The organism is Streptococcus mitis (genome assembly GCF_000722695.1).
In the GTDB taxonomy this organism is placed as follows: domain Bacteria; phylum Bacillota; class Bacilli; order Lactobacillales; family Streptococcaceae; genus Streptococcus; species Streptococcus mitis_O.
On the sequence record NZ_JPFU01000014.1, the window covers coordinates 1 to 55,292 of the forward strand.

Below are 55,292 nucleotides of genomic sequence, written 5' to 3' on the forward strand. Positions count from 1 at the left end.
CGACAGTAGTCGTAAAAACAAAGATATAAAGTGTGCTTCTCAGATGCGGCTTATGCCTGCCGTTTGTTTTTTAACGGTTCCCTTTCTTCCCTCCAGTTGAAAAACTACCTCAAGAAACACTTATCTATTATTCGACCGAATCGAAAATATCCAAGAAAGATAAAGGCCCAATCGGTAGTTGATTTCATCTATAGAGTAACATAAATCTCAAAAAATAGGGTGAAAAAACCTTTATTTGTCATGCAAAAAAATAGAAGATAGGATAGAGAATCACTTTGATAACCTCAATCACGCCTCCTATTCAAGTAGTTAGATCACTAACTTAATGACATTGCCCGAAAGGTGCTCTCTGTAAGTATCGTAATTCTTTTGAATTAACGTTTACTAAATTGTGATGCTTTACGAGCTTTCTTAAGACCTGGTTTGGAAAGTATGGGTTTCAGCCGGACTAAAAACAGCTTAATATCAAGGCTTTTCAGAACGATATCTACTGATTAATTTCATAAAATATGAATCAATATATTCTAAATAGGGGAACAGCTTAGTTCAGTGAAAGTTAAATAATACATTTATAAACCTTATTCTATCAGCTTTCTTTACTATTTTAGAAATATAAGTAGAGAAAAAGGAAGAGCATAAAACAATAGCTAGATTTCAAAAAAATCTTAATCAAATACCCATTACAATGATATTGATGAATTAAATCAATATACTTTATAAATCTTGTACAGAAAAGTGTTGCCTTTTTAAATCATCACTACAATAGTTATGATCTAAGTTGTAATCATGTTTATTAAATATCTTCCCATTTCTGTTTTATAGTTTAGTCGGAATAATTGTAAGGTCACTATGATTATTTACAAAACTATATATTGGTACTCCAAAACTCTCTTCATACATATTCTCACATAGAGTTTTTACAAGAAATTCTCCCCATTCACTAGATGGTTCCACAGCATTATCAGTCTGAGGAGTAAACCACATTTGAGGAATAAGTTCCATTGTATCTAAATCGAATGCAAGCCCAACCATCATATCATAGAAATCAAAGGAATCACAAAAAGCACTCATACTACCACTATTTTTATCAATTCCTAATTCAGGTGGTATTTCTGTCGTCGCAATCATCATATGACCAGTGATTTTTCCATTTTCCTACTCAAACTGTTCATGTACCCCTTTCTCCCGGAGGATATCTTCCACTTTAAAAAACATTTTTTGATATTGAAAAATAATCGTTGGTGATCATAATTCATACAAATATGGAAAAATCAAGTATTTCTTAACCTCAAATATTCATCATTCGCTTTATTAAGATTACTAAAAAATTTGTCGATCATTTTATCATCGGCATTCAATTGTCTATCCATAAAGTACAAATCAATAGATTCAAATGCTTTGCTTGACAAAGACATTAAGAAGTTCTTATTTGCAATTTGCTCTAGTCTACTTTTGACTAAATCAATTTGACTAGCTATCAATGGTTGAATTAACATAATTCTGTTCTTTTTTACTAACAAGAAATTCATATCATTATTCTTTACAATGTTATAATACCCATCTCTATATTCATCATTTATATATTTTAAGTTTTCACTAATTGGACGAGTCATGAAAACAAACACATCATACTCTATTTGATTCAAAATTTCAAAGGGTAATTTAGAACTAGTCGTTACGGTTAAATCAAATTGTTTTATCAATTGATTAAGCAGAAGCATAGCTGATAACATCCTATTTACATCTTGGATAATTACCATTTTCGTTTCATTAATTAGGTGAATGGCCCAAGATGTAAAATAATTTTGAGTAATGATCTGAGCATATTTATAATTTCCCTTTTGACCTAGGACTTTATTTGCATCTAAAAATTTAATTGGGTTCAAAAATAAATTTTCTGTGGGTCTAAATATAGGTAAACTCGGGTAAGCCATCAAAACTTCATCCTTAAATATACTTTCATCTGTCTCAACTCCCGACTTGCTTATGAGAATCAACATCTGTAATGAATATTTTTTACCAAATAATCTCTCAAAAATTTGATGATAAGCATCCAATGTATTATAGTCAGAAGGATCAGCAATTCTTAAAGTTTCATTTAGTGATTCTATATCAAGTGTAATGCAATTTCTTTGTGAATCATAGATTAGATTATTTAGAATTATTTGAAATCTCTTGTTAGGATTTAGCTGTTCATTTGTTGTCATATCTGAATCGATATCAGTAATTTTTTGCCATTTTTCGAAATTAAATTGTTTAATATCAATTGAAAAACTTAAAAAAAGAATCGTATCTATTAATTCATGAAGTTTATCCGTATTTTTGGCAGCATTAATTTTTTTTATATGAAGAGTTCCAAGAACACCGTTTGAATTTTTCCTCATTGCATTAAAGTATTTGTAATATTTTTTATTGCTATCTCTGAAATTTGTTAGATAGTCATCATACTCACTTTCATCCAGTTTAGAAAGTTCATCAACTATTTCATTATAAGTTGCAGCTTGTTCTTGCATTTTGTCAAAATATTTCTGTAAATGATCGAATAATGGCTTACTTCTCCTTAATTCTGGATGATCTAAAAGCTTACTCCACATTCGATAAAAAGTCCCAAAAATGCTAAAGACAAAACTTTTATAATGAGTAAATTCATGTTTAATTATTGAAGTAGGTAACAAATTTTTAAAATTACCTTCTTCAATTTTAAAACCCTCTCTAAAGTTATAACTACCGTACTCTTTACTACTCATGGCTATTTCTCCAAATATTCTATCAATTTAATGAATCATCTGCTTAAGTTATCAACACATATACAGCAATCTAATTTATATCTAAAAATTAGCACTATTGATTCAACCTCTTTAAACCACGGATAAGAATCATTTGATTAATGTTTTTTTAGGTGTGTCACATCAATTTCAGTCTTTTTTCAGTTATAGTATATAATAGAAAAAAACGAATGTCAAATATGCAGAAAGATACTATTTTGCTTTAAAAAGAATATAGTGTCCATTTGCAGTGAATATACTATAAACTTTTCAAAAATCGTTATTTTCCCGAAAGTTTATTTTTCTATTATAATAGACATCTTCATGTTTTTCCATTAGAATAGACACTACTTTGGTAAAATAAAAGTATCAAAAATAAAAAGGAGGCAAAGACTAAGAGAAGATTAATAGATATCCTACTACTTTCATTATTATCTTTTATGTACTGATATAATATTTGTTTTGTAGTAGTACTTACTCTAGTATAAAATTCATTCAAAGAATAATACCTCCTTTAGTACGAAATAAGATACTAAACTAATTTGGTTAATTTTATTGTACAAAAAAAGTGGATATATTTGTCCACTTAAGAAGAATAGCTTAGGTTTTCCATTGCTTTATTCAGAATATTTATCTGTTTCATTAATTTTTTTGTTTTAAACTTTTGATATTTTACTTGAGATTCTTTATCTAATATTTTATATAAACTAGTCGAAACATAGTAATCAAAAATACTATCATTATCAAAACAAACATAAATATATTTTTCATGAGTAAGTTCAATATATCTAAATAATCTCGATAAATAGTATTTTTTATATTTGATTTTTCCTGAAGAATAGTTTCCCAAAACTTTGCTATATTCTACTATAAATAACTCATCATATTTATTAAAAATTCTAGTATTTATTGGAAGGGTATAAAAACTACCTTTTTGGAACATTTGATTTACAGCATACTTCGTGGCAATGTATATTAAAAATATTAGAATAAATTTAACAAGAATATAAATCACTCTATCTTGAGTTTCTACATCATTAACTGCAAGTATATAAGTCTGCCTACAAAAATCTCTTAGTGCTTCTAAAATTTTATTTATTCTAAGAAGCTCTCTAGTCAATATAGAACTTAAATTAAAAGAGATTAAAAGAAAAATCATTTGTGATTTGACTTTAGAAAAAAATTTCTTTGTTTGATTGTCAGTTGCAATATCTTTATTTGCTAATATAGCAAACTCGATTTGAAAATAAGCTATCGACTCACTACTAATCAACCAACTAATTAATCCAACATACAATGTTGATACTAAAAACGTACCAAAATCATCATAACTTAGTAAAGTGAAAATTAACCCCCACAGAAGTACATACCTGTATCTAAGAAAGACTTCAACTGCTAAAATTACACCAGCTAAAATTACTTCTATATATAAGATTAATTCAAAAATCACCAAAACATACTTATTTAGAATAGCTAGAATAGCTATATTAGAAAAAAGAATAGAAATACATATGTTTAATCCTACATATACAAGAAATAATAATAACAATCTTTTTAAATACCAAGAAAAAATAGTATTCCGACATTCTTCCTTTATCTTTCCTTTTTCACCAATCACATTTTTTCGACGAAAATACTTTAAAAACACCGTGATACATAATATTTCATCAAAAATTATCAATATTGAGAAAGCAACCTGAAGGGAAACATTGTTTTGCACATAAAATCGTAATCCAATACTTATTAACAATAAAATTAATTGACTCAAACAAAAAATTATAAATCCATTATTTTTAAAATAAGATTTATGTAATTTTTTCATATTTTCTTCCTTATCCTTTAACAATTTAAACACTCCACTTTCTCTTCGTATCAAAGAAAAATGATTTAATCATCTTCTGAAGTCTTTCATTCAATTTGTTTGATTCCTTTATTTAATTATTACTATCATAATTTAATTTCAAATCATCTGACTTATTATAGTCATTTAGTTTTAAAAAAGCGCTCCAAACATTCAAAAATATTTGGGACTTCCCTTAATAAATCCGTCACTTTCTTTTTCAATATAGCCCAAGCTTGCTCAATAGGATTCAAATCTGGTGAATAAGGTGATAGAGGTAAGAAAAAGTGTTTATCTTGAATGCAAAGTTCATCCAAAATGTTCTTGGGATGAAAACTAGCATTGTCCATGACAATGACATGAGGTGTCTTCAAAGCAGGCAGGAGTTGCGTTTTGAACCACTCCACAAAGAAGTCACTCGTCATGTTTTCCTTGTAAATCATGGGAACTATAAACTCTCCGTCTACTTGTCCTGCAATAATTGAAGTCCGCTCAAAACGCCGTCCGCTAATCTTTTCATAGACTTTCTCCCCTCTAGGAGCCCGTGCATAAGGACGATAGAGGTAGCGGTCGAATCCTGTTTCATCAATATATACGACTGGTAAATCTTTTAGGCTATTCAAAATATCAAGAAACTCAGCAACTTTCTCTGGATTTTGTTCCTTAAAGCTAGTCGTCTTTTTTAAGTGACCTTAATCTGCTTTAAAGCTGCCCATACTGAAGGGACAGCACAATCAAAATGTGCCGCAATTTCCCGTAAAAAAGCGTCTGGATGAGCCTCTACAAAGGCTTTCAATTCCTCTAAAGGGATTTTCCGCTTTTTGACGACTCGCTTTTTCCGCTCTAAGTGTCCTTGTTCACGTCTTTCTTTTCCCAAGTGAAGAGAGTTCTGACGCCAACATCAAAAACTTTGGCTGCCTCGACATGGCTGTGTCCCTCTTTGATGTAATCTAATGCTCCTTGTTTAAAATCTGTACTATATGCCATAGCTTTATTATAACATGCTCGTTTAAAACTAAGCAACTATAAAATAATGCTTTCTCTCCTCCATAAATTCAATCAACTCTTTTTTGAAGATTTCTTTTTCTTCTTCGCTCAGTCCTTTTGACTTCATACGGAAAAGCAATTCAATATTATCTAGTTTATCTGATTTTCCTTCTAAGTTTCCAACTAGATAATCCACGGACGCATTTAAAACTTGTGCAATCTTAACAAGATTTTCTTGTGTTGGTTTTGTGACGCTACGCTCCCATGAAGCGTAAGCAGGTTGAGAAATTCCTAATTTTTCAGCAACTTCAACTTGAGTAAAGTTTGCTTGTTTTCTTAGATTTTTTAAACGTTCCGAAAAATCCATCATGTTCCTCTTAAAAATTTTTAAAGAATTTTTTCAAAAACCTCTTGACAAATATAGCTATTGGTTATACTGTTGTTAAAAATAATAATGCCTAATATTCAGCATCACGATTTTTGAAAATTAAATAAAAAGTGCGTCTGACAACCAGAGGACTGATCGTCAGAACAACACATAAACTTCCTACCCTTATTGTAAATGTTTTGGAAAGAAAAATCAAATCTGTTTGATGGTTTAGGTGAAGATTTAAAACATTTTTTGTGGACTTCCACGCATTTCGGACTTTCGCACTTTTCCGAATAGTAAAGTGAACTGGCTTCGCCAAAGGGCGTAAGAGAACCCAATGGGTATGATAATGACTACCTATTGAGATTGGCTGGGAAAGCTATGGTAATTGATGCAAAGCACCTTGCTAAACGTTGCCACCGTGAAGGAGAGTGCCTTCAACCAAATAACTTTTCTTTACTGCTGTCTATCTACCTCGATAGACTCACTCTAAAGCTACTATGTATTCTTTTTCTTAGTAGCTTTTTTACTTTTACAATAAAGGAGGAAACTATGATAAACTTTTTTCGCACTACATGTCAAAGACTTTACGATAATTACACATTTACTTATAGAATCTTCAGTTCATCTGATAAACTAATCGCACAACTATACACTCAAGCTTTGAATAACTTAGAGTCTTTAGCAAAGAAATCACTTGTTACAGGATTTTCTCATGCTGAAGTAGAATTTGTTTAAATGTAAACTCTCTACTCACTACTACTCAAGAGTGAAGCTACCAGCTTAACTCTTTTTATTTTACAATCAGAAAGGAAAAAACTTATGATCCCAGAAACTTTAAAAATGAAACCAGAATTTATCGGTCTAACTTACTACGAAAAATTAGGAAACGCCCCTCGTTATGTCTTTGGTAAAGAAGGAAAGTACCAAAGACATATTCTAAATAGTGAAACTCATGGTGCCTTCCACGTTATCACACCTGCTTCTACCACTGTCTTTCCAGAAGATGCTCTTGTTAAAGCAGTTAATCCTATTTTCTTATCAGATACTTCGCTGAATGGAAATTCTGTCGCACCTGCTCCCAACGTTTTTGCTGAGAAGCTAGTGAGCAAGAAATAACAAAATAATACTAGCCTAAAATCAAAAACCATCTTATAATAGTAGTTATGAAACTTACAAACGAAGAAATACAGAAAATTGAAAAACTCCTGCGAGATTCATTGTACGCCAAATATCATAAACGTCTACAGATTATTTATTTTCGCTCAAAAGGAAAGAGTTATAAGGAAATCATGGATCTGCTAGATTGCAATAAAACAACTGTTTGGAGGAATTTGAAAAAATACAAGGAGTTTGGTTTAGAAGCTCTTCTTCAAGAGACCCGTGGTGGACGTCATCGAGAATATCTGACTTACGAAGAAGAACAAGCATTTCTAAAACGTCATATAGAAGCTGCTCAGGCTGGGGAATTTGTGACTGTCAATCAGTTATTCGAAGCCTATCAAAAAGAGATTGGTCGCACTTCTACACGTGATGGTTTTTATTATCTCTTGAAACGCCATGGTTGGCGAACGGTCACTCCCAGACCTGAACATCCCAAGAAGGCAGACGCTCAGACAATTGAGACGTCTAAAAATAAAATCTACATTCGAGACCTTAAGTAAGCGCTTTAAAGAGAAGGGGACTTATAACAAAGTACGTTTGATGTACCAAGATGAAGCTGGTTTCGGAAGAATTAGTAAGATGAGTTCTTGTTGGGCTCCTCAAGGAATCCGACCTAGCATTCCTAGTCATTATATACGAGAATATCGCTATTGTTATGGGGCAGTAGATGCTCAGACAGGAGATTCCTTTTTCCTCATTGCCGGAGGATGCAATACTGAGTGGACGAATGAATTTCTACGGCAAGTCTCACAAGCTTATCCAGATGACTATATGTTACTTGTAATGGATAATGCTATATGGCATAAATCAAGTACCTTGGAGATTCCAAGTAATATTGACTTGGCTTTTATCCCACCTTATACACCAGAAATGAACCCTATTGAATAAGTCTGGAAAGAAATTCAAAAACGAGGTTTTAAAAATAAGGCTTTCCCAACATTGGAAGCTGTCATTGATAAGCTTCAAGAAGTTATTCAAGGATTGGAAAAAAATGTTTTAAAGTCCACTGTCAGCAGACAATGGACAAGGTTGCTTTTTGAATATAATTGAGTATTAAATAGAAAAAGTGAACAAATGTCTACTAGTAATATCAGAAACATCGTGAGTTTTCATCAAACTAAAAGGACTTAGCCCTGTACCATACAGAACTAAATCCTTTTAATAAATAATTAATCTAACTTTTAGAATCATACAGAAATTCCAGTTTTTCTCTATTTGATACCAGACATTAGTTTTTCAATACGTGGAACGTAGAAGAATAAGATAATACTGAATACAATCGTAATTCCTCCAACAATTCCATAGTAAGCGACTTCCGTTTCGCTTGTATAAAATTTTACAATTTGAGCATTGATAGCTTGGGCAGCAGCATTACTCAAGAACCAGATAGACATCATTTGTGCTTGGAAGGATTTTGGTGCTAGCTTAGTAGTGACTGATAGACCAATAGGCGAAATCAACATTTCCCCCACAATCACAATAGCCCAACTCATAATCAACCAGAAAGGACTGACTTTAACATCTGTCCCAAAGAGCATCCCTGGTAACATCATCCACAAGAAGGATAGACCTGCCGCAAATAAACCGTAAGCAAATTTCTTAGAAGAGGACGGTTGATTTTTACCCATTTTCCCCCACAACCACGCAAAAATCGGCACATAAATCATAATGAAAAGTGGATTGATACTTTGGAAAAAGCTAGATGGGAAATGAATCTGATTTCCAAATACATTAAAGTAAAGTCGAGTTTGATCATCTGCAAATAGAGCAAGAACAACAGAACCCTGCTCCTCAATAGACCAGAAGAGTACTCCAGCGATAAATAGAGGAATGTAGGCAAATACTCGAGATCTCTCAGTGGCAGTTATTTTCTGACTAGATAAAATTTTGAAGAAATAGTAGATTGGAATGATTACCGCAATCACTGTAAAGATATTAACAATCATGTCCACGTTAAATTGGTGAGTAAAGACCAAACCTAGAACCACCAGAATAACCATGACAAGTGCAATCAGCAAGCGTTTAATCAAGGTCTGCTGTTCCTTCTGTGAAAGTGGATCAGTGGGGTAAAGACTTGATTCAGGCAGGTATTTCTTCCCATCCATCACATACTTCACCAGACCAAAGAACATCCCAATGGCAGCTAATGAGAAACCTAGATGGAAATTGACTTCCTGACCTAGATACCCCACTAGATAAGGGGCAACGAAGGCACCTAAGTTAATACCAAAGACAAAGATACTAAAACCTGCATCCCGTCTATCATCCTCTTTCTCATAAATTCCCCCAACCATATCTGAGATATTGGGTTTTAAAAATCCAGTTCCAAAGATAATCAAGGCAATAGAAAGATAGAGAGCCACTTGTCCAAAAGGTGTTGCCAAAGCAATATGCCCTAGCATAATCAGAATACCACCGTAAAAGACGGTCTTACGGCTTCCTAAAATACGGTCACTGACAAAACCACCGACAACAGAGGATAAAAATACCAGCGAGCCATAAATCGCCATAACCGATGCAGCTGTGGTCTTATCCATCCCCAACCCACCATCTTGTACACTATAGTACATATAATAAAGTAGGATAGCTCGCATCCCATAGTAAGAAAAGCGCTCCCACATCTCTGTAAAGAAGAGGGTGGACAAGCCAATAGGTTGTCCAAAAAATGTTTTCTGTTTTTCCATATATATTCTCCTTAAAAAATATAATAACTTATTTTACAGAATTTTCAAACAAATATCAAACAAATTCTGTTTCTTTTAGAAAATTTTTTGGAAAAATCTATTTAGATTAGTTTCCGCTTTATCTTCAATTAAAAAATATCAAATAAAGATCCAATTACCAATTTAGTATGAAAATATAAAAAAGAACACCCCGAAAGGTGCTCTCTGTAAGTATCGTAATTCTTTCAAATTAACGTTTACTAAATTGTGATGCTTTACGAGCTTTCTTAAGACCTGGTTTTTTCTACATCATGATATTTATGGTAAATTATCACTAAAATCAAGTAATTTTAAGAGATAAATCCTCAATCTTTACATATATAACCCTTTTAAAAATCGAGAGGTTATCAAAGGGTTATCACTTTTTTAGTTTTCGGAACTTATGTAATTGAGAAATATGAATTACTGTATCATATAGATGATGTACAGTTTAGCAACAAATGTACAGTTTCTTCGTGCCAGTACAATTTCGTTTTCTATCCTGAAGATATTTAAATAGTTCTAGATATTATTTATAACAAATTGAAAACAATTAAACAAATTAAATATTATTTCTAAATATTTGAAAATAATTACTATTTGTATTATACTATCTTTGAGGTATCTATTATGAACTATATTAAAAGACCACATTATTTAGATTTTTTAAGAAGACATCGTGACCGACAAATCATCAAAGTTGTGAGTGGAGTTAGACGAGCTGGTAAATCTGTTCTCTTTCAACTATATAAAGAAGAGTTACTAGCAACTGGAGTCGACGAAGATCAAATCATATCCATCAATTTTGAAGATCTGAGTTATTATGACCTGCGACATTTTCAAACATTATATGCTTATATAAAAGAGCAGTTAGTTGGAGAGAGAACATACTATATCTTTTTAGATGAAATTCAACATGTTGAAAAATTTGAGCTAGTAGCAGATAGTCTATTCATCTTAGCAAATGTAGACCTCTATTTGACTGGATCAAACGCCTACTTTATGAGTAGCCAATTAGCAACAAACTTGACTGGTCGGTATGTTGAGATAGAAGTTCTTCCATTGTCATTTGAAGAATACCTATCAGGTCAATCTCTCTCAGAAAATCTGAATACAACAGAAATTTTTAACAATTATCTCTTTAGTGCTTTCCCTTACTTATTGCAAACATCATCTTACGCTGAAAAAATTGACTATCTCAGAGGAATATATAACTCAATACTGTTAAATGATATTGTCACTAGATTGGGAAATCCAAATCCTACGATTATTGAACGCATTGTTCGAACCCTTCTCAGTAGTACAGGTAGCTTAATATCAACAAATAAGATTCGCAATACCCTAGTTAGCCAAAATGTTTCAATATCCCACAATACTTTGGAAAATTATTTGACAACTTTGACAGACAGTTTACTTTTTTATTCCGTTCCACGTTTTGATGTAAAAGGTCGAGCATTATTACAACGCTTAGAAAAATATTATCCCGTTGATTTAGGTTTACGACATCTCTTATTACCAGACCACAAAGAAGATATTGGCCATATCTTGGAAAATATTGTCTATTTGGAATTGAGACGTAAATATTCACAAGTATATGTTGGTAATTTAGATAAATATGAGGTTGATTTTGTTGTTGTAACTGATCTTGGTCACTACGCTTATTATCAAGTCAGTGAAACAACACTTGCTCCAGAAACATTAGAAAGAGAACTTAGACCACTAGAAGCCATTAAGGATCAATTCCCCAAATATCTATTAACAATGGATACGATTCAGCCAACAGCCAATTACAATGGTATTGAGAAGAAAAATATCATAGATTGGTTGCTAGAAAAATAGATAAATATAAATCATTCAGCTAACTAGATTTGTAACAGTCTGTTATCAATGATTCTCCCTAAGTCCTAGCAAGATATAAGGAATTGAGAACACTGACACTTGAAGGATAAAATGGAATCTATAACTTCTGAAAACAATATTATTACTCAAGACGATGAACCTCTATAGAATTAATGAAGCTAGGAATTAAACGGAACTATAAAGAAAAAAGACTGAATAATCAGGCTTTAAAATCCTAAACACGCATAATATCAGGTGTTGAAGAAACTTGATATTATGCGTTTTATTATGGAAATATTTCCTTCATTTTCTACTGAAATAGGGTTTGTGCTAGCCTATTTTCTCTATTTCTAATGACTTACTTCAGCTTCTTACCTCTTAGGAAAAACATCAAAAGGCTGAACTATCAAAGTTTGGAATTATCCAATCCGATGAACAATATGTCTTTACTTATATCGATATGAAGGGTAATGTTAATAGCCCTCTACACTCTGACTATCTTAATAATAAAATGAAATCTGTCAAACGTCGTCATCCAGAACTTAAACATGCTACACCTCATAAATTACGACATACAGGAGCGACACTTGCTAAAAAGGCATGAATGAGCTTAGAAGCCATTTCTGAAGCATTAACTCATAGCGATACAATTACAACTAAAACTTATGTTAATGCTTCAAACATAGTTCCATTATCTGCTGGACAAGTTGCCTACCAACATCTTAAAAACAAGTAGGGTAATTTTAGGGCAAATTTTTTTAGAAAGTATAGAAAAAAGCACCCATAAGGTAAACTTTTGAGTGCTTTGAAACGTTGATATAGTCGTATTGATTAACGTTTACTAAATTGTGATGCTTTACGAGCTTTCTTAAGACCTGGTTGGAAAAACTATGATTTGAATAACCTTCAGTATATGCTTAATATCAATGTTTCCCCACGTTTTCAGAAAGAAATATTTCATCTAATTTGAGTAACTTTCAATTGAGTGGTGTGAATTTTACCCTAAAAATACACGAATTGAGCTAGATTTTACCAAAAAGTTCACACCACTATTTAGATGATTTTTTATTTTGCCTGTTTTTACCTATGGTCTTACCCACGATAAAAATTATAGAGCCAAAAAACCCTAGTCACACATTTGAACTAGGTTTTTACGTTGCTTTGATTAACAAGATTACCAAATCTTTCAGAATTACATTTTCTATTTTATAGAAAAATATTAATAATAAATTATGTAAATTCAATCTAATTTCTATAAGTTTGCTCCCATTTTTTCATTTCTTCAACGATACTTCTTAGAGCAATACCTTTTTTTGTCATTTTATATTCAACCTGTGGAGGCGATGTCGGTAAAACTTTTCTTGATAAAATACCTTCTTGCTCGAAATCATGTAACCGTTGAGCTAATATTCTAGGATTAATACCTTCTACACTACGCAAAAGACTACCATAATGTATATTACCATTAATAATTTCAGATAAAATCTCAAGAGTAAATTTACCCTTTAGTAAATTCAAGACCCTTCTTGCTGGACAAATTGATTTTTTCAAAGGTTGCATCTTGCAAGTCTCCATTCATTTCCTCCTTTTTTGATAGTTACTATACTTTTTTTCCCTTCTTGTTTCATAAATAATTACATGATAAATTAATTATATCACTTGAAAGGGGAAATTACTATGGATATTATAACTAAGTTTGACCGTATTGACGATATTCTCGGTTGCGCTGATGGATGATACTTTGATACTGGATATACTCAAGTAAAATATTTTCAGAAAGTTAAATATATTGCTTTTGAAGGAATTGAGTCAGTATTTGAAATCAACTATCCGAAGAGTTGGTCAACTAAGAAAAATATTGAGTCAATAAAACCACATTTTAGCTCTTTAGATTCTATTGTACTTGCTGTGAAACTAGTCAGCGATTTTCTTAGAGAAGAATTAGTCATAGAAGAGGACACAATCAATAATGCTCTAATTTCTAGTTTCTCGGTAAAAGCAGGAAAATCTCTTGTAGAAGATTTGAAAAATGTTACAGCAAAATTGAGCTTATCATCTGATGATAAGCTATCCTTCAAGGGAAGGATAGCTTCGTTTTCGGTTGAATTAGTTTTCGGTTGAATTAGTTGTCGATTTATTTGATGACTCAAAACAACTTAAAATAAATTCTGGAGAAGATTACTATTTTTCAAACTTTAAAACAGTTGATACCAAACTAACTGATATTTCGGTGAAAACAGAATTAAATTCTATTTCAGCTACTACTTCTTTTTCCTATTCAGATAAATTTAGTGGTATTGAATCAGCACATCTCTTGAAAAAGAGATTACCATCTATCTTAGACCATATAATTGTAACAGCTGAACTTACGGAAGTGTTACATTCATATTTGGACAGAACCCCTAGAGAATTTTCGAAAACATTGATAATGCGTAAAATTAAAATCCTACGCAACCTTTCAAACGATTCACAGTTAAGTGAAGGCAACATTAAAGTTCAAGTTCTAAAAACTAAAATAGTACCTTTAAAAGGAAAGAATGTTCGAGTTAGTGATATGATTTCAAAACTTGGAGAGTCAACATTGATATATTCCGTGGCTCAAGAGCTATAAGATAAATAGAAAGAGGACTAATATGAAAATAGCAATTTCAGGAACTTATTCGACAGGAAAAACGACAACAACTTTAGCACTAGCTTTTTATACTGGTTTACCACGTACACACGCAAAAACTATGAGAGAGATTCTTCCCATAGCTTTACCCGGAAAAAGATTAGAAGACGCCACTGGTCCTGAGCTGGTTCAATTAGGAATTCGTCGTCTAATGGAGCGAGCAGTTAGGGAGTCTCATCTTGACTCTTTTGTTTCTGATGGCTCCTCTTTACATGAATGGGTATACGGTATGGTGAGAACCGAATTAGGAATGAATCCCAACCAAGAGACAGATAAAGGAAATATTATTTTAACTGATGACCTCAAATATCTTAGAGAAGTTATGAAAAATTTTGGGTCTGTTGCAAAAGACTATGCTAAAGAAACTTATGAATCATTTGTACATTTGCCTATTGAATTTCCTTTAGCTCCAGATGGCCATCGTCCTGTGTCAGAATTATTTAGAAAACGCTCAAACGATTTGCTATTAATAACACTGGATGAATTAAAAATTCCTTACCATATCGTGGGCGGTACTATCGAGGAAAGACTCCAGAAGATTTCAGAAATTTATCAACTAAAACCTGTAATAAGTATTGAACAAGCAGTTTCTTTAGCAAAAAAGGAAGCGCAAAACTATAATATCGTTCAGGAGGGTAAATAATATGGATAAAGATTTGAGAAATATCCTCTTTTCCAAGTTTGAGACATCCCAACTATCTTTAAGAAATCGGATTGTAATGAATCCAGTTCCAACAGGATTTGTAGAAAGTGGTGTTCCCAAACCAGAAATTGCCGAGTTCTATAAGCGAAGAGCAAAAAATGTAGGGCTATTTATTATAGGCGCTATAAATATTGAGCATGAAACTGCTACTAACAATGAAAATATACCAAATATTTCAACCAGTCGTGATATTGAGGTATGGAAACAAGTAACCAAGGCAATTCACCAAGAAAAAAGTAAGGCTATTGCTGAGCTTTGGCATAGTGGGAGTTCAAGAGCATTTTCAAAAACTGATTTATCTCTTAAGGTCTCTACTCCATCTGGATACATTGGAAAAAAGAAAGTGGGGTCACCTTTATCAGTTGAAGAAATTAACCTTATTGTCCAAAAATTTGCTGAAGCCGCCAGAAAAGCTCAAATATCTGGTTTTGATGGAGTTGATATTCATGCTGCACACGGTAGTTTAATTCATGATTTTTTAACAGCAGAGACCAACCAGAGAACTGATGAGTTTGGTTTTAAAAATAGAACTTACTTTGCAGAAAGAGTTATTAAGGAATGTAGAAAAGTTGTTGGGGACAATTTTCCGATTTTCATTCGCCTATCAAATTTTAAAAGTTATGATCCTACTGCAAAATTAGCAAAAACTTTAGAGGAATTAAAACAAATCATAATACCAATTTCAAATGCAGGTGTTGATATCTTTGACTGCTCTGAAATAAACTATACAGATTCTGCTGTCACTGGAAAATCAGGCAATTTATCATACTGGGTGAAAAAAATTGCAAATAAGCCTACAATAACAACTGGAGGCATAGGTTCACCTGAAATTCTATACAAAGATATTCCAACACTTATTACAGAAATAACATCACAACCTAAAATGTCATATCTTCATTTACAAAGGAAAAAGGCACAAATTTTTTACTCGAATAATTTAGTTTCTGATTTTAAAGAAGGAGGGTTTGATTTACTTGCTTTTGGTCGTCCTCTATTGATAAATGAAAATTGGTTTGATGAAATAACGGAGGAAGATTGATGAAAAAAACAAATACAAAAGCGCCAGCTTATCTACTTTTTATTCTTTCACTAGGATACATTATGGCGGTCCTAGATACAACCGGAGTGGTTCTTGCTGTTCCCCATATTGAAACAGCTATGAGCGTCTCATTAGAGCAATCCATTTGGATTATTAACGCCTATACACTAGCTTTAGGGTCTTTACTCCTACTTTCAGGAAATCTAACAACAAAATATGGTGCTAAACGAATTTTATTAATTGGAATGACAATTTTTACACTATCCTCGTTTGGGTGCTCTTTTTCACCAAATATTGAAACATTAATTATACTTAGATTCATTCAAGGTTTCGGTGCTTCTTTGTTTATGCCAAGTTCATTAGCACTTTTATTCATTTCATACCCCGATTCTACTAAAAGAGCACGTATGTTAGGAATCTGGACAGCAATTATTTCTGTTGCAACCGGTACTGGTTCTTTTATTGGTGGACTAATAATTAACTACTTCGGATGGAGGGGTATTTTCTTGGTCAATATTCCATTTGGAATTTTGACAGTAATTTCAATATTACTTCTCGTGAAAAATAATATTGCCAATCTAAAGACCAGAATTGACATCTTTAGTAATATATTTCTGGTTACAACTATCGGAAGTCTAGTTATTTACCTTGTTGAAGGGAATCAATATGGTTATAGTAACTCAAATCTTTTATTGTTTCTTCTCCTATTTATATTATTTGCTATTGGTTTAGTAGTCCACGATAAAAAAAGTAAAGCACCTATTGTTCCCCACCAACTATTAAAAAATGCTAAGTTTATTGTCTCTAATCTATTAGGTTTAGTAGTTAACATTTCACTATATGGCATTGTTTTGGTGCTAGGACTCTATTTTCAAACTTATTTAAACCTTTCCTCAATGGTTTCTGGACTCCTCATTCTACCAGGAATGATTGTCTTAATTATTGGTAATTTATTTTACGCACATGCTGTAAAACGATTTTCCGTGGGAAGCCTCGCTACTGTCTCAATTATTTTTGCCATTGTAGGAGCAGCAGGAATTTTTGGAATTGGAGTTCTTTTTCATGAAATTCAACTATACATCCTAATTCCTTTATTTTCTTTAATGAGTCTAGGTATCGGAGTGTTAACTCCAGCAACTACAACCATTCTTATGGAAGCTGCTGGTCAAGAATTATCTGGAATTGCTGGTGCAACTCTAAACGCTAACAAACAGATTGGTGGACTTTTTGGTACAACAATTATGGGGATTGTAACTACTAATTTATCCCATGATTGGAATATAGTCATCGTTATCGCATTTTTGGTTAACGTGATAATGTATATTGCTACTTGGTTAATTGCTAGTCGTTACCTTTATGGAAAAGAATAAAACTAAACAGAACGCAATCAATTTAAAAGTTGATTGCGTTTTATATTATTTCTCAGCACAATTACTCCAATCATCATAATTTGCTTAATAAATAACTCAATTACTTTTGTCGCAAAGATTGTAAAATACCAACTACCTCATAACCTTGATGAAACTGTGAAAAATGCATAAGCGTTAGTTCATATGATAAATTAGATAACACTCGTCGTGTTCCTTGGCTATCCTCAATATTGATTAAACTTCCCAAAAGAAGACCGTCATCATAATGAACTAGGCTACTATCAATTGCAATATCTCTTTTGAGTAGCTCTTCACTCATATCCTGAACCTCGCTAGCAATCGTTTCACTAGTCAAATCTTTTAAATCTTTTACTAACTGATAAGTAGTATAGATTGTATTTGATATATAATTAATGGCTTTTATTAGACTTCCTGCGAAACTAAAATCCTAGTTCACGATTGATAATTCCAGCAATCAAATTCATTCGTAATCCAAAGCGTTTACGTCGATTTCGATAGCTTGTTGAAAACATTTTAAACGTTTTTACTTTGGCAAAAATATTCTCAACCTTGATTCTCTCTTTAGATAGCACATGATTATAGGATTTATCTTTAAGAGTTAGTGGCTTAAGTTTACTTGATTTCCTCGGAGTTTGCGTTTGTGAATACATCTTCATGATCCCTTGATAACCACTGTCTGCTAAGATTTTACCAGCTTGTCCGATGTTTCTGCGACTCATTTTGAACAACTTCATATCGTGGCAATAGTTCACTGCAATATCCAAAGAAACAATTCTCCCTTGGCTTGTGACAATCGCCTGAGCCTTCATAGCATGACATTTCTTTTTACCAGAATAATTGGCTAGTTGATTTTTTTAGGACGATTGATTTTTACCTCTGTTGCATCCACAATCACCGTATCCTCAGCACTAAGATGAGTTTTTGAAATCGTAAAACCATTTTGAATAAGAGTTGCTTCAACCCATTGACTCTGACGGATTAAGTTGCTTTCGTGAATACCAAAATCAGCCGCAATTTGTTCATAAGTGCGGTATTCTCGCATATATTGAAGAGTAGCCATGAGGAGGTCATCTAGGCTTAACTTAGGGGTTCGTCCACCTTTCGCGTGTTTACGTTGATAAGCTGTTTTTAACACAGCTAACATCTCTTCAAAAGTAGTGCGCTGAACACCAACAAGGCGCTTAAATCGTGCATCACTTAATACTTTACTTGATTCATAATTCATAGTTTTATTGTATCATATTTTTGTTTCGCAGGAAGTCTATTACTAATACCAACCTAAGGAAATAAAAAACAATTTCCCGAATTCCTGTTGAACTAACTGATTTACTTCAGTCATGGGAAAAGCAACAAAAAAGAGAACTAGCAAAATTTGGAATTATCCAATCTGATGAACAGTATGTCTTTACTTATATCGATATGAAGAGCAATGTTAACGGTCCACTACACTCTGACTACCTCACGTCATCCAGAACTAACACACGCTACACCTCATAAATTACGTCATACGGGTGCAACTCTTGCCAAACAATTTGGCACATCACTAGAGGACATTTCAGAAGCTCTAACACATAGCGATACAGGTACAACTCAGATTTATGTCAACACTTCTAATGTAGTTCCTATGGCCGTTGGTGAATTTGCCTACCGTAACCTTAAAAAGTAATGGTGTGAATTTTGCTAAAAAAACATCAAAAAACACCCCATGGTGTGAACCATGAAGTGTTGATAAATGCTGTATTGTAGCCGTTTCTTAACGTTTAGAGAACTGGCTAGCTTTACGAGCTTTCTTAAGACCTGGTTTTTTCTACATTATGATATTTATGGTAAATTATCACTAAAATCGAGTAATTTTAAGAGATAAATCCTCAATATTTACATATATAATCCTTTTGAAAATCGAGAGGTTATCAAAGGGTTATCACATTTTAGTTTTCGGAGCTTATGTAGTTGAGAAATACGAAATACTGTATCATAAAGATGATGTACAGTTTAGCAACAAATATACAGTTTCTTCGTGCCTGGACAATTTCTTTTTCTATCCTGAAGATATTTAAACAGTTCTATATATTATTTCTTGTGAGTAATTTTCATCAAAAAATTTCATAGAGTAGCTCCCTAGAATCATGGAAAAGTAGTAAAAATAGTTGTTATCCTAGTTGATTAAAAAAATCCCTGATTTCCTCATCTTTTATAAAATAATATATAATTTTCCCCTCTCTTCTAGTGCCCAAGATGTTTTGATTGGCTAGTTTACGAAGATGGTGGGAAGTAGATGCCATACTGAGATTTAGTAAACAGGCTATATCACAGACACAGAGTTCTTCAACAGCAAGAAGATAGAAGATGATATTTATCTGTTTATTATCGGTAAATTTTGTTAAAATGCGAAGTGATTTTTGGACTTTTTCCTTTTCAAGGTAGTTCGTTGCGGTTGTAATATTTTGCTGATTTATAACATTCACTTGGCAGATACTATCTTTTTTCATAATATTTTCTCCTAGCCTAATATAGTCCATAGTATGTCAAAACTGTTATTTTCAATCAGGATATATATCCCCAATCCTAAATAAACAACGGCAATAAACCATCTGCTATATTTTTCCAAAATTTCTCCAACAGAAGAGACTTGTGCCAATTTTTGGGCAGAAAAAACCAAGAGATAAATCATGACTAGAAAGGTAAGTAAAGCTACTATCAAATTTGCTAAATTTAAGGTAGTAAAATATGGAACAAAGACACCAATATTGTCAGCACCACAACTTGCAAAAGTAATCATAGCGACTAGAAATATCAGGTTTTTATTATCTTTGCGCAAACCTTCTTTGGCAATAGCTTCTCCATCAGAATCTCCTAAAAGCAAAACTTTGAGACCTAGGAAAATTGGAATCAAACCGAGTAAACCTAAAATCTCTTTACTAGGAATATAATTTAAGACAAATGCAAAAAGCAAACTTAGCAATATTAGACTAACAGAGCCTAGAAATTGTCCTAAATAGATGTTAATGATGTCTTTTCTGCTTTTTCTTTTGGCAAAAAATAACATTAGGATAATAAGTAAGTCTACGGCTGTCCCAGAATACAGGATTATTGAAGTAACAACATTTTGAATCATAAAATACCTCATTCAAATATATTTTTGAATGTATTCTAACATTAAACTTTGTAGATGTCAACTTAAAATCCACCAAAATATAGATAAGAAGTTAGTGTACCAAATATTAAAAAGCCCTGCCATCGAAATGACAGCAGGGCTTAACTTCAATATCCAGATAATATATTTATCTAAAAAAGGTACAGTTTTTATTGATTTGTAGTGCGATATAATGAGTTTCCAAAAATCAAAAATCGCTTAAAATCAATATTTTGACATCTATTGACGTGTACTGAAACCCTTACTTAACCTCTGTAAGGATATAATTACGGTACCAGTATATCATAAATAATAACAAAATCTTGACTTTCCGAAACATAATGATTTTCCCGAAAGAAAGAGATCAACCTAAAAAATTACTGTCTTACTTATGTAATGTTTCTTTAATATAATATAGAAATAAAAAGTATGTAAATGAAAAGATTTATCACATTACTTTTAGTGTCTCTATCTACAATTTTATTAATTGCATGCTCTAACCAATCAAGCAATTCTTTAGATGGCGAATACCGTTGAATAAACGAGAGTAGAAATGAAGTTGCCTTTACCATTTCAGGTAACAAAGGAAATAGCAACAAAGGAGAGGCCGACACCTTTACAATTGATAAAGACAGTGCAACAATCGAACCGACTGGCTCTAATATCATAAACCGAAAAGAGAATTATACCTTCAAGGATGACGTATTCACTGTAGATATTTCAGGAACAAAGCAGGAGTATTACAAAAAGGATAGTGAAGAAATACAGCGACAAGTAAAACCCTCAAACTATTTGATATTCTTTATACAATAAAAACGCTTTTGTACTGACCCCAAAAGTTAGATTTTTTCTGTCTAACTTTTGGGGGTCAGTACACACCCGCATAGCGGGTATTTTTTTGTCTCGCACCTAGCGGAGTGAGACAGGCTAATAGTCACATAATAAAAAATTTACTTAAAGTCAGATTTTAAATACTTTAGAATAGTTCTTTCTAAAACTTACTCCCAAATTTTTTTGCTCGTATAATTCATCAGGGGTTTGGGGATTCCCCAAAATTCAAATCATCCCAAAAAGTACATACACTTTGTGTATACAAATTTTAGGATGATTTTGGGAGTGTGTGTATACAGACTCTGAGCTCGCAAAGTCATATTATGAGAAATCTTTCCTTCTCAATAAAATAATCCCAAAAATCAATTTGACTGTCATTTGTGTGTACAAATATTTTAAGAAGATATATAAAAAACGCTGCAAAATTTTTAACAGCGTTTCCTTATTTTAAAATTCTCATATGTCTTTCTTTTTTATGGTTAGCATCATAGTATTCCAGCATCGCATGATACAAACGAGCCTTCGTTTTATCTTGTTGTTTAATTCCATGAAGAAATAATTCTGCTCGCTTTAATTTCAATATGTATTCACATATCTGATCAAAATCCTTATCCGTATTACTTTTGAAAATAAACATCTTTTTCCTCCATCACATCAACTATTTTTTGCATCAAAATAGACATATCCATTTTGTTTTCATAGCTTATTCTCCCAACTACAGTTGCAAGACGGGCTATAGAATTGATATTCTTTCCGACTTGTTCCAACTCTTCTGTTAAAGGAACTAAACCTTCAAAAGAGACTTTTTGGATGTTCAAATCTGTTCGTATTAATTTTTGTCTAGCAAACTCAGAAAAATTACGAATATTTTCCTTCCTCATACAATCATTTAATTTTTTATTTTCTTCTTCCGTCAAAAACACCTGTTTCAACACAGATTTTATTCTCATGGTCCTATCACCTCGTTTTCTTATTTAGTCGTTTTACAAGTTCTTTCACTTGTTTACTTGTCTTCTTTTCATATTCTATCATCAGCTCAACGCAGTAGTGAAATATCCTTACATTATCCAAATCCTCACTTTGTTCTGCTATTCTTTCTAACTGACGTAAGTTATTGATAATTCTTCTAACTTGAAATATAAAGTCATGATAAGATTCAAAATCAAATTGAAGATAAATAGGCGAGCTCTTAAATAACATTTTTCTGGCATAAGAGGAAAAACTTAGATGATTTGTCATTTCAATCAAGTTATTCACTATTTCATTTTGCTCCTCAGTGATGTAACATTTCTTTAGAACAGTCCTATATCTACTCATTTATCATATACTTCTTTCGGGCATTTTCATGGGCAATAGCTTTGCACTCCAGCATACGTTCCTGCTTTAAATTCTCCATAGACTTAAATAAATACGCCAAAGGAGACGTCGCATCCTCAGGAATCCGTTCAATCATGCTAATAACTTCATCACTAGTTACATACCCACTAGCCAAATACTCGCCTATCTTCATCTTCTGAGCATGTGTTAAAGTGTAATTGTTAGGATACAAAAATCTATCATTGTACTTATAAGAAATGGATTCTAACAAAGAATAATATTTGGGTGGAATATAAGTTTCAGGCTTTCTAGAACTATTATCCAGTATATTCTCAATCTCTTTCTTATTCTTACTCTTGTTCTTAATCTCTTGCGTTACATTATCATTTTCATCCGTTACTGTAACGTTACAATCTAAAACGAGTTGTGGCTCGCCTGTAATTAGTGCTTTTTGTTTTTGTCTATGACGAGCAACACGTTCCCTAGTTTGTTTCCTAATCTTTTCTAGTCCATCTATATTCTGGTGTTTCTCCCATTTTGGAATGGTAATAGCGCCATCTATGATTTCTATCATGCCAAATTCTTCAAACATACTGAGAGCTAATTTTACAGATGTCGCTTTTCGTCTAAAAACTGTTGAAAGCATCTCTTCTGTGTAATAAACCTTATTTCCTAAACTCAGTATGCCACTATTATTTTGCTTTCCTGCAAGCACCAGAATTTTGAACCATATTACAATAAGAGTATCTCCTTCTGGCATTGATTCTATTAATTGAATTTTTTCATCATCAAATATATCTGTTGTTATCTTGATCCACTGAACACCATTCATACGAGTACCTATCTTTCATATTGCTTCAACCATCGTGTTACTGCTCTTTTATCGTATAAAGTCACTCCATCAATCACCATGGTTGGCATTCCTTCTTTCGTCCATTTTTGGATTGTTGTCGTAGATACATCTAACCACCTAGACAAACCTGACATACGAACCATGGGTTTATAAAGTTCTTTATCTTCAAATACTCTTGCTACAGCATTTGAAATCATCTCATCATAGTGAGCACGTAATTGCTTCTCTAATTCTTTAGGAAGCTGGACAACTAAAGTAGTTTCCGACATAAATTCACACCTCATTTCTAAATTAAATAAGCTCCGAAACCATTTAATTTGTTATTCACTTTGAATTATATATCCTTTTTGAATTTTTGTCAAGCTTTTTTATTCAAAAAGAATAAAATGTGTTATAATGATAAAAAGGAGGTTCTTATGACGAATCATATTACTAAACTGATAGAAAATAGCGGAAAAAAATTGACAGAAATTAGCGAAGCTACAAATATAGCCTATCCTACACTTTCTGGATACAATCAAGGAATCCGCAAACCTAAAAAAGATAATGCTGAAAAATTGGCAAAATACTTTAATGTTTCCGTCGCTTACATTATGGGACTTGATAGCAACCCACACGCTCCATCAAATCTTAAAATTGTTACAGATAGTTTCAAAACATCTAAAATTGGTTCTGTGACACCTTTTAAAAGCGATATGGAGAAGTTAAAGAAGAGTATCGAATTTGGCGAAAGGGCATTAACACTACCACTTGATGATAGTTTTTCAGATGAATTTCGTCATATATTCTCAGAATACCTAGCTGAGAAAAACAAACGTTTTATGTCTGAGTTTATAGATTATATGAATCACCAAAATAAAGATTCTAAAGTTTGGCAGAGCTGGATTAAAACAGACGAATACGCTATCCGCCAAGAAGATAGAAAAAATAGATAGACACTCATTTCTCAATTACATAAGCTCCGAAAACTTAGATACGGAGAAAAAATGTCTATACACAAATACAAAACAAAAAAAGGAATCCTATACTATGTCAGCTTTTACATTGGCTTAGATGCTTATGGAAAGAAAAAAAGGCACTTAAAGAGAGGGTTCAAAACCAAAAAAGAGGCAAAATTGTACGAAGCTCGTTTAGAAGCTGGTGTCGTTGCCCCCACAGTAAGTACTGACAAACCTAACCCCAAAGTCACTTATAAAGAACTTTATCAAGAATGGTTTAATGCCTATGTTGGTACCGTTGAAGAAACAACTTCTTCCCAAACTAAGAATATCTATCGAATACATATTCTACCAATATTTGGCGATAAATTTATTGACCAAATCAGTCCTTTAGACTGTCAAAACTTTATTACACAAAAATCTCAGACTTTCAAAAATATCAAACAGATAAAATCCTATACCTCAAAAATTTTTGATTTTGCAATCAACATGAACTACATTGATCGAAATCCAATGAAGAATGTTATCATGCCTAAAATCAAAAAAACTAGATCAGATAATTTTTGGTCTCTGGAGGAATTACATCATTTCCTTGATATAGTGAAAGAAACTGAGCCATTTAAACATTTTGCTTTATTTAGACTGCTTGCATTTAGTGGACTACGAAAAGGGGAGTTATACGCTTTAAAATGGGCTGATATTAACTTTGACAGCAATCTATTGAACATAGATAAAAGTCTAGGAAGAATTGACGGTAAAGCGATTGAAAAGAGCACAAAGAATGAATCTTCAGTTCGTACAATCTATCTTGATGATGAGACAATCGATATTATTAAGCAATGGAGAAATTTCTATCTGAAAGAACAATCTCAGCTTCCTCTTACAAAGCTGAATATTAGTGATGAATATATGTTCTCTTACATATCAAGTAATGACAAAATTGAACCTTTGCATGCTGATTACATTAATAACGTACTGAATCGAATTATTAAAAAGCATAAATTAAAACCAATTAGCCCACATGGGTTTAGACATACACATGCAACACTTATGTCTGAAATTGGAATCGACCCTTCTAATACATCAAAACGTCTCGGTCATGCAAGCAGTCAGGTGACATTAGATGTCTATACTCACACCACAAAAACTGGTGAGAAAAACTCTATTGACAAATTTGCAGACTATCTCAATAAAGCAAAATAAATCATGATTTTAAAAATTTAGAAGAGGTTATCAGAAGGTTATCACAAAGCTATTTGAGCTCAAAAATCGACAAAAAAGCACTTTGCAAAATTTTTGCAAAGTGCTTTGAAACGTTGATATAATCGTATTGATTAACGTTTTGAGAATTGTGATGCTTTACGAGCTTTCTTAAGACCTGGTTTCTTACGTTCAACTTTACGTGAGTCACGTGTAAGAAGTCCTGCGCGTTTCAATGAATCGCGGAAGTCTGGGTCTACTTGAAGAAGGGCACGAGCGATACCGTGACGGATAGCTCCTGATTGACCAGCGTATCCACCACCTACAACGTTAACGAAAACGTCGTATGAACCTGCAGTTGAAGTAACTGCGAATGGTTGGTTGATGACAAGACGAAGGTCAGCGTGTGGGATGTACTCTTCAACATCTTTTTTGTTAACAGTGATTTTACCAGTTCCTGGAACAAGGCGAACGCGTGCAACAGCGTTTTTACGACGTCCAGTACCTGCATATTGTGCTTGTGACATACTTTATTGTTCCTTTCCTTAGATAAGTCCTGAAATATCAAGAACTTCTGGTTGTTGTGCAGCGTGAGTGTGCTCAGCTCCAACAAATACTTTCAACTTCATACCTTGAGCGCGTCCAAGAGTATTGTGTGGAAGCATACCTTTAACTGATTTCTCGATCAAACGTACTGCATTTTTAGAACGAAGTTCACCTGCAGAGATTTGTTTCAATCCACCTGGGTGGTTTGAGTGAGTGTAGTAGATTTTATCAGTTGCTTTTTTACCAGTCAATTTAACTTTTTCAGCATTGATAACAATCACAAAGTCACCTGTATCAGTGTGTGGTGTAAATGTTGGTTTGTTTTTTCCGCGAAGTACGCTAGCAACTACTGCAGAAAGACGTCCAAGTGGTACATCAGTTGCGTCAACTACGTACCATTTACGTTCAACTTGGCCTGGTTTAGCCATAAATGTTGTTTTGTTCATGATTTCTCCTATATATAGTTCGATTTTTGTTTACGGTGATGGGTGTTCCTTCCCATCGAAAAGTATTTGGAAGGTTCCGGGGCCTTTCAAATGGGGTAAACAATACCGCCTACTATAATACCAAATTTCACCCCTAAAAGTCAATAGATATGAAAAATATTTTTCTGAATTCCACTCTTTTTATCTCTAAAAAACCTCGCTTTCGCGAGGCTCTTCTATTTATAAGATAAGGCACGTTTAAAGGTTTTCCAAGGACCTAAATCATCTGTTTGCAGAACGAGGCTAGCATACATACGTCCGATAAAGACTGTTGCCGTTACTGCAAAAGCAATCGTAATCGCAAGCGAAATCCAAGCTTCTAACCCATTTGCATAACCATTAATAGCTCTAAACGGCATAAAGAAGGTCGAAATAAAGGGAATATATGAACCAATCTTCAAGATGAGATTGTCACCAGCTGCACCTAGAGCTGTCACTCCAAAAAAACCACCTAGAATCAAAATCATCAACGGCGACAAGGCTTTCCCTGCATCCTCAGGACGAGAAACCATAGAACCTAGGAAGGCTGCTAAAACAACGTACATAAAGAGGCTAACCAAGACAAACAATAAGGTGTTGAGCGAGAAAGCCTCTCCTATATGGTTTAAAATACCAGATTGTGCCAAGATTGGTAGGTCTTTAAAGAGAAGAATGGCAGCAAGTCCACCCACGACGTAAATGCCAATATGGGTCAAAATCACAAGCAACAAGGCAAGCATACGAGCATAGAAATAATGACTGGCTCGAATGCTGGAGAAGACCACCTCCATGATTTTAGTACCTTTCTCACTAGCCACTTCCTGGGCAGTGACACTAGCATAAGTAATTAAAATCATATAGAGAAAGCCACCAACCGCTGTAGCCGCGATTGTTTGAATCATTTTTTTATTTTCCTTGGATTCATCAATTTTCTCCGTAAAGTTAACTGTTTGCTCCAAGCGTTTTTCCTGCTCTTGTGACAAATTGGCTGCCGAACGATTGAGTTGACCTTGAAGATCATTTAACTTGCTCGTTACTCCTAGCTTAATAGCAATCTCAAGGGAAGTTTCACCGTGATAAACTGCCTTCAAGACACTATCCTCTTGGTCAATGGTCAGATAGCCTTTTAATTTTTCATCCTTGATAGCAGCTTGAGCACTTGCTTCATCCTGATAATCAAAATTGAGACCATTGGTAGATTTAAGACCGTCTGTCACAGCTGGAACAGTGCTGACTACTGCTATCTTGCCACTCTGAGCCATAGAAGAGCCTTGGAGATAGCCAATTCCCCCAGAGAGACCGATAAACAAGAATGGTGAAATCACCATAAAGAAGAAACTCCACGATTTGACATGTCGAAGATAGGTTTCCTTCATTACAACCCACATATTTCTCATACTTCCACCCCTGATTCTAGTTTAAAGATTTCATCAATTGTTGGCGCTTGTTGATCAAAAGTTGCGATATATTGCCCTTGAGTCAAGATTGGGAAGAGTTCTCTTCCAGCACTTTCATCCTCCAAGATCAATTTCCAACTGCCTTGTTTGGTCAAACTCACCTGTTTGACATGAGGAAGATTTTCCAATTCTTCCTTACTTCGTTCACTTGAAACAAAGAGACGCGTTTTCCCGTATTGATTGCGGACATCCTGTACTGGTCCATGCAAGACCACACGGCCATCTCGGATCATGAGAATATCGTCACAAAGTTCCTCGACGTTGGTCATGACATGGTCAGAAAAGATAATGGTTGCTCCGCGCTCTTTTTCTTGAAAAATGACTTGCTTGAGCAATTCTGTATTGACTGGATCCAACCCACTGAAAGGCTCATCCAAGATAATCAAGTCTGGTTCATGAATCAGAGTAATAATGAGCTGAATCTTCTGCTGATTTCCTTTTGACAGACTCTTGATTTTATCAGTCAACTTCCCTTTCACTTCCAACTTCTTCATCCATTGAGGGAGTTTTTCCTTGACCTCCTTGGCATCCATACCTTTTAGAGTCGCCAAGTAGCGAACTTGTTCAAGAACTGTCAATTTAGGCATGAGACTGCGTTCTTCAGGCAGATAGCCAATCCGAGTGTAGGTCTCCTGACGAATATTCTGATTATCCAGACTAATTTCTCCTTGGTATTCTAAAAACTTCAAAATACTGTGGAAAATCGTTGTTTTACCAGCACCATTTTTTCCGACTAGTCCTAAAATACGACCTGGTCGCGCTTGAAAGTCAATGCCAAACAAAACTTGCTTGGGTCCAAAACTTTTCTCTAGACTTCTTACTTCTAGCATCTTTCACCTCCGAAATGTCTTTCACTCATTATACTCCTTTTTGATAGCCTTTACAATGATTTTCGTCCATTTTTATAAGACTATTGCTGTGTAAAATATGACCTGGAGCACTTTTATACTCAATGAAAATCAAAGAGCAAACTAGGAAACTAGCCGTAGGCTGTACTTGAGTACGGCAAGGTGAAGCTGACGTGGTTTGAAGAGATTTTCGAAGAGTATTAGTGATAAATCCATTATACAGTAGCAAACTCAATTTATCACCTCTGCTCCTCAACTGTCCATTTTTGATCCTGAATTGTTATGTGAAAAGCAAAAATCCACCCCAAAGGATGGATTGATACTTTAACGCACTTCTGCATTGACTTTTTCTTCAAGAGACGCTTGGATTTTTTCCATGTAGCGTGCGACTTCTTCGTCCGTTAAGCTGTCTTCTGGATTTTGGAAGGTCAAGCTATAAGCCATTGACTTCATACCAAGTCCCAATTTCTCACCTGAGAAGACGTCAAAGAGTTTGATATCTGTCAAACGTTTCACACCGGCAGCTTGGATAGCGTCCACAACTTCTTGATGAGTCACTTCTGCCTTGAGGAGAAGGGCAACGTCACGGCTGACTGCTGGGAATTTCGTGATTTCCACAAATGGAGTAGCTGGTTGAAGGGCAGCTTCGATGGCTGAAAGGTTAAGCTCAGCTACATACGTTTCTGGAATATCGTAAGCTTTAGCAGTGACTGGATGCACTTGGCCAAGGAAACCAAGAACTTGGTCACCGAGTGAAATCATAGCTGTACGACCTGGGTGGAGGCTTGCAATCTCAGCCGTAGCTGTATAGGTCACTTCTAGTCCCAGGCGAGCAAAGAGGGCTTCAAGGATTCCCTTGGCATAGAAGAAATCAACTGGAACTGCTGCCGTTTGGAAATCTTTTTCAGCAACCAAGCCTGTCAAGGCAAAGGCGAAGCTATTAATCTCATTTGGAAGTTCTTCTTTTGGATTACCTGTTTGTTCAAAGACTTTTCCAATCTCGTAAAGTGCCAAGTTTTTGTTCTTACGAGCCACGTTGTAAGCAACTGTATCTAGGATACCTGAGATCATATTTTGACGGAGGACAGAACGGTCCACAGTCATTGGCCACATGAGTTCAGTAAGGTTACTTGGTTGAGCCGTAAACTCAACTGCTTTTTCAGGAGTAGTCAGAGCGTAGGTGATGATTTCTGTCAAACCTGCCCCTTCAGCAATCGTACGAACTTGACGGCGGAGTTTTTGTGTCGCAGTCAATTCACCAGCTGTACCATCGTCTTTTGGAAGGCTGGTTGGCAAGCGATCATAACCGTAGATACGAGCGATTTCTTCAAAGAGGTCCGCTTCGATGGTGATATCCCAACGACGACGTGGGACTCTGACTGTAAAGCTGTCTGCATTCCCAGAAAGACCAAAGCCAAGACGACGGAAGACGTCTTCTACATCCGCGTAAGAAAGTTCTGTACCAAGGACACGGTTAACATCAGCAAGAGTTGAAGAAACTTCCACATCAGAGGTATCAAGTTCACCCGCTGAAACGATACCCTTACGCACAGTCGCACCTGCAAGCTCTGCAATCATGCTAGCCGCCGCATCAAGAGCCTCATTAACAGTTGCCACATTAATTCCTTTTTCAAAGCGAGAAGACGATTCAGAACGAAGGTTGAGGCGACTGCTGGTCTTACGGATAGATTTGCCATTGAAAACAGCAGCTTCAAGGACAACACGACTAGATTTCTCAGAGATTTCTGTTACTTGACCGCCCATGACACCTGCAAGGGCTACTGACTTGTCTGCGACAGTGATAACTAAGTCATTTGTTTCCAAGTCACGTTCTTCACCATCCAAGGTCACCAATTTTTCACCAGCACGTGCCTCACGTACACGGATGTCAGTCCCTTCAAAGGTATCCAAGTCAAAGGCATGCATAGGTTGACCAAAGTAGAGAAGGATGTAGTTGGTCACGTCCACTACGTTGTTAATGGGACGGATTCCTTCGTTCATGAGAAGGTTTTGCAACCATTGTGGACTTGGTGCAATAGTCACATTGTCCAAGATACGGGCTGCATAGTAAGGTGCCTTGTCTGTTTCAATCCCTACGGAAAGAGCGTCTGCTGCAACTTCATTTGTTTCTGTTAGAGTAAATTCTTTAAAGTTGACTGCCTTGTCATAGATGGCTGCCACTTCATGAGCCACTCCACGCATAGAAAGGGCATCCGCACGGTTGGGTGTGATAGACAGTTCGATGATTTCATCATCCAAGTCTAGGTAAGAAAAGACTTCCTCACCAGGAACGGCATTTTCTGGCAAGATTTGGATGCCATCTGCGAATTCCTTAGGCACAACTGAATCAGAAATTCCCAATTCACCAAGCGAACAGATCATTCCAAGTGACTCAAGACCGCGGATTTTCCCTTTTTTGATCTTGTAGTTGTCAGCGATGCGAGCTCCTGGAAGTGCCACCATGACCTTGATACCAGCACGCACATTCGGTGCACCACAGACGATTTGACGGGCTTCTTCTTCGCCAACGTTAACCTGACAAACATGAAGGTGAGTTTCTGGCACATCTTCGCAAGACAAGACCTCACCGACGACAATTTTTGAGAGACCGGCAGCTGGTGATTCGACACCTTCTACCTCGATCCCTGTAGTTGACATTTTTTCAGCCAACTCTTGTGATGGCACATCAATGTCCACCAATTCTTTTAACCATTTATAAGATACAAGCATAATTTAGTTCTCCAGAATGACAGTTGCCACTCTAGTTCTTTTCCTTTCCTATCATTTCAATAGAAGAATCATCTTCTTACCTTAATTTCTTTCTCAGTAACCAATCCGTATCTACTTTTTGACCAACCATAAAATGATGTTGGCTAAATTTTTCAAAACCATATCGATTATAAAACGCTTGAGCTTTTGTATTATGCTCCCAAACACCTAACCAAGCCCAGGAAAAACTATTTTTTGTAGCAAGTTCAAGAGCAAATTCAAACAGTTGCTTACCGAATCCAAATCCTTGGAATTTTTGTAGCACATAGAGGCGTTGAATTTCAAAAGCATCCTCTAATTCTCTCTCAGTTTGAGCATTTCCCCAGTTGACTTTGAGAAAACCAGCTATCTCCTCTTCATGCATAATGAAATAGGTTTCGGATTCTGGATTTTCCAACTCAGTAGACAAAACTCTCAGACTATAAGCCTCTTCAAAGTATTCCTGTAACTGCTCTTCCGTATTATCATGAGCAAATGTTTCACGAAAGGTTTGTTTGGCAATTTTAGCCAACACCTCAACATCTGCCATTTCTACTTTTCTAATCATTATTTAAACTGTTCTGAGAAGCGGACATCTCCTTGGTAAAATCCACGGATATCGTTGATTCCGTAACGGAGCATAGCTACACGCTCTTGTCCAAGACCAAAGGCAAATCCAGAGTAAACAGTCGCATCGATACCACTCATCTCAAGGACACGTGGGTGAACCATACCGGCCCCCATAATTTCGATCCAACCTGTTTTCTTACATACGTTACAGCCTTCTCCACCACACTTGAAGCAGGAAACATCCACCTCAACAGATGGCTCTGTGAATGGGAAGTAAGAGGGACGCAGACGGATCTGACGCTCTTCACCGAACATTTTTTGGACAATCAACTGAAGGGTTCCTTGAAGGTCTGCCATAGAGATATTTTTCCCAACAACCAAACCTTCGATTTGGTGGAACTGGTGACTGTGGGTCGCATCGTCTGTGTCACGACGGAACACACGCCCTGGTGAGATCATTTTCAAAGGACCTTTAGAAAAATCATGGGCATCCATAGCACGCGCCTGAACTGGAGACGTGTGGGTACGGAGCAAGATTTCTTCTGTGATATAGAACGTGTCCTGCATATCACGGGCTGGGTGGTCTTTTGGAAGGTTCATACGTTCAAAGTTATAGTAGTCTTGCTCCACTTCAAAACCATCCACGACTTGGTAACCCATACCGATAAAGATATCTTCGATTTCTTCACTGGTTTGTGTCAAAACATGACGGTGACCAGTCGCAACAGGACGACCTGGAAGCGTCACATCGATGCTCTCGCTAGCCAGTTGAGCTGCGACTTTCTTTTCTTCCAAGAGTTTAGCTGTTTCTTCAAAAGCTGCTGTCAAGACATCACGAGCTTCATTGACGTGTTTCCCAATGATTGGACGCATCTCAGCAGAAACATCTTTCATCCCTTTGAGGATTTCAGTGAGCGAACCCTTTTTACCAAGGACAGAGACACGCAAATCTTGCATCTCTTTTTCATTTTCAGCAGTAATCTGCTTCAAGCTAGCCAGCGTTTCTTCACGAAGCGCTTTTAATTGTTCTTCAATAGTTGACATAATTCCTCCATCAGTCGCTTATCAGATAAAAAGAAAACCACATGCCAAAAACTCCACTCGGAGCGTTGACACGCGGTACCATCCGTTTTCATCTGACAAGTCAGACCTTCATTTCTAAATCCATGCGCAAGTGAATTCACCCAGCTTTCATATAGAGAGCTTGCAGTCACGGCTCTCCTCCCTGATATACTTCCCTTGAGTTACTAGTCTTGCGGATTCCTATTCAATTACTACTTAGTTTATCAGATTTTTAGTTAAAAAACAAGTTCGATTAGACCAATTTCAGTATAAAACTCGTTCCTTTTTCTGTTGCTCCATCTTCCACAAATCCAAGCGACTTGAAACACCTCCTAGAAGCATGATTGTAGGTATAGATTTCCTTGACTTTCAATTCTTTCCATCCTTTTACTCGAGCCAATTCAATCAAAGTACTTAGAATCTTTTTCCCAAGTCCTCGATGTTGGTAAGCGGAATTCCCAATCACAATGGGGAGATTATCCTGAGATAGAGTAACATCCCCAATTGGAAACCATTCTCCCTTGTCCTTGACTTCAATCCAAAAAAGCTCACCATGCTGATCCAAATAGGAATACATAGCTTCCAAGGTCGCTGGACTGTAAGGTCTCTTCACACCATCTACGAGGTAAACCAAGTTCACATCCTGATACCAAGCAAAAGCTTCCTCACAATGATTGACCTTATAATAAGGAACAAGACGCAGTGCATTATCTATTTGTAGGGTCTGTTTCATCTGCTTTCCTTTTCAATAAGAGAGTTGCTGCTTGATTAAAACCCTCACACCAGTTATACCATTTTGCTTCATACTCATCTTGAGGTAAGATATGATTTTTTAAATCCAGAACAGAGTAAATCTTTCTTTCCTCACAAGCTTGCGCATAGAGATGATGTAGTTCATCACCGCCGTCTCTATCAAACTCAGCAGAAATCGTATCTTGACCTGTCAATAAAGCCTGATAAGCCCTGTGATGCCCATCTGTAATCAACAAGTAATCTCCGAAGGCAAGAATACTGATTGGATCAATATTGATTATTTCTGCCGACTGATAAAGTGTCTGGATACCTTCTAGTTTCTTTTCTGATAAGTATAGTTGAGTTGGATGAAGATCTTTTATTTTGACTTTCATTTCTTTCTCCTCAAGAGAATTTGATATTCACCTCTGCTTGCCTTTAAATCGCCATTGGAAGCGTAGCTTGTCATAGAAGGGAAACTCTATAAACAGGACTCCCAAGCCCACACAGAGACTGGCAAGGACATCTGATGGATAATGAACTCCCAGATAAACCCTTGATACCAGCACACTGACTAGGTAGAGGCCAAGAATAATTTGCACGACTTTTCTCCAGACTGGATCTTTAATTCGTTGACTGAGGACGACAATCAGAGAACCGACCATCAAGGTTACAGCCAGAGAATGGCCGCTTGGAAAAGAAAAACCCTTCTCCTCAACCAAGTGTAAAATAGCTGGTCGCGGACGCTGGTAGATATTTTTAAAGGTCACGATTAAAAGACCTGCCAAAGCCAGATTTCCCAGCATAAAGAAACTTTCTATCTTCCATTTCTTACGATAAAAGATAAAAGCTGTAATGACAACCCAAGTGATAATCACTGGGATATCAATCAAGCGTGTAATGGCCCTGAAAAGAATAGTCAAGTAATCTGGTAAGTCTCCTCGAACGGCAGTCTGAATCGGTTGGTCAAAACCGACCAGCGTTTCAGGGTAAAATTTGACCATGTAGCCAAGAATAACGAAAAGTAAAAGGGCAAAACTGCCCTTCATTAAAAATGTTTGTTTATCTCTCATAATGTTTTAAGGTTGGTTTCAAGAGAACATACAACAACCAGAATGAAACGGAAAAGATTACACCCTCAATCAAGTTAAAAGGCAACACCATAGTCATCAGGTAGTTGGAAAGTCCCAAGATTTTTCCAATATCAAAGTTAGCAAACTTAGCATACAAAGGAACAGCATAAACATAGTTGAGAACCAACATAGCCACGGTTAAACCAATAGTCCCAGCTAGAGAGCCTAGTAGGAAACGAAGGGTTGTCCGTTCCTTTTTCCAAATCAAAGCAAATACGATGACAAAAACTCCCAAAGCTACGATATTCATTGGTAAACCAATGTAAGTATTCACTCCCTGGCTGTTAAGAAGCAATTTCAAGAGTGAGCGAAGCAAGAGAACTCCTAGAGCAGCAGGCAAATCCATGACCACCAGACCCACAAGGACTGGCAAGATACTAAATTCGATCTTGAGGAAGGACGCCGCTGGCAAAAGCGGAAAGTCAAAGTACATCAGCACAAATGAGATGGCTGATAAAATTGCAATGGTCGAAAGTCGACGTGTGTTTGTCATAACAGGTTCCTCCAATTTTCTATAAAATCAGAAGAAGTTAGAAAGGATTCCTCTATCTATTCTCACTTTTTATATCCCAAAAGTTCCCTCTCACTCTATTAAAACAAAGCAAGCGGTTACAGTTTGGCTATAAATCCATCAGAACAGACAAAGCTATTCTTTCGTCTTCTCCCATCCAGACTATACTGTCGGTTGTGGAATCTCACCACATCAGCTTGCGCTCGCGGACTTCTTTAAAGAGAAGGAAATAGAGATTTTTCTTTTAGACTAGGCGACAAGCTGTAGGCATAACTTCTGGTTAGGCAAAGCTTGTCAACAAAGTATAAAAGGAAAAGATCATTTCCTAGTTAAAGTCACCGCCGGTCGGGAATCACACCCTGCCCTGAAGACTCTTTTATCATAACAAAAAACGCTTGCAAGCGCAAGCATTTTGTTCATTTTCATTTTTTATTTCAATTTATCCACTTCATAGGTATGAACGAGCTCAAGACCTGCAAACTTCTGCTGGCGAAGAGCCTCATAGACAATCATGCAGACAGTATTAGACACATTGAGACTGCGGACATGTTCATCATTCATGGGAATACGGAGAACTTTCTCAGGATGTTTTCGCATAAAGTCCTCAGGCAAGCCCTTGTCTTCACGTCCAAAGAGAAAATAATAGTCTTCGTCAGTCGATAAATTCACCTCAGAATACACTTTCTCAGCAAATTTAGAAATCAGATAGAGTTTGCCCTTCATCTGAGACATGAAATCTTCTAAACTGTCATAAAAATAAATCTCTAACTTATCCCAATAATCCAACCCAGCCCGCTTCATCTTACGGTCATCAATAGGAAAACCCATAGGCTTGATGATGTGGAGGGGAGAATTGGTCGCAGCGCAAGTACGCGCGATATTGCCTGTATTTTGTGGAATTTGTGGTTCAAATAATACAATGTGATTTGTCATGACTTGCTTCCTTTCACCATTGCAAAAAAATAGCCACACTGCCCGGAGTCAAGCTCAGCAAACAGCGTGGTTAAGGCATCGTTAACTTACCTCACAACAGGTTTGAAGTAAATCAGCGAAACTACTTTCTTAGTATAACACTTTCAGAATCATTGTCAATAGAAACGACTTGATTTTTTCAATTTTTTCAAGCTATTTCCAAGGGTTGTAAAATCGTCCCTGATTCTGCAAGATAAGTAGTAAACTAGCTACTAAAAAAGCAGCTGCCAAAAGCAAGGTAAGATAGTCTCCTTTTTTCAAGGCCTGATAACTATACCAAGTGCGTTTTTTCTCTTTCCCAAAGCGTCGAAGCTCCATGGCGGTCGCGATGGTATCAATGCGTTCTAGCGAGCTAAAAATCAAGGGAGTAATAATGAGCAGATTGCCTTTGATTCGTTGCATAAGAGAAGCTTTCTTGGATAATTCCATCCCACGCGCCTCCTGAGACATCTTGATAGTAAAGAATTCTTCCTGCAAATCTGGAATATAGCGCAAGGTCAGGCTGACTGAATAGGCAATCTTGTAAGGCACACCGATTTGATATAAACTGGAAGCAAACTGACTAGGATGAGTTGTCATCAAAAAGATAATAGCCAGAGGAATGGTGCAAAGGTACTTAATAGCCAAATTTAGCAGATAAAAGAGCTCTTGACTGGTCAGAGTGTAGGCACCGATTCCCTGCCAAATCACACTTCTCTCTCCGTAAAGTTCAACCCCATACTCAGGAGAAAAGAGATAGACCATCAAGACGTTTAAAACGGCAAATACTGTCGCAAAAACGGCTACAAAGGAAACATCTTTAAAGCGGAGCTCTGACAAATAGAGGAGAAAGACCGAAAAGATGGCAATCAGAACAAGCAGTCTGGTATCATAGCTAATCATGGCAGCCAGTGACACGAGAATAAAAAAGAGAAGTTTACCAGCTCCTGACAAACGATGAATCACAGTATCTCTATGCTGGTAACCGATTAATTTAGCTTGCATCCTTCTCTCCTTTCTTTGTAAAATGCCGTTAAAGCAAGTGGGTCTACATCTAGTTTCTTGGCCAAGTTGAAGATCGAAGTTTCTTTTAGATTGGCTTTTACTAACAGCTCAGGATTGCTCAAAAGACTAGCTGGATCAGTATCGGCAATCAATTCCCCATCCACCATGACAAGAGCTCGGTCTGAATAATCCAGCATCAATTGCATATCATGGGTAATCATGACAATGGTATGACCTTTTTGATGCAATTCTTCGAGAAATTCCATAATCTCAGTATAGTTCTTCTGGTCTTGACCCGCTGTTGGTTCATCTAAGAGGATAATTTCAGCTCCTAATACCAAAATCGATGCAATAGTGACACGTTTTTTCTGTCCAAACGAAAGGGCAGAAATGGGCCAATTACGGAATTCATAGAGACCACAGATTTTCAAAGTTTCATAGACTCTCATTTCAATTTCCTGCTCGTCTACACCTCGCAAACGTAGTCCCAGAGCCACCTCATCAAAAATCATATTGGTTGAAATCATTTGATTGGGATTTTGCAGCACATAGCCTACTCGTTCCGCCCGCTCTGCAACAGAATCTCCTTTTATATCCTGTCCTTCCCAAAGGTAAGAACCTTCCGTCTGGATAAAGCTACTTAAAGCCTTGGCTAGAGTTGACTTCCCTGCTCCATTTTTCCCAACAATGGCAATCTTTTCACCCTTTTTAATATCCAAATGTAGGGATTTTAAAATCAGTCTATCATCATAAGAAAAAGACACATCCTCTAGTCTAAAGAGTGACTGCAAAGCTGGAGCTTCTTTTGCCAGTTCAGTCTGTAACTGAACCTGCCCTTTCGAGATAGACAAGTTATCCAGATTTGCTAACTGTTCTTCCTTGGCTAAATCCACACCCAATTGACGGAGAGTGGTAAGATAAAGAGGTTCTCGGATTCCATTTTGGGTCAATAAATCAGTCGCCAGTAGCTGGTCAGGGCTCCCATTAAAGAGGATACGACCATCGTTTATCAAGACAATCCGATCGACAGGTCGATGCAGAACATCCTCCAAACGGTGCTCAATAATAAGGGTCGTCGTCCCCTCTTCCTTATGAATCTGGTCAATCAATTCGATAATATCCTGACCTGACTTGGGATCCAGATTGGCGAGTGGCTCATCAAACAAGAGAATCGGACTCTCATCAATCAAAACACCAGCTAGACTAACTCGCTGCTTTTGTCCACCTGACAAATCCTGAGGGCGCTGATTCAGTAAAGAAAGAAGGTCCAACTTTTCAGCCCATTTATGAACACGACCTTTCATCTCTTCTAGAGCTGTCACATCATTTTCCAGAGCAAAAGCCAAATCCTCTGCCACAGACAGGCCGATAAACTGCCCATCTGTATCCTGCAAAACTGTGCTGACCAGATGAGATTTGTCATAGATACTCATATCAAAGGCTACTTGGCCCTTGATCAAAAATTCTCCAGACGTCTGCCCCTTGTAAATATTGGGAATAATCCCATTCAAACACTGACCCAAGGTAGACTTGCCTGACCCAGATGGTCCAACAATTAAGACTTTCTCTCCCTTGTAAATGGTCAAGTCCACCCCTTGCAAGGTCGGTTCTTGTTGCGTTTCATACTGGAAAGAGAAATCCTTCCACTCAATTATAGCTTCTTTCATCTTACTCTCTTCATTCGCTTCTTCTACTCAATGAAAATCAAAGAGCAAACCAGGAAGCTAGCCGTAGGTTGCTCAAAACACTGTTTTGAGGTTGCAGATAGAGCTGACGCGGTTTGAAGAGATTTTCGCAGAGTATTAGACTTCTATTTTATCATAAATTAACCCCTTCTTGCAGACTCTTCTCTTAAAAACTTAGCGCTCCAAAGATTCCTATCCTAGCTAGCTTGCCTGACTAATCTATAAACATCGAAAAAGACTGGTTGCCCAGCCTTTTCCCTCATGTTAATCCTTTTTCAAACTTCCTGAACGAGTCTGCGTACGTGAATAAGCTATCAAAAGAAGAGTTCCTGCGATAGCAATAGTCACCGCGTTTGCAATACCTGCAACAATCCCTTGGGCAAATACTTTTTCTGCCGCTTCTTGATAAATCACAACATCTCCAAGTGGTGCCAAAACACCCCAAACAAGAGCATTTGCAACAATCTGAATGAGGTTAAAGAAGACAATATCCTTTAACTCAAAAACGCCTTGTGTTACTCGAATATATTTTCTAAAGAGTCCTACAGCTAGACCAAAGAGACCGCTAGCAATAATCCAAGTCCACCAAAGACCGTAGCCAGCAAGAGAGTCCTTCACTGCATGCCCAATTAAACCAACAAGTAATCCCACTAGAGGGCCAAAAATGATAGACAAGAGGCTCTGTACCGCATACTGAAGCTGAATGCTTGTATTTGGAACAGGCGTCGGAATGCTGATCATCCCGATGACAACAAAGAGCGCAGCTCCAACACCGATAGCAACAACTTGTTTAATTGATTGATTTTTCATCTATATTCTCCTATTTTATCCTTCTATTTTCTTTATTTCAATGGTCCAAGATGAACCGACACCCACATTATAGGCCTTGGCAAAAGAACCTTGGTTGATAGCCAGACCTAAACGATAGAGAGAGTTGATGTAAAGGATGGGTTGCCCAATTCTCACATCTGCAAATGATTTACCATAAACAACCTGATTTTGATAGACCAGCATATCAGCATGATAGATGGTCACTTCAAAACGATCACCGAATTCTGGTTCCAGCTTGTAAAATTCTTCTCGTGTGATAGAGGTCCAAAGCGAACCAAAACGCACATCCAGAATATCAATGGCTCCCTTCACCAAATGGTCTTCAATGATGGTCTCTACGACTGGAAGCTCCACAATCTGATCCACACTGAGCTCAGGCCCTACTTCCTCAAAAGTAATGTGACCGCTAGCCAGTTTAGCACCAGTATAGGCATAAACATCACGGCCGTGGAAGGTATAAGAATGCTCTGTATTTTGACGTCTATTGGCTACTTCAGAAATTTCACGAATAGCTACAACGCCAACGTGTTTCTTGATAAAGGAAAGAGTTCCATTGTCTGGCGTGACAATGTATTGATTTTTTGCAGTCTTAGCAACTACACTCTTACGTTTCGAGCCGACACCTGGATCGACTACCGATACAAATGTCGTTCCCTCAGGCCAGTAATCCACCGTCTGAAAGAGACGATAGCTCCCCTCAAAAATATTATAAGGCGTGATATCGTGCGTTAAGTGATGGATTTTCAAGGTTGGAGACTCTTCTAAAGCCACTCCAATCATAGCCGATACCGCACCATCAACCAGACCAAAGTCTGATTGTAATACCAGTAAATTATTATTCATTTTGTCTCCTTGTATACCCTTTATCATACCATATTTCAGAGGAAGTCGCTAATAGCTATTTCAATTGGTTGGGGTATAGTTTTACCTTATAACAAAATTCCATTAAAAGCTCTTGTTATTAGCTAGTAGGTGCATTTTTTCTTGAAAAAAGGTATGATAGTTACATCATGAAAAAGTAGGTTTTATTATGAAAATTATCCTTGTCGGAGGGGGAAAAGTTGGTTCTGCCCTCTGTCGCTCCTTGGTTGCAGAAAAGCACGATGTTTTGCTGATTGAGCAAGACGAAGCCGTCCTCAATCATATTGTCAATCGCTTTGATATCATGGGTATCCTTGGTAACGGGGCTGATTTTACCATCCTTGAGCAAGCCAGTGTCCAAGATTGTGATATCTTTATCGCCCTAACTGAGTACGACGAAGTCAACATGATTGCAGCCGTTCTAGCTAAGAAAATGGGGGCTAAAGAAACCATCGTTCGAGTGCGAAATCCTGAATACTCTAACTCTTATTTCAAAGAAAAGAATATTCTCGGTTTTTCTCTTATCGTTAACCCTGAGCTCTTGGCTGCCCGCGCTATTGCCAATATCATTGACTTCCCCAACGCCCTATCTGTCGAACGTTTCTTTGGTGGAAGAGTTAGCCTCATGGAATTTGTCGTCAAGTCCACTAGTGGTCTTTGCCAAATGCCCATTTCTGATTTTCGGAAAAAATTTGGCAATGTTATTGTCTGTGCGATAGAGAGGGATCATCAAATTATCATCCCAAGTGGCGACATGACGGTACAGAATAAAGATAGAATCTTTGTCACTGGTAACCGTGTTGATATGATGCTCTTCCATAATTATTTCAAATCTCGCGCCGTGAAGAGCCTTCTCATCGTCGGTGCAGGTAGAATTGCCTATTATCTACTAGGTATCCTCAAAGATAGTCGTATCGATACTAAGGTCATTGAAATCAATCCCGAAATCGCCAGCTTCTTTAGCGAGAAATTTCCAAATCTCTATATTGTCCAAGGAGATGGTACTGCAAAAGATATCCTGCTGGAAGAAAGTGCTCAAAACTATGATGCCGTTGCGACTCTAACAGGTGTCGATGAGGAAAATCTGATTACCTCTATGTTCCTTGACAGCGTAGGTGTACAAAAAAATATCACCAAGGTCAATCGTACCAGTCTCCTCGAGATTATCCACGCACCTGATTTTTCAAGTATCATCACTCCTAAAAGCATTGCTGTAGATACGATTATGCACTTTATTCGTGGTCGGGTTAATGCCCAGTATTCAGACCTTCAAGCCATGCACCATCTAGCCAATGGCCAAATCGAAACCCTACAATTCCATATCAAGGAAGCCAATAAAATGACTGCCAAACCTCTTTCTCAACTGAAATTGAAAAAAGGGGTTCTTATTGCAGCTATCATTCGAAAAGGCAAGACTATTTTCCCTACTGGAGAGGAGATGCTGGAAGTTGGAGATAAGCTCCTAGTAACGACCCTATTGCCAAACATCACTAAGATTTATGACTTAATCGCGAGGTAAGAGATGAATAAAAGTATGATTCGTTACCTCCTTTCAAAGTTGCTTTTGATTGAAGCTATTCTTCTTTTGGTTCCTGTGGCTGTTGCTATCTATTACCGTGAATCAAGCCAAGTCTTTACAGCCCTCTTTACAACGATTGGCATTCTCGTATTACTAGGCGGTTCAGGAATTTTACAAAAGCCAAAAAATCAACGGATTTATGCCAAGGAGGGAATCTTGATTGTTGCCCTCTGTTGGATCCTCTGGTCTTTCTTTGGCGGTCTCCCCTTTGTCTTTGCAGGGCAAATTCCCAGCCTTATTGATGCCTTTTTTGAGATTAGTTCTGGCTTTACAACTACTGGAGCAACTATTCTAAACGACGTTTCGGTTCTAAGTCGTTCCCTCCTCTTCTGGCGAAGTTTTACCCACTTGATTGGAGGGATGGGAGTGCTTGTTTTTGCACTTGCTATTATGGATAATGCCAAGAATAGCCACCTAGAAGTGATGAAGGCTGAGGTTCCTGGCCCTGTTTTTGGAAAGGTTGTATCCAAACTAAAAAACACTGCCCAGATTCTCTATCTCCTTTATCTAGCTCTCTTCTCCCTCTTTGTCATCATCTATTATCTGGCTGGCATGCCCCTATTTGATAGTTTTGTCATTGCCATGGGAACAGCAGGTACAGGAGGCTTTACCGTCTATAACGATGGAATTGCCCACTATGGTAGCTCACTGATTACCTATCTGGTTAGTATAGGAGTTTTGGTTTTTGGGGTAAATTTCAATCTCTACTACTACCTCATGCTCCGTCGCGTCAAAGCCTTCTTTGGTGACGAAGAACTTCGTGCTTACTTGGTCATCGTGCTGGTTTCTACAGGATTGATTAGCCTTAATACCCTCTATCTCTACCCAGGATTTTCCAAGAGCTTTGAAATGGCCTTCTTCCAAGTTTCCAACATCATTACAACAACTGGTTTTGGCTACGGAGATATTACCAACTGGCCCCTCTTCTCCCAGTTTATCCTCCTCTTCCTCATGGGAATCGGTGGTTCTGCTGGTTCAACCGCAGGTGGACTCAAGGTTATTCGAGGCCTCATCCTTTCAAAAATTGCTAAAAACCAGATTTTGTCAATTCTATCACCCCACCGTGTTTTGACCCTACATGTTAATAAAACTGTGATTGATAAGGATACCCAGCATAAAATTCTCAAGTACTTTGTCATCTATGCTATGATTTTGCTAGCGCTTATCTTTATTGTCAGCCTAGATAGCAATGATTTTCTGGTTGTGACTAGCGCTGTCTTTAGCTGTTTCAATAATATAGGACCTATTCTAGGAACCACTTCTAGTTTCTCAATCTTTAGTCCCATCTCAAAAATTCTCCTCTCCTTTGCAATGATTGCAGGTCGATTAGAGATTTACCCAATCCTACTTCTCTTTATGAAGAGAACTTGGTCTAAGAGATAAAATACAACCACACCTTGTTCCATACAAAGTGTGGTGTTTTAATTTCAGACCACCTTCCAGAATTCAACGAACTCTTTTTAAACCAAGTGAGACACTTCAGGGACTGACTAAGGGTTCAGATTCACACTCAATAAAAATCAAAGAGCAAGCTAGGAAAACAAGCCACCGAGTTCTCAAAATACTGCTTTAAGTCAGCAGATAAAACTGCCGTATTTTGAAGAGATTTTGTCAGAGTATAAGAGTTCAAAAAACAACCCTCAGTCGACTGACCGAGGGTTCCTTTTCATTATTCAAGAACTTGATTAGCTCAATGCATCCAATGCATCATCCATTGAAAGAACTTCGTGGAAGACACGTTGTGTCAATTCAGTTTTTTGTTCTGGAGTGAGGTATTTAGTGTTTACACAGTATCCAGAGATACGTACGATAACATCTTCACCTGACATGATTTTTTCGTAAACATCGTTCAAGTCCATAACGTTCAAGTTAACGTGTTGTCCACCGTTTTCGAAGTAACCATCAAGGATTGTTACCAAGTTATCAACTTGTTCGTCACGAGTCTTACCAAGAGCACGAGGTGAAACTTGTGTAGTCAATGAGATACCATCAGCCGCATAACTAAAGTCAAGGCTAGAAAGTGAGTTCAAGTTTTGCAACCATCCACCTTTAGCTTTGTTAGATGGGTTAGCACCTGGTGAGAAGAATTCAAGTTTAGACAAGTTCACAGAACCATCTTCGTTGAGGTATACACCTTTGTGGACTGGTGAGTTACCAGTTTGTTTAGAGTAAGCAACGTTAGACGTGATTGTCAAAAGTGACACTGTAGCTTCTGCGTCTTTGTAAAGCTTGTGGCTACGTAGACGAGTAGTGTAAGCTTCAATCAACCATTCTGCCAATTCGTTTGAACGTGGGTCATCTTCACCCCAACGTGGGTATTCACCGATTGTTTCGTAATCGTAGATGTAGCCATTTTCGTCACGGATTGGTTTAACTGTAGCGTATTTGATAGCTGACAATGTATCAACAGTGTTAGCAAATCCACAGATACCGAATCCCATGTTCGCACGTTGTTTAGTTGGCAAGAAGGCCATTTGAACAGCTTCGTAGTTGTACTTATCAGTCATGTAGTGGATGATGTTCAAAGCATCTACGTAAGTGTCAGTCAACCAGTCAAGAGATTTTTCAAAGTTTTCTTTAACTGATTCAAATTCAAGAACTTCGTCACGGATTGGTTCGATGTCAAATACTTTGTAGTCTTTGTGAACATCGTCGTAACCACCGTTCAAACCAGTAAGAAGAGCTTTCAATACGTTTACGCGCGCACCGAAGTACTGGATGTTGTGGCGTTGTTCTTCATTTTCTGGGTCAAGTGGTGACACACAGCATGAGATACAGCTCATTTCACCATATCCGTCTTTAGCCATTGTTGTTACACCTTCGTATTGGATAGAAGAGTGTTTGTGGCTCATGTGCATACAGTAGCGACGGAAGTTGTATGGCAATTTGTCAGTCCAAAGAACTGTCAAGTTTGGTTCTGGAGAGTTACCGATATTGTCAAGAGTGTTCAAGAAACGGTAGTCCATCTTAGTAACACGGTGACGACCGTCGTTACCCATACCAGCCATAGAAGTTGTGATGAAAGTTGGGTCACCTGAGTACAATTGGTCGTAAGCTTTTGTACGAGCAAATTTAACTGTACGAAGTTTCATAACGAAATCATCAACGAATTCTTGGATTTCTGATTCAGTAAATGTACCACGAGCAAGGTCACGTTCTGCAAAGATATCCAATACGATTGGCACACGTCCAAGAGATGTAGCAGCACCGTTGATCACACGGCAGACAGCCATGAAGGCAATGTTAACCCATTGGATAGCTTCTTTAGTGTTCATCGCTGGTTTGCGAACGTCAACACCGTAAAGGTCACCCAAGCGAACAACTTGTTGCAATGCTTGGTATTGAAGATTGATTTCTTCACGAAGACGGATTGTTTCTTCATCGATTTCTTCGATTGCATTCCAGTCGTTTACTTTTTCTTGCATCAAGTAGTCTGCACCGTAAAGAGCAAGACGTGCGTAAACACCGATGATACGTCCGCGTGAGTATGCATCTGGAAGACCAGTTACAGTGTGTGCGTGACGAGCGCGACGGATGTTTGAAGTGTAGGCACGGAAGATACCGTCGTTAACTGTTGTTACGTATTTAGTAAAGATTTCGTGAACAGCTGGGTCTGGTTCGTATCCATTTTCTTTCAAAGTAGTTTCAGCCATACGGATACCACCTTTTGGCATGAAGTTCAATTTGAAGAGTTCATCATTTTGGATACCATAAATCACTTCGTTTTCTTTATCGATAAATCCTGCTGGGATGTCAGCGATAGATGTTGGACGAGTGTCCATTGGGAAACGAGTTTCTTCGTAGTGAGCTTTAGTTTCTTCTACAATTTTTTTGATGTGTAGTGAACGTTCTGTTGGTCCTGCAAGGAAGCTTTCGTCTCCATCGTAAGGTGTGTAGTTAGCTTGTACGAAGCGTGATACACTTGCTTTTTCTTTCCAATCTACGCCTTTGAAGCCTTCCCAAGCTTTGTCAAAAATATCTTGTGCTTCAACAACTGTTTTAACAACCATGTTAATGTCCTCTGTTTTCTTTCTAGTAACAGTCATCTGTTACATTTATGGAACTAGTATACCATACAGTAACCGATTTCAACAAGCGAAAGTTCCTTATTTTTACACTTTCTTTTCTAACACAGACCGTTATCTATGCCAAACTGTATTATATTTTTGAAAAAAATAAAGTCTTTTTTCTTTTTTTCAGAAAAAAGGGTATAATAAAAGAACATAATTGGTAAAAAGGGGCTAGGTATGTTGATTTTTCCTTTGTTAAATGATTTGTCAAGAAAAATCATTCATATTGACATGGATGCCTTTTTTGCTGCGGTAGAAATCAGAGATAATCCTAAACTCAAAGGAAAACCTGTCATTATCGGAAGCGATCCTCGGCAAACAGGTGGGCGTGGTGTCGTTTCTACTTGTAGCTATGAGGCGCGAGCTTTTGGTGTCCATTCTGCTATGAGTTCCAAGGAAGCTTATGAACGATGTCCCCAGGCCATTTTTATCTCAGGGAATTATGAGAAATACAAGTCTGTGGGTCTCCAGATTCGAACTATTTTTAAGCGCTATACAGATTTGATTGAGCCCATGAGCATTGATGAAGCCTATTTGGATGTAACAGAAAATAAACTCGGTATCAAGTCAGCGGTCAAAATCGCTCGTCTCATTCAAGAGGATATCTGGCAGGAACTCCATTTGACTGCTTCTGCAGGCGTCTCTTATAACAAATTCTTAGCTAAAATGGCCAGCGATTATCAAAAACCACATGGTCTGACAGTGATTTTACCTGAACAAGCTGAGGATTTTCTCAAACAAATGGATATTTCCAAGTTTCATGGAGTAGGAAAAAAGACGGTGGAAAGACTTCATCAAATGGGCGTTTTTACTGGCGCTGATTTGCTTGAAGTTCCTGAAGTGACCCTAATAGACCGATTTGGCAGACTGGGCTATGACCTTTATCGAAAGGCTCGTGGTATCCACAATTCCTCCGTCAAATCCAATCGCATCCGTAAATCAATCGGGAAGGAAAAAACCTACGGGAAGATTCTCCGTGCCGAGGAAGATATCAAAAAAGAGCTGACTCTTCTATCAGAAAGAGTCGCTCTCAATCTCAATCAACAAGAAAAAGCTGGAAAAATTGTCATTCTGAAAATCCGCTACGAGGACTTTTCAACCCTTACTAAACGAAAAAGTCTGGCTCAAAAAACACAGGATGCTAGTCAGATAAGCCAAATAGCCCTACAACTCTATGAAGAGTTAGACGAAAAAGAAAGAGGTGTCCGCCTGTTGGGGATTACCATGACTGGATTTTAATACTTAATGAAAATCAAAGAGCAAACTAGGGAGCTAGCCGCAGACTGCTCAAAGCACTGCTTTGAGGTTGTAAATAAGACTAACAGAGTCAGTAACATATACCTACGGCAAGGCGAAGCTAACGCGGTTTGAAGAGATTTTCGAAGAGTATAAAACCTTGAAGAGCTGACCCTTCAAGGTTTTTCTTATACAAATAAACGAACAAAGCTATAAAGTAGCAAGACACTACCAAGCACGATACGGTATTTACCGAAAAGAGTGAAGTCGTGTTTTTTCACATAACTTGTCAAGAAACGAATTGCAACCATGCTGACTGCAAAGGCGACTCCCATCGCAACCAAGAGCAAGAACAATTGCCCAAAGCTCAAGAGCTGTCCTGCTTTTATAAATTTGAAAATCTTTAAGGCACTGGCTCCAAACATAACAGGAATCCCAAGATAGAAGGTAAATTCTGTCACAACAGAACGACTGGTTCCATTTAACAAACCACCGACAATCGTTGCACCTGAACGACTCGTTCCTGGTAAAAGGGCAAGAACTTGGAAAAGACCGATATAGAAAGCTGTCGTATAAGGAAGCTTGTCCAACTCTGTTACACTTGGTTCGATAGCACGCGCTTTATTGCGCTTTTCCAAATAGATAAAGGCAATCCCATAGATAATCAACATGAGAGCAACAGAAACCATATTATGGAAGTGGGTATCAAACCAATCATCAAACTTAAATACGGCAAGCAAAGGCAAAGTCGCAATCAAGACCTTCAACCATAGTCTCCAAGTCTTACGAACTTCCTGCTTGTCCTTAGTCGGTTTGAAAGGATTGAGCTTGTTAAAGTAAATAACCATGACCGCCAAAATCGCTCCAAGCTGAATTACAACATTAAACATGGACATAAAGGCTTCATTCTGATTTTGGTATTGGATAAATTCCTCTGCTAGAATCAAGTGACCTGTACTAGAGATCGGCAACCATTCCGTAATTCCTTCAACAATCCCGAAGAAGATAGATTTTAAAATTTCAATAAGATACATAGATTACTCCTTTTTTCTATCTTCCATTATAGCATACTTTTTCAGTCTATGGCAGTTCTCTTTAAAAGGCTCCGATACTGCCGCCACCTCCGCCTCCAGAGAAGCCACCGCCAGAACTTCCACTTCCAGAAGATACGGAGTAGGTGCTTGCTGTATTTGCGACACTAGCATAATGACTCATTTGGGCTGATGAATGATAAAACATACTATGCCAGCCATAAGCTACATAGAGATTGATATCTGGATTTTCTACTTGGATGTGATGAACCTTCATCAAATGACTGACCTTGTCCGCATAGCCAAATAAGGTCGCATAGACCAAGAGGCGATTCCAGACCACAATACTTTCCAGCTCAGCCTGATCCAATCGTGCAATCTCCCGCAACATATTTTCAAAACTGGTCCAGAGATAGTAGACTTCTGCCCCTGCTTCATTTAGGACGCCATCACGATTATCTAGTCGAAGCTTCCAATAATAGAAAACAGCCAAAACCAAACCTAGAAAACCAAGTATTGCCAAGGGGATGTAAAGATAGCCATGAACGTCTAAACTGTACAAGAAGAAACCAAATCCAATAAATAGAGGCAGGACTGTAGAGAGTCCCATACCTACTTGCAGGACCTTTTCCCCACCAGTTAAAGGACGATAATAATCTGGGAGCCCCCAGAAGGAAACTCGATTTCTCACTCCCTCTTGCATCTCTTTCAATACTTCTTCGAAAGAAGATTTGAGCTGACGCCCCTTTGCTTTAATCCGTTTTTCATCAGAGACTTTTGCCCCACGATAAAGACTATCAGATACCTTGTAATCCGCAAACAAATTGGAAAGAGTTTCTTCTTTTTTGCCTGAAAAAGCCAGATTTAAGCAGTCTTTCTCAAAACTTGACAAACCATCTTCTTTTACCAGCCTCAAGCCAACAGCATCTCCTTCTGAAATAATAGAAACATTTCCACGGTCTATCACATCTAGCAAGGTAGCTTGAATAAGTTGGTCAAAGGTGAATTTTCCTGCTCCTTTGGTTAAAGGACTCACTTCCTCCAAGGAGGTCGAGTAGACAACCTCTGATAAAACCATAGGCTCTAATTCCATTGGTGGTTCATAGAGACGATGATTTTTAGCATATTTGACTGAAATAGTGGTCTTTCTTCTATAAATAAAATAGAAGCAGACACTCAATAACAAGGAGATAGAAAGTATCAAAGGAAACACCCAAGTGACGAGCTGCATACTCTGAGCTTTTTCTCTAACAATCGAGTCTTCTATCTTATTAAACTCTTCTAAACGATTCCCTTTCAAGCCCTGATCCCTAGCGCTAGCAAAATCAGTTCGAGGCCAGTAGGCATGCAATTCAACTCCACGCTTAGGCGGAAGATTGTCTAAACGAATAGTATAATTAAGGTTACTATTTTCAATCGTACCCTCTCTAAAGAGTTTCCCTGTATGGAAAAAGAGTTTTTCAGCCCGCTTGTCTCCCCTTACATTAAATTCAAACTTGCCAATAGCCCCTGAACTATCTGTCAGAGGTTGCCAATTTAATTCAGCGATATCATCATAAAGGAAAAGCAAGTTCTTTAAATTCCAGACAAGGTCAACTTCAACTGTGTCACCTTCCTGACCTGGATTGTAAACTTTGACAGTATAACCATCTGTTCCTTCTGTCACTTCGCTAGCAACATCTGTCAGTTCAGCACCATTTTTCGATGCCTGAACCTTTGGGTGAGGGTCAATGTCAAACCCACTAGGCATCTTGCCAGCACGTCCAAGTCCCACGATTTGGCCTTTAAAGTCCTCTTCAAACTGATAAACTATCTTTTGTCTAAATTCTGCCGTGTTGTCTGCATGAATATACAAATCCCCTTGGTAGGAGTTTATCTTGAAATCAATGGCAAAAACAGAGAGTGGCAGAAGGCAAAACAAACCTAAGACCAGTAAGAAAAAAGTTTTTTTCATCAATTAAGCCCCCTTTTTATCTTTGCTATCATTATATCATTTTTTCTCAAGTAAGGGCTTACCCATATTGAAAAATAGAGTTTTTTTCGATAAAATAGGAGACAGTTATTTTTTAATAGATTAGAAATAGGAGAAATCATGAGAAAAATATACTTATCTATTTTCACAAGTCTCTTGCTTATGCTAGGATTTGTCAATGTTGCTCAAGCCGATGAATATTTACGCATCGGGATGGAAGCAGCCTATGCCCCCTTTAACTGGACCCAAGATGATGATAGCAATGGAGCTGTCAAAATCGATGGAACCAACCAGTATGCCAATGGATACGATGTCCAGATTGCCAAGAAAATTGCTAAGGACTTAGGCAAAGAGCCTTTGGTTGTTAAAACCAAGTGGGAAGGTCTAGTCCCTGCCCTTACTTCTGGTAAGATTGATATGATTATCGCAGGTATGAGTCCTACTGCCGAACGCAAACAAGAAATCGCCTTTTCAAGCAGTTACTACACTAGCGAACCTGTCTTACTCATCAAAAAAGATTCTGCCTACGCAAATGCCAAATCTTTGGATGACTTTAATGGTGCGAAAATCACTTCCCAACAAGGTGTTTACCTTTATAACTTGATTAGTCAAATCCCAGGCGCTAAAAAAGAAACTGCCATGGGAGACTTCGCTCAAATGCGCCAAGCACTTGAGGCTGGTGTCATTGATGCCTATGTTTCTGAACTCCCTGAAGCACTGACTGCCGAAGCTGCTAACTCTAAGTTTAAGATGGTTCAAGTAGAGCCAGGTTTCAAAACTGGAGAAGAAGATACAGCTATTGCCATTGGACTTCGTAAAGATGACAATCGTATTAGCCAGATCAATGCCAGCATTGAAACTATTTCTAAAGATGACCAAGTTGCCCTGATGGATCGTATGATCAAGGAACAACCTGCCGAAGCCACTACAACTGAAGAGACTAGCAGTAGTTTCTTTAGCCAAGTCGCTAAAATTCTTTCTGAAAACTGGCAACAACTCTTGCGTGGTGCTGGTATCACTCTTTTAATCTCTATCGTCGGAACCATCATAGGTCTCATTATCGGTCTTGCCATTGGTGTTTTCCGTACTGCTCCTCTCTCTGAGAATAAAGCCATTTATGGTCTACAAAAACTAGTCGGCTGGATTCTCAATGTCTATATCGAAATTTTCCGTGGTACACCTATGATCGTTCAATCGATGGTTATCTACTATGGAACTGCCCAAGCTTTCGGTATCAACCTTGACCGTACACTGGCCGCTATCTTCATCGTTTCAATCAACACTGGTGCCTACATGACTGAAATCGTTCGTGGTGGTATCCTAGCAGTTGACAAAGGACAATTTGAAGCCGCTACTGCTCTTGGTATGACTCATAACCAAACCATGCGTAAGATTGTCCTACCTCAGGTAGTCCGTAACATCCTACCAGCAACTGGTAATGAATTTGTCATCAATATCAAAGATACATCTGTATTGAACGTTATCTCCGTTGTCGAACTTTATTTCTCAGGAAATACCGTGGCAACTCAAACCTATCAATACTTCCAGACATTTACAATCATCGCCGTGATTTACTTTGTCCTCACCTTCACCGTAACACGTATCCTCCGCTTCATCGAACGTCGAATGGACATGGATACCTATACTACAGGTGCTAACCAAATGCAAACGGAGGATTTGAAATAATGACACAAGCAATCCTTGAAATTAAACACCTCAAAAAATCCTATGGCCAAAACGAAGTGCTAAAAGACATTTCTCTCACTGTCCACAAGGGAGAAGTCATCTCTATCATTGGAAGCTCTGGAAGCGGGAAATCAACCTTCCTACGCTCCATTAACCTACTTGAAACGCCAACTGATGGTCAAATTCTTTATCATGGGCAAAACGTCCTCGAAAAAGGTTATGACCTCACACAATACCGTGAAAAGTTGGGGATGGTGTTCCAATCCTTTAACCTCTTTGAAAATCTCAACGTTCTTGAAAATACAATTGTCGCTCAGACAACTGTCCTTAAACGCGAGCGTACAGAAGCTGAAAAAATTGCCAAAGAAAACCTTGAAAAGGTCGGCATGGGAGAACGCTACTGGCAAGCCAAACCAAAACAACTCTCAGGCGGTCAAAAACAACGTGTGGCTATCGCTCGTGCCCTTTCAATGAATCCTGACGCCATTCTCTTTGATGAACCAACATCAGCTCTCGATCCAGAAATGGTTGGAGAGGTCCTCAAAATCATGCAAGATCTGGCTCAGGAAGGCTTGACTATGATTGTCGTAACCCACGAAATGGAATTCGCCCGTGATGTCTCTCACCGTGTTATCTTCATGGATAAGGGTGTAATCGCTGAAGAAGGCAAACCAGAAGACCTCTTCACCAATCCTAAAGAAGACCGTACAAAAGAGTTCCTTCAACGCTATCTCAAATAAAAAGAAAAGGCTGCATCAATCGTGCAGTCTTTTTGCTGTCCTCATACTCTTCGAAAATCTCTTCAAACCACGTCAGCTTCGCCTTGCCGTAGGTATATGTTACTGACTCTGTCAGTCTTATTTACAACCTCAAAACAGTGTTTTGAGCAGCCTGCGGCTAGCTTCCTAGTTTGCTCTTTGATTTTCATTGAGTATCAAAATGAAAAGGCAGACCTTATTCAAGAATCCGCCATTATCCAAAGATTAATCTTCAAATTTTTCATGATTTTTTTCATAGAAATCAATTAAACCTAGAGCTGTTTCAAATGAAATATTTTTTACTTTTGCACGACCCTGCGCTAGAGCAATGATAGACATTTCACGCGCATTCGTTTCTTTAGAGATACGGTAGCCTGTGATTTTCTTATCACGAACCCAGCCAACAACTGATTCTACTTTTTCAAAGTTTGACTTAGCCATGTCCTTCTCCTATTTTCTTCTTTACGATATATTATTCTATACGTTTTTATGTCTTTTGTCAATAAAAAAACATATATTCAATAAAATAAAAGTTCTAAATTTTTCTTACTTCTTTTTTAAAGCCGATAATATATAGGTTTTTACTTGCTATAAACCATTAGCAACTACCTAAAAAATAATTGTATTATTAAACTTCAAATATGTAAGAATATTCATATAAACTACATACCAGCTACTCAATAGGATAGACAGGAGTCTTATTTAAGTAATTCTATACATTCCTTTAAAATGGTTAAAGCTACCAAAGATAATATTCTCCTCTGATTACCTCTTAACTATCTCTTTCCTTTCTCCTTATCCGAGATTCCTTCCTGTCATGCTTTAAAGCTTATTTTCTTTTTCAACTGGTACAATGGAATTATTTCATCAGATTTTACATATTCTTTTCAAACACCACTTCATAATCAGCATCTAGAATATGACTTCCTAATGTCACAAACTTTTCTACTACTCTCATTTTACAAGTATCAGATCAATTTTATCAATTAAATTACCAAATCTGTCTCATAAATACTGATTATTTTCTCTATTTGCTATTATATTTAGACAATTTTTAAATTAGTTATATATAAAATATCGCATTCTAAATAGTAGCCTTATATATAGCAAGTAATTCTTTTTTATTATTATAAACTGAAACAAAAATAATAGGTACTATAATAAGTTGTAGTAGAAATAGTAGGATAGTTTTCCTAAGTTCATAGGAATCGCCCCCTTTCTTTACCCTCATTATAGCACCTATACATCAGTTGTGCAAATAATATGATATTTTTTTATTAGTCCGGGACTTTGACAGTTATGAAGTAAAAAAATCCTCATAAAGGTTGATATAAGAGCATTTTCTTGTCAAATTTTATCACTTTTTATTTGCGTACTTTCTCGTACTTTGTTATAATGGAGTGAGGTATGAAAAGATGAGAGTTAAACAATCAAAGTCAAAAAACACTATCAACTACGCTATTATTAAAGATATCAAGGTTGGAAATAAACGGACTTCTACTATCGTAGAAAACCTAGGCAATCATAACACAATCTTAAAAGAACATCCTGATATGGAACCTCTTGAGTGGGCTCGTTTACGTGCTAAGGAATTAACCGAGAAAGAAAAAGAAGAAAATAAAGATTTCCTCATTACCTTTAGTCAAAACAAACAGTTAAAACAAAATCAATTGAACGAATATCATGGAGGCTATCTCTTCCTACAAGACCTCTATCATCAATTAGATCTGCCTAGAATTAACAAAGAAATCCAAAAACGACATCGTTTTAATTTCTCTCTAGATGAGATCCTATCTCGCTTGATTTATGGACG

General features: G+C 37.0%; 50 protein-coding genes, 8 pseudogenes and 1 riboswitch. Of the genes and pseudogenes, 21 read left to right on the top strand and 37 right to left on the bottom strand.

All coding sequences use genetic code 11. The annotated features are described in order from the left end of the window. Positions 1 to 15 precede the first annotated feature (15 nt). Positions 16 to 204 (top strand): annotated as a pseudogene (locus SK629_RS12710) (IS4 family transposase); the annotation flags it as partial. A 170-nt stretch (positions 205 to 374) separates the two neighbouring features. Here the strand turns inward: SK629_RS12710 and SK629_RS13020 are convergent. The 6 genes and pseudogenes from SK629_RS13020 to SK629_RS09190 form a co-directional block, all read right to left on the bottom strand. Then, positions 375 to 482, bottom strand: a pseudogene (locus tag SK629_RS13020) (30S ribosomal protein S9); the annotation flags it as partial. Between the two features lie 334 nt (positions 483 to 816). Then, the gene (locus SK629_RS09160) at positions 817 to 1,131 is read right to left on the bottom strand and encodes a hypothetical protein (protein WP_235219624.1); all 315 of its coding nucleotides are present in this window, start codon (positions 1,129 to 1,131) and stop codon (positions 817 to 819) included. Between the two features lie 140 nt (positions 1,132 to 1,271). Beyond that, positions 1,272 to 2,747, bottom strand: a complete 1,476-nt coding sequence (locus SK629_RS09165; RefSeq protein ID WP_042901623.1) for a hypothetical protein — start codon at positions 2,745 to 2,747, stop codon at positions 1,272 to 1,274. Positions 2,748 to 3,351: 604 nt separating this feature from the next. Continuing rightward, complete coding sequence (locus tag SK629_RS09170; RefSeq protein WP_042901624.1) at positions 3,352 to 4,587, bottom strand: hypothetical protein; 1,236 nt, start codon at positions 4,585 to 4,587, stop codon at positions 3,352 to 3,354. 161 nt (positions 4,588 to 4,748) lie between these two features. Further along, positions 4,749 to 5,592 (bottom strand): annotated as a pseudogene (locus tag SK629_RS12715) (IS630 family transposase). A 28-nt stretch (positions 5,593 to 5,620) separates the two neighbouring features. Then, on the bottom strand, positions 5,621 to 5,959 hold the full coding sequence (locus SK629_RS09190; RefSeq protein ID WP_042901627.1) for a helix-turn-helix domain-containing protein: 339 nt from the start codon (positions 5,957 to 5,959) through the stop codon (positions 5,621 to 5,623). An 825-nt stretch (positions 5,960 to 6,784) separates the two neighbouring features. On the opposite strand from SK629_RS09190, the gene SK629_RS09200 reads away from it, so the two are divergent. Continuing rightward, the gene (locus tag SK629_RS09200; protein ID WP_042901629.1) at positions 6,785 to 7,081 is read left to right on the top strand and encodes a hypothetical protein; all 297 of its coding nucleotides are present in this window, start codon (positions 6,785 to 6,787) and stop codon (positions 7,079 to 7,081) included. 47 nt (positions 7,082 to 7,128) lie between these two features. Continuing rightward, a pseudogene (locus tag SK629_RS11740) lies at positions 7,129 to 8,176 on the top strand (IS630 family transposase). Positions 8,177 to 8,337: 161 nt separating this feature from the next. Here the strand turns inward: SK629_RS11740 and SK629_RS09215 are convergent. After that, a complete protein-coding gene (locus SK629_RS09215) occupies positions 8,338 to 9,810 on the bottom strand; it encodes a peptide MFS transporter (protein WP_042901632.1) in 1,473 nt (490 codons plus the stop codon). 648 nt (positions 9,811 to 10,458) lie between these two features. On the opposite strand from SK629_RS09215, the gene SK629_RS09220 reads away from it, so the two are divergent. Both SK629_RS09220 and SK629_RS12720 read left to right on the top strand, forming a co-directional pair. Continuing rightward, positions 10,459 to 11,667 (top strand): ATP-binding protein, encoded by a 1,209-nt coding sequence (locus SK629_RS09220; protein WP_042901633.1) that lies wholly within the window; start codon positions 10,459 to 10,461, stop codon positions 11,665 to 11,667. Between the two features lie 340 nt (positions 11,668 to 12,007). Next, a pseudogene (locus SK629_RS12720) lies at positions 12,008 to 12,403 on the top strand (tyrosine-type recombinase/integrase); the annotation flags it as partial. Positions 12,404 to 12,912: 509 nt separating this feature from the next. Here the strand turns inward: SK629_RS12720 and SK629_RS09230 are convergent. Continuing rightward, the gene (locus SK629_RS09230) at positions 12,913 to 13,242 is read right to left on the bottom strand and encodes a winged helix-turn-helix transcriptional regulator (RefSeq protein ID WP_000447029.1); all 330 of its coding nucleotides are present in this window, start codon (positions 13,240 to 13,242) and stop codon (positions 12,913 to 12,915) included. 291 nt (positions 13,243 to 13,533) lie between these two features. Here SK629_RS09230 and SK629_RS12850 point away from each other — a divergent pair, with 291 nt between their 5' ends. Genes SK629_RS12850 through SK629_RS09250 form a run of 5 tightly spaced genes read left to right on the top strand, consistent with a single transcriptional unit; the run spans position 13,534 to position 17,450 of the window. After that, a complete protein-coding gene (locus SK629_RS12850) occupies positions 13,534 to 13,788 on the top strand; it encodes an AvrD family protein (RefSeq protein ID WP_265182588.1) in 255 nt (84 codons plus the stop codon). Between the two features lie 40 nt (positions 13,789 to 13,828). Further along, positions 13,829 to 14,278, top strand: coding sequence for an AvrD family protein (locus tag SK629_RS12855; protein ID WP_265182589.1), 450 nt, complete (start codon positions 13,829 to 13,831; stop codon positions 14,276 to 14,278). A 22-nt stretch (positions 14,279 to 14,300) separates the two neighbouring features. Beyond that, on the top strand, positions 14,301 to 14,981 hold the full coding sequence (locus SK629_RS09240; protein WP_000684424.1) for an AAA family ATPase: 681 nt from the start codon (positions 14,301 to 14,303) through the stop codon (positions 14,979 to 14,981). A gap of 1 nt (position 14,982) precedes the next feature. After that, a complete protein-coding gene (locus SK629_RS09245; RefSeq protein ID WP_042901634.1) occupies positions 14,983 to 16,080 on the top strand; it encodes an NADH-dependent flavin oxidoreductase Oye family protein in 1,098 nt (365 codons plus the stop codon). After that, a complete protein-coding gene (locus tag SK629_RS09250; RefSeq protein WP_042901635.1) occupies positions 16,080 to 17,450 on the top strand; it encodes an MFS transporter in 1,371 nt (456 codons plus the stop codon). Before SK629_RS09245 ends, SK629_RS09250 begins: the two co-directional genes overlap by 1 nt. Before the next feature lie 100 nt (positions 17,451 to 17,550). Here the strand turns inward: SK629_RS09250 and SK629_RS09255 are convergent, their stop codons facing one another. Together SK629_RS09255 and SK629_RS11750 are read right to left on the bottom strand one after the other, a co-directional pair. Then, positions 17,551 to 17,769 (bottom strand): hypothetical protein, encoded by a 219-nt coding sequence (locus tag SK629_RS09255; RefSeq protein WP_152639384.1) that lies wholly within the window; start codon positions 17,767 to 17,769, stop codon positions 17,551 to 17,553. A gap of 121 nt (positions 17,770 to 17,890) precedes the next feature. Continuing rightward, positions 17,891 to 18,696, bottom strand: a protein-coding gene (locus SK629_RS11750) for an IS5 family transposase (protein ID WP_152639385.1) whose coding sequence is annotated in 2 segments (ribosomal slippage) — positions 17,891 to 18,319 and positions 18,322 to 18,696 — 804 coding nt in all. Because the reading frame shifts where the segments join, the coding sequence is not laid out codon by codon here. A gap of 65 nt (positions 18,697 to 18,761) precedes the next feature. On the opposite strand from SK629_RS11750, the pseudogene SK629_RS09270 reads away from it, so the two are divergent. Continuing rightward, positions 18,762 to 19,137: pseudogene (locus SK629_RS09270) on the top strand (tyrosine-type recombinase/integrase); the annotation flags it as partial. A gap of 484 nt (positions 19,138 to 19,621) precedes the next feature. On the opposite strand, the gene cadX reads toward SK629_RS09270, so the two are convergent. After that, positions 19,622 to 19,960, bottom strand: a complete 339-nt coding sequence (cadX, locus tag SK629_RS09275) for a Cd(II)/Zn(II)-sensing metalloregulatory transcriptional regulator CadX (RefSeq protein ID WP_000711088.1) — start codon at positions 19,958 to 19,960, stop codon at positions 19,622 to 19,624. 11 nt (positions 19,961 to 19,971) lie between these two features. Further along, the gene (locus SK629_RS09280; protein WP_000615750.1) at positions 19,972 to 20,586 is read right to left on the bottom strand and encodes a CadD family cadmium resistance transporter; all 615 of its coding nucleotides are present in this window, start codon (positions 20,584 to 20,586) and stop codon (positions 19,972 to 19,974) included. Between the two features lie 28 nt (positions 20,587 to 20,614). On the opposite strand from SK629_RS09280, the gene SK629_RS12725 reads away from it, so the two are divergent. Both SK629_RS12725 and SK629_RS13025 read left to right on the top strand, forming a co-directional pair. Then, the gene (locus SK629_RS12725) at positions 20,615 to 20,788 is read left to right on the top strand and encodes a FanG protein (RefSeq protein WP_071788300.1); all 174 of its coding nucleotides are present in this window, start codon (positions 20,615 to 20,617) and stop codon (positions 20,786 to 20,788) included. A 251-nt stretch (positions 20,789 to 21,039) separates the two neighbouring features. Beyond that, positions 21,040 to 21,417: pseudogene (locus SK629_RS13025) on the top strand (hypothetical protein). Between the two features lie 460 nt (positions 21,418 to 21,877). Here SK629_RS13025 and SK629_RS09285 read toward each other — a convergent pair. Genes SK629_RS09285 through SK629_RS09305 form a run of 5 tightly spaced genes read right to left on the bottom strand, consistent with a single transcriptional unit; the run spans position 21,878 to position 23,874 of the window. Beyond that, positions 21,878 to 22,072, bottom strand: coding sequence for a hypothetical protein (locus SK629_RS09285; protein ID WP_042901638.1), 195 nt, complete (start codon positions 22,070 to 22,072; stop codon positions 21,878 to 21,880). Next, the gene (locus tag SK629_RS09290; protein ID WP_001220782.1) at positions 22,053 to 22,385 is read right to left on the bottom strand and encodes a hypothetical protein; all 333 of its coding nucleotides are present in this window, start codon (positions 22,383 to 22,385) and stop codon (positions 22,053 to 22,055) included. The genes SK629_RS09285 and SK629_RS09290 overlap by 20 nt, the downstream gene beginning before the upstream one ends. Positions 22,386 to 22,392: 7 nt before the next feature. Then, complete coding sequence (locus tag SK629_RS09295) at positions 22,393 to 22,752, bottom strand: hypothetical protein (protein WP_000092745.1); 360 nt, start codon at positions 22,750 to 22,752, stop codon at positions 22,393 to 22,395. Continuing rightward, a complete protein-coding gene (locus SK629_RS09300) occupies positions 22,745 to 23,584 on the bottom strand; it encodes a phage replisome organizer N-terminal domain-containing protein (RefSeq protein ID WP_001014727.1) in 840 nt (279 codons plus the stop codon). The genes SK629_RS09295 and SK629_RS09300 overlap by 8 nt, the downstream gene beginning before the upstream one ends. Before the next feature lie 8 nt (positions 23,585 to 23,592). Continuing rightward, the gene (locus SK629_RS09305; RefSeq protein ID WP_000005472.1) at positions 23,593 to 23,874 is read right to left on the bottom strand and encodes a hypothetical protein; all 282 of its coding nucleotides are present in this window, start codon (positions 23,872 to 23,874) and stop codon (positions 23,593 to 23,595) included. 147 nt (positions 23,875 to 24,021) lie between these two features. Here SK629_RS09305 and SK629_RS09310 point away from each other — a divergent pair, with 147 nt between their 5' ends. Further along, positions 24,022 to 24,540, top strand: coding sequence for a helix-turn-helix domain-containing protein (locus SK629_RS09310; protein ID WP_000181350.1), 519 nt, complete (start codon positions 24,022 to 24,024; stop codon positions 24,538 to 24,540). 51 nt (positions 24,541 to 24,591) lie between these two features. Further along, positions 24,592 to 25,746: a site-specific integrase gene (locus tag SK629_RS09315; RefSeq protein ID WP_000022152.1), complete on the top strand. Its 1,155-nt coding sequence runs from the start codon at positions 24,592 to 24,594 to the stop codon at positions 25,744 to 25,746. Positions 25,747 to 25,877: 131 nt separating this feature from the next. On the opposite strand, the gene rpsI is transcribed toward SK629_RS09315, so the two are convergent. The 16 genes from rpsI to SK629_RS09395 form a co-directional block, all read right to left on the bottom strand. Further along, positions 25,878 to 26,270 carry a 30S ribosomal protein S9 gene (rpsI, locus tag SK629_RS09320; RefSeq protein WP_000075964.1) on the bottom strand — a complete coding sequence of 131 codons (393 nt, stop codon included), beginning with the start codon at positions 26,268 to 26,270 and terminating at the stop codon, positions 25,878 to 25,880. Between the two features lie 18 nt (positions 26,271 to 26,288). Next, positions 26,289 to 26,735 (bottom strand): 50S ribosomal protein L13, encoded by a 447-nt coding sequence (gene rplM / locus SK629_RS09325; RefSeq protein ID WP_001044624.1) that lies wholly within the window; start codon positions 26,733 to 26,735, stop codon positions 26,289 to 26,291. A 215-nt stretch (positions 26,736 to 26,950) separates the two neighbouring features. Further along, entirely contained in the window at positions 26,951 to 28,150 is a 1,200-nt protein-coding gene (locus tag SK629_RS09330; protein ID WP_042901639.1) for an ABC transporter permease, read from the bottom strand. After that, positions 28,147 to 29,040 (bottom strand): ABC transporter ATP-binding protein, encoded by an 894-nt coding sequence (locus SK629_RS09335; RefSeq protein ID WP_042901640.1) that lies wholly within the window; start codon positions 29,038 to 29,040, stop codon positions 28,147 to 28,149. The genes SK629_RS09330 and SK629_RS09335 overlap by 4 nt, the downstream gene beginning before the upstream one ends. 342 nt (positions 29,041 to 29,382) lie before the next feature. After that, on the bottom strand, positions 29,383 to 31,788 hold the full coding sequence (pheT, locus tag SK629_RS09340; protein WP_042901641.1) for a phenylalanine--tRNA ligase subunit beta: 2,406 nt from the start codon (positions 31,786 to 31,788) through the stop codon (positions 29,383 to 29,385). A 76-nt stretch (positions 31,789 to 31,864) separates the two neighbouring features. Then, positions 31,865 to 32,374 (bottom strand): GNAT family N-acetyltransferase, encoded by a 510-nt coding sequence (locus tag SK629_RS09345; RefSeq protein ID WP_042901642.1) that lies wholly within the window; start codon positions 32,372 to 32,374, stop codon positions 31,865 to 31,867. Next, positions 32,374 to 33,420 carry a phenylalanine--tRNA ligase subunit alpha gene (gene pheS, locus SK629_RS09350; protein WP_000103743.1) on the bottom strand — a complete coding sequence of 349 codons (1,047 nt, stop codon included), beginning with the start codon at positions 33,418 to 33,420 and terminating at the stop codon, positions 32,374 to 32,376. Before pheS ends, SK629_RS09345 begins: the two co-directional genes overlap by 1 nt. 271 nt (positions 33,421 to 33,691) lie before the next feature. Further along, positions 33,692 to 34,141, bottom strand: a complete 450-nt coding sequence (locus SK629_RS09355; RefSeq protein WP_042901658.1) for a GNAT family N-acetyltransferase — start codon at positions 34,139 to 34,141, stop codon at positions 33,692 to 33,694. 4 nt (positions 34,142 to 34,145) lie between these two features. Further along, on the bottom strand, positions 34,146 to 34,565 hold the full coding sequence (locus SK629_RS09360; protein WP_042901643.1) for a chromosome partitioning protein ParB: 420 nt from the start codon (positions 34,563 to 34,565) through the stop codon (positions 34,146 to 34,148). Positions 34,566 to 34,592: 27 nt separating this feature from the next. Further along, a complete protein-coding gene (locus tag SK629_RS09365; RefSeq protein WP_042901644.1) occupies positions 34,593 to 35,243 on the bottom strand; it encodes a phosphatase PAP2 family protein in 651 nt (216 codons plus the stop codon). After that, positions 35,233 to 35,796: an ECF transporter S component gene (locus tag SK629_RS09370; protein WP_000185834.1), complete on the bottom strand. Its 564-nt coding sequence runs from the start codon at positions 35,794 to 35,796 to the stop codon at positions 35,233 to 35,235. Before SK629_RS09370 ends, SK629_RS09365 begins: the two co-directional genes overlap by 11 nt. A 159-nt stretch (positions 35,797 to 35,955) precedes the next feature. Then, a riboswitch (FMN riboswitch) is annotated at positions 35,956 to 36,190 on the bottom strand. Between the two features lie 53 nt (positions 36,191 to 36,243). Further along, positions 36,244 to 36,747: a tRNA (cytidine(34)-2'-O)-methyltransferase gene (locus SK629_RS09375; protein WP_042901645.1), complete on the bottom strand. Its 504-nt coding sequence runs from the start codon at positions 36,745 to 36,747 to the stop codon at positions 36,244 to 36,246. 192 nt (positions 36,748 to 36,939) lie between these two features. Next, positions 36,940 to 37,770, bottom strand: coding sequence for an energy-coupling factor transporter transmembrane component T family protein (locus SK629_RS09380; RefSeq protein ID WP_042901646.1), 831 nt, complete (start codon positions 37,768 to 37,770; stop codon positions 36,940 to 36,942). After that, positions 37,755 to 39,437 carry an ABC transporter ATP-binding protein gene (locus SK629_RS09385; RefSeq protein ID WP_042901647.1) on the bottom strand — a complete coding sequence of 561 codons (1,683 nt, stop codon included), beginning with the start codon at positions 39,435 to 39,437 and terminating at the stop codon, positions 37,755 to 37,757. The genes SK629_RS09380 and SK629_RS09385 overlap by 16 nt, the downstream gene beginning before the upstream one ends. A 282-nt stretch (positions 39,438 to 39,719) precedes the next feature. After that, on the bottom strand, positions 39,720 to 40,265 hold the full coding sequence (locus tag SK629_RS09390; protein ID WP_042901648.1) for an ECF-type riboflavin transporter substrate-binding protein: 546 nt from the start codon (positions 40,263 to 40,265) through the stop codon (positions 39,720 to 39,722). A 15-nt stretch (positions 40,266 to 40,280) separates the two neighbouring features. Beyond that, positions 40,281 to 41,129, bottom strand: a complete 849-nt coding sequence (locus SK629_RS09395; protein ID WP_042901649.1) for an SAM hydrolase/SAM-dependent halogenase family protein — start codon at positions 41,127 to 41,129, stop codon at positions 40,281 to 40,283. Positions 41,130 to 41,316: 187 nt separating this feature from the next. Here SK629_RS09395 and trkA point away from each other — a divergent pair, with 187 nt between their 5' ends. Both trkA and SK629_RS09405 read left to right on the top strand, forming a co-directional pair. Continuing rightward, positions 41,317 to 42,666, top strand: coding sequence for a Trk system potassium transporter TrkA (trkA, locus tag SK629_RS09400; RefSeq protein WP_042901650.1), 1,350 nt, complete (start codon positions 41,317 to 41,319; stop codon positions 42,664 to 42,666). Positions 42,667 to 42,669: 3 nt separating this feature from the next. Then, positions 42,670 to 44,109: a TrkH family potassium uptake protein gene (locus tag SK629_RS09405; RefSeq protein WP_042901651.1), complete on the top strand. Its 1,440-nt coding sequence runs from the start codon at positions 42,670 to 42,672 to the stop codon at positions 44,107 to 44,109. Positions 44,110 to 44,411: 302 nt separating this feature from the next. Here the strand turns inward: SK629_RS09405 and pflB are convergent, their stop codons facing one another. After that, positions 44,412 to 46,736, bottom strand: coding sequence for a formate C-acetyltransferase (pflB, locus tag SK629_RS09410; RefSeq protein ID WP_042901652.1), 2,325 nt, complete (start codon positions 46,734 to 46,736; stop codon positions 44,412 to 44,414). Between the two features lie 237 nt (positions 46,737 to 46,973). Here pflB and dinB point away from each other — a divergent pair, with 237 nt between their 5' ends. Beyond that, positions 46,974 to 48,035, top strand: a complete 1,062-nt coding sequence (gene dinB, locus SK629_RS09415) for a DNA polymerase IV (RefSeq protein ID WP_042901653.1) — start codon at positions 46,974 to 46,976, stop codon at positions 48,033 to 48,035. A 185-nt stretch (positions 48,036 to 48,220) separates the two neighbouring features. Here the strand turns inward: dinB and SK629_RS09420 are convergent, their stop codons facing one another. Then, on the bottom strand, positions 48,221 to 49,066 hold the full coding sequence (locus SK629_RS09420) for an undecaprenyl-diphosphate phosphatase (RefSeq protein WP_042901654.1): 846 nt from the start codon (positions 49,064 to 49,066) through the stop codon (positions 48,221 to 48,223). Positions 49,067 to 49,127: 61 nt separating this feature from the next. Continuing rightward, complete coding sequence (locus SK629_RS09425; RefSeq protein ID WP_042901655.1) at positions 49,128 to 51,017, bottom strand: DUF2207 domain-containing protein; 1,890 nt, start codon at positions 51,015 to 51,017, stop codon at positions 49,128 to 49,130. Positions 51,018 to 51,155: 138 nt separating this feature from the next. On the opposite strand from SK629_RS09425, the gene SK629_RS09430 reads away from it, so the two are divergent. Both SK629_RS09430 and SK629_RS09435 read left to right on the top strand, forming a co-directional pair. After that, positions 51,156 to 52,721: an ABC transporter substrate-binding protein/permease gene (locus SK629_RS09430; RefSeq protein ID WP_042901656.1), complete on the top strand. Its 1,566-nt coding sequence runs from the start codon at positions 51,156 to 51,158 to the stop codon at positions 52,719 to 52,721. Further along, positions 52,721 to 53,461, top strand: a complete 741-nt coding sequence (locus SK629_RS09435) for an amino acid ABC transporter ATP-binding protein (protein WP_000189477.1) — start codon at positions 52,721 to 52,723, stop codon at positions 53,459 to 53,461. Before SK629_RS09430 ends, SK629_RS09435 begins: the two co-directional genes overlap by 1 nt. A gap of 243 nt (positions 53,462 to 53,704) precedes the next feature. Here the strand turns inward: SK629_RS09435 and SK629_RS09440 are convergent, their stop codons facing one another. Next, the gene (locus SK629_RS09440; protein ID WP_001130036.1) at positions 53,705 to 53,920 is read right to left on the bottom strand and encodes a hypothetical protein; all 216 of its coding nucleotides are present in this window, start codon (positions 53,918 to 53,920) and stop codon (positions 53,705 to 53,707) included. A 974-nt stretch (positions 53,921 to 54,894) separates the two neighbouring features. On the opposite strand from SK629_RS09440, the pseudogene SK629_RS09445 reads away from it, so the two are divergent. Further along, a pseudogene (locus SK629_RS09445) lies at positions 54,895 to 55,292 on the top strand (transposase); the annotation flags it as partial.

Excerpts from the sequence above, each read along its gene's own strand:
- SK629_RS09160 (WP_235219624.1), bottom strand. The coding sequence starts at position 1,131 with ATGATGATTGCGACGACAGAAATACCACCTGAATTAGGAATTGATAAA.
- SK629_RS09165 (WP_042901623.1), bottom strand. The coding sequence starts at position 2,747 with ATGAGTAGTAAAGAGTACGGTAGTTATAACTTTAGAGAGGGTTTTAAA.
- SK629_RS09170 (WP_042901624.1), bottom strand. The coding sequence starts at position 4,587 with ATGAAAAAATTACATAAATCTTATTTTAAAAATAATGGATTTATAATT.
- SK629_RS09190 (WP_042901627.1), bottom strand. The coding sequence starts at position 5,959 with ATGGATTTTTCGGAACGTTTAAAAAATCTAAGAAAACAAGCAAACTTT.
- SK629_RS09200 (WP_042901629.1), top strand. The coding sequence starts at position 6,785 with ATGATCCCAGAAACTTTAAAAATGAAACCAGAATTTATCGGTCTAACT.
- SK629_RS09215 (WP_042901632.1), bottom strand. The coding sequence starts at position 9,810 with ATGGAAAAACAGAAAACATTTTTTGGACAACCTATTGGCTTGTCCACC.
- SK629_RS09220 (WP_042901633.1), top strand. The coding sequence starts at position 10,459 with ATGAACTATATTAAAAGACCACATTATTTAGATTTTTTAAGAAGACAT.
- SK629_RS09230 (WP_000447029.1), bottom strand. The coding sequence starts at position 13,242 with ATGGAGACTTGCAAGATGCAACCTTTGAAAAAATCAATTTGTCCAGCA.
- SK629_RS09240 (WP_000684424.1), top strand. The coding sequence starts at position 14,301 with ATGAAAATAGCAATTTCAGGAACTTATTCGACAGGAAAAACGACAACA.
- SK629_RS09245 (WP_042901634.1), top strand. The coding sequence starts at position 14,983 with ATGGATAAAGATTTGAGAAATATCCTCTTTTCCAAGTTTGAGACATCC.
- SK629_RS09250 (WP_042901635.1), top strand. The coding sequence starts at position 16,080 with ATGAAAAAAACAAATACAAAAGCGCCAGCTTATCTACTTTTTATTCTT.
- SK629_RS09255 (WP_152639384.1), bottom strand. The coding sequence starts at position 17,769 with ATGAGTGAAGAGCTACTCAAAAGAGATATTGCAATTGATAGTAGCCTA.
- cadX (WP_000711088.1), bottom strand. The coding sequence starts at position 19,960 with ATGAAAAAAGATAGTATCTGCCAAGTGAATGTTATAAATCAGCAAAAT.
- SK629_RS09280 (WP_000615750.1), bottom strand. The coding sequence starts at position 20,586 with ATGATTCAAAATGTTGTTACTTCAATAATCCTGTATTCTGGGACAGCC.
- SK629_RS12725 (WP_071788300.1), top strand. The coding sequence starts at position 20,615 with ATGTATTCTAACATTAAACTTTGTAGATGTCAACTTAAAATCCACCAA.
- SK629_RS09285 (WP_042901638.1), bottom strand. The coding sequence starts at position 22,072 with ATGTTTATTTTCAAAAGTAATACGGATAAGGATTTTGATCAGATATGT.
- SK629_RS09290 (WP_001220782.1), bottom strand. The coding sequence starts at position 22,385 with ATGAGAATAAAATCTGTGTTGAAACAGGTGTTTTTGACGGAAGAAGAA.
- SK629_RS09295 (WP_000092745.1), bottom strand. The coding sequence starts at position 22,752 with ATGAGTAGATATAGGACTGTTCTAAAGAAATGTTACATCACTGAGGAG.
- SK629_RS09300 (WP_001014727.1), bottom strand. The coding sequence starts at position 23,584 with ATGAATGGTGTTCAGTGGATCAAGATAACAACAGATATATTTGATGAT.
- SK629_RS09305 (WP_000005472.1), bottom strand. The coding sequence starts at position 23,874 with ATGTCGGAAACTACTTTAGTTGTCCAGCTTCCTAAAGAATTAGAGAAG.
- SK629_RS09310 (WP_000181350.1), top strand. The coding sequence starts at position 24,022 with ATGACGAATCATATTACTAAACTGATAGAAAATAGCGGAAAAAAATTG.
- SK629_RS09315 (WP_000022152.1), top strand. The coding sequence starts at position 24,592 with ATGTCTATACACAAATACAAAACAAAAAAAGGAATCCTATACTATGTC.
- rpsI (WP_000075964.1), bottom strand. The coding sequence starts at position 26,270 with ATGTCACAAGCACAATATGCAGGTACTGGACGTCGTAAAAACGCTGTT.
- rplM (WP_001044624.1), bottom strand. The coding sequence starts at position 26,735 with ATGAACAAAACAACATTTATGGCTAAACCAGGCCAAGTTGAACGTAAA.
- SK629_RS09330 (WP_042901639.1), bottom strand. The coding sequence starts at position 28,150 with ATGAGAAATATGTGGGTTGTAATGAAGGAAACCTATCTTCGACATGTC.
- SK629_RS09335 (WP_042901640.1), bottom strand. The coding sequence starts at position 29,040 with ATGCTAGAAGTAAGAAGTCTAGAGAAAAGTTTTGGACCCAAGCAAGTT.
- pheT (WP_042901641.1), bottom strand. The coding sequence starts at position 31,788 with ATGCTTGTATCTTATAAATGGTTAAAAGAATTGGTGGACATTGATGTG.
- SK629_RS09345 (WP_042901642.1), bottom strand. The coding sequence starts at position 32,374 with ATGATTAGAAAAGTAGAAATGGCAGATGTTGAGGTGTTGGCTAAAATT.
- pheS (WP_000103743.1), bottom strand. The coding sequence starts at position 33,420 with ATGTCAACTATTGAAGAACAATTAAAAGCGCTTCGTGAAGAAACGCTG.
- SK629_RS09360 (WP_042901643.1), bottom strand. The coding sequence starts at position 34,565 with ATGAAAGTCAAAATAAAAGATCTTCATCCAACTCAACTATACTTATCA.
- SK629_RS09365 (WP_042901644.1), bottom strand. The coding sequence starts at position 35,243 with ATGAGAGATAAACAAACATTTTTAATGAAGGGCAGTTTTGCCCTTTTA.
- SK629_RS09370 (WP_000185834.1), bottom strand. The coding sequence starts at position 35,796 with ATGACAAACACACGTCGACTTTCGACCATTGCAATTTTATCAGCCATC.
- SK629_RS09375 (WP_042901645.1), bottom strand. The coding sequence starts at position 36,747 with ATGACAAATCACATTGTATTATTTGAACCACAAATTCCACAAAATACA.
- SK629_RS09380 (WP_042901646.1), bottom strand. The coding sequence starts at position 37,770 with ATGCAAGCTAAATTAATCGGTTACCAGCATAGAGATACTGTGATTCAT.
- SK629_RS09385 (WP_042901647.1), bottom strand. The coding sequence starts at position 39,437 with ATGAAAGAAGCTATAATTGAGTGGAAGGATTTCTCTTTCCAGTATGAA.
- SK629_RS09390 (WP_042901648.1), bottom strand. The coding sequence starts at position 40,265 with ATGAAAAATCAATCAATTAAACAAGTTGTTGCTATCGGTGTTGGAGCT.
- SK629_RS09395 (WP_042901649.1), bottom strand. The coding sequence starts at position 41,129 with ATGAATAATAATTTACTGGTATTACAATCAGACTTTGGTCTGGTTGAT.
- trkA (WP_042901650.1), top strand. The coding sequence starts at position 41,317 with ATGAAAATTATCCTTGTCGGAGGGGGAAAAGTTGGTTCTGCCCTCTGT.
- SK629_RS09405 (WP_042901651.1), top strand. The coding sequence starts at position 42,670 with ATGAATAAAAGTATGATTCGTTACCTCCTTTCAAAGTTGCTTTTGATT.
- pflB (WP_042901652.1), bottom strand. The coding sequence starts at position 46,736 with ATGGTTGTTAAAACAGTTGTTGAAGCACAAGATATTTTTGACAAAGCT.
- dinB (WP_042901653.1), top strand. The coding sequence starts at position 46,974 with ATGTTGATTTTTCCTTTGTTAAATGATTTGTCAAGAAAAATCATTCAT.
- SK629_RS09420 (WP_042901654.1), bottom strand. The coding sequence starts at position 49,066 with ATGTATCTTATTGAAATTTTAAAATCTATCTTCTTCGGGATTGTTGAA.
- SK629_RS09425 (WP_042901655.1), bottom strand. The coding sequence starts at position 51,017 with ATGAAAAAAACTTTTTTCTTACTGGTCTTAGGTTTGTTTTGCCTTCTG.
- SK629_RS09430 (WP_042901656.1), top strand. The coding sequence starts at position 51,156 with ATGAGAAAAATATACTTATCTATTTTCACAAGTCTCTTGCTTATGCTA.
- SK629_RS09435 (WP_000189477.1), top strand. The coding sequence starts at position 52,721 with ATGACACAAGCAATCCTTGAAATTAAACACCTCAAAAAATCCTATGGC.
- SK629_RS09440 (WP_001130036.1), bottom strand. The coding sequence starts at position 53,920 with ATGGCTAAGTCAAACTTTGAAAAAGTAGAATCAGTTGTTGGCTGGGTT.